Origin of the sequence: Variovorax sp. RTB1, assembly GCF_035018765.1 — a bacterium.
GTDB lineage: Bacteria > Pseudomonadota > Gammaproteobacteria > Burkholderiales > Burkholderiaceae_C > Variovorax.
Genome location: NZ_JASJXG010000035.1, coordinates 1 through 52,221 on the forward strand (window position 1 = coordinate 1; position 52,221 = coordinate 52,221).

General features: G+C 63.7%; 52 protein-coding genes and 2 pseudogenes. 25 read left to right on the forward strand and 29 right to left on the reverse strand.

Annotation, left to right across the window (positions count from 1 at the left end):
• Window positions 1-179: 179 nt before the first annotated feature.
• Window positions 180-1,691, reverse strand: coding sequence for a tripartite tricarboxylate transporter permease (locus QN397_RS18840; protein WP_323496902.1), 1,512 nt, complete (start codon window positions 1,689-1,691; stop codon window positions 180-182).
• A gap of 12 nt (window positions 1,692-1,703) precedes the next feature.
• Window positions 1,704-2,192: a tripartite tricarboxylate transporter TctB family protein gene (locus QN397_RS18845; RefSeq protein ID WP_323496903.1), complete on the reverse strand. Its 489-nt coding sequence runs from the start codon at window positions 2,190-2,192 to the stop codon at window positions 1,704-1,706.
• 207 nt (window positions 2,193-2,399) lie between these two features.
• Here QN397_RS18845 and QN397_RS18850 point away from each other — a divergent pair, with 207 nt between their 5' ends.
• On the forward strand, window positions 2,400-2,816 hold the full coding sequence (locus tag QN397_RS18850; RefSeq protein ID WP_323496904.1) for a MarR family winged helix-turn-helix transcriptional regulator: 417 nt from the start codon (window positions 2,400-2,402) through the stop codon (window positions 2,814-2,816).
• 217 nt (window positions 2,817-3,033) lie between these two features.
• Window positions 3,034-4,275 carry a sodium:proton antiporter gene (locus tag QN397_RS18855; protein WP_323496905.1) on the forward strand — a complete coding sequence of 414 codons (1,242 nt, stop codon included), beginning with the start codon at window positions 3,034-3,036 and terminating at the stop codon, window positions 4,273-4,275.
• A 33-nt stretch (window positions 4,276-4,308) separates the two neighbouring features.
• Here the strand turns inward: QN397_RS18855 and QN397_RS26770 are convergent, their stop codons facing one another.
• Window positions 4,309-4,467 carry a hypothetical protein gene (locus QN397_RS26770; RefSeq protein ID WP_416352179.1) on the reverse strand — a complete coding sequence of 53 codons (159 nt, stop codon included), beginning with the start codon at window positions 4,465-4,467 and terminating at the stop codon, window positions 4,309-4,311.
• A pseudogene (locus QN397_RS18860) lies at window positions 4,389-5,316 on the reverse strand (SulP family inorganic anion transporter); the annotation flags it as partial. The pseudogene QN397_RS18860 and the gene QN397_RS26770, both read right to left, overlap by 79 nt.
• A 184-nt stretch (window positions 5,317-5,500) precedes the next feature.
• Here QN397_RS18860 and QN397_RS18865 point away from each other — a divergent pair.
• The 16 genes and pseudogenes from QN397_RS18865 (at window position 5,501) to QN397_RS18940 (ending at window position 20,904) form a co-directional block, all read left to right on the forward strand.
• On the forward strand, window positions 5,501-7,324 hold the full coding sequence (locus QN397_RS18865; protein WP_323496906.1) for a glycoside hydrolase family 15 protein: 1,824 nt from the start codon (window positions 5,501-5,503) through the stop codon (window positions 7,322-7,324).
• Window positions 7,321-8,040, forward strand: a complete 720-nt coding sequence (locus tag QN397_RS18870) for an ROK family protein (RefSeq protein ID WP_323496907.1) — start codon at window positions 7,321-7,323, stop codon at window positions 8,038-8,040. Before QN397_RS18865 ends, QN397_RS18870 begins: the two co-directional genes overlap by 4 nt.
• Before the next feature lie 245 nt (window positions 8,041-8,285).
• Window positions 8,286-9,089, forward strand: coding sequence for an SDR family oxidoreductase (locus QN397_RS18875; protein ID WP_323497038.1), 804 nt, complete (start codon window positions 8,286-8,288; stop codon window positions 9,087-9,089).
• Window positions 9,079-10,659, forward strand: coding sequence for a GMC family oxidoreductase (locus QN397_RS18880; RefSeq protein ID WP_323496908.1), 1,581 nt, complete (start codon window positions 9,079-9,081; stop codon window positions 10,657-10,659). Before QN397_RS18875 ends, QN397_RS18880 begins: the two co-directional genes overlap by 11 nt.
• Window positions 10,656-11,060 carry a DoxX family protein gene (locus QN397_RS18885; protein ID WP_323496909.1) on the forward strand — a complete coding sequence of 135 codons (405 nt, stop codon included), beginning with the start codon at window positions 10,656-10,658 and terminating at the stop codon, window positions 11,058-11,060. The genes QN397_RS18880 and QN397_RS18885 overlap by 4 nt, the downstream gene beginning before the upstream one ends.
• Window positions 11,057-11,494: a cupin domain-containing protein gene (locus QN397_RS18890; protein ID WP_323496910.1), complete on the forward strand. Its 438-nt coding sequence runs from the start codon at window positions 11,057-11,059 to the stop codon at window positions 11,492-11,494. The genes QN397_RS18885 and QN397_RS18890 overlap by 4 nt, the downstream gene beginning before the upstream one ends.
• Before the next feature lie 226 nt (window positions 11,495-11,720).
• Entirely contained in the window at window positions 11,721-11,831 is a 111-nt protein-coding gene (locus QN397_RS18895) for a hypothetical protein (RefSeq protein WP_323497039.1), read from the forward strand.
• A 44-nt stretch (window positions 11,832-11,875) separates the two neighbouring features.
• Window positions 11,876-12,667: a VOC family protein gene (locus QN397_RS18900; RefSeq protein WP_323501642.1), complete on the forward strand. Its 792-nt coding sequence runs from the start codon at window positions 11,876-11,878 to the stop codon at window positions 12,665-12,667.
• 166 nt (window positions 12,668-12,833) lie between these two features.
• A complete protein-coding gene (locus QN397_RS18905; RefSeq protein WP_323501643.1) occupies window positions 12,834-13,256 on the forward strand; it encodes a DUF305 domain-containing protein in 423 nt (140 codons plus the stop codon).
• A gap of 34 nt (window positions 13,257-13,290) precedes the next feature.
• On the forward strand, window positions 13,291-15,720 hold the full coding sequence (locus QN397_RS18910; RefSeq protein WP_323496913.1) for a glucose/quinate/shikimate family membrane-bound PQQ-dependent dehydrogenase: 2,430 nt from the start codon (window positions 13,291-13,293) through the stop codon (window positions 15,718-15,720).
• A gap of 51 nt (window positions 15,721-15,771) precedes the next feature.
• Window positions 15,772-16,485, forward strand: a complete 714-nt coding sequence (locus QN397_RS18915; protein ID WP_323496914.1) for a glutaredoxin family protein — start codon at window positions 15,772-15,774, stop codon at window positions 16,483-16,485.
• A gap of 31 nt (window positions 16,486-16,516) precedes the next feature.
• Window positions 16,517-17,299: a ubiquinol oxidase subunit II gene (gene cyoA / locus QN397_RS18920; RefSeq protein ID WP_323501644.1), complete on the forward strand. Its 783-nt coding sequence runs from the start codon at window positions 16,517-16,519 to the stop codon at window positions 17,297-17,299.
• A 9-nt stretch (window positions 17,300-17,308) separates the two neighbouring features.
• Complete coding sequence (gene cyoB / locus QN397_RS18925; protein ID WP_323496916.1) at window positions 17,309-19,300, forward strand: cytochrome o ubiquinol oxidase subunit I; 1,992 nt, start codon at window positions 17,309-17,311, stop codon at window positions 19,298-19,300.
• The gene (locus tag QN397_RS18930) at window positions 19,297-19,932 is read left to right on the forward strand and encodes a cytochrome c oxidase subunit 3 (RefSeq protein WP_323496917.1); all 636 of its coding nucleotides are present in this window, start codon (window positions 19,297-19,299) and stop codon (window positions 19,930-19,932) included. The genes cyoB and QN397_RS18930 overlap by 4 nt, the downstream gene beginning before the upstream one ends.
• A complete protein-coding gene (cyoD, locus tag QN397_RS18935; protein WP_323496918.1) occupies window positions 19,929-20,279 on the forward strand; it encodes a cytochrome o ubiquinol oxidase subunit IV in 351 nt (116 codons plus the stop codon). Before QN397_RS18930 ends, cyoD begins: the two co-directional genes overlap by 4 nt.
• A 15-nt stretch (window positions 20,280-20,294) precedes the next feature.
• Window positions 20,295-20,904, forward strand: a pseudogene (locus tag QN397_RS18940) (glutathione S-transferase family protein).
• Between the two features lie 34 nt (window positions 20,905-20,938).
• Here QN397_RS18940 and QN397_RS18945 read toward each other — a convergent pair.
• The 3 genes from QN397_RS18945 to QN397_RS18955 all read right to left on the reverse strand — a co-directional run bounded on the left by QN397_RS18945 (window position 20,939) and on the right by QN397_RS18955 (window position 23,091).
• Window positions 20,939-21,622: a chemotaxis protein CheB gene (locus QN397_RS18945; protein ID WP_323496920.1), complete on the reverse strand. Its 684-nt coding sequence runs from the start codon at window positions 21,620-21,622 to the stop codon at window positions 20,939-20,941.
• Between the two features lie 2 nt (window positions 21,623-21,624).
• On the reverse strand, window positions 21,625-22,233 hold the full coding sequence (locus QN397_RS18950) for a response regulator transcription factor (protein ID WP_323501645.1): 609 nt from the start codon (window positions 22,231-22,233) through the stop codon (window positions 21,625-21,627).
• Window positions 22,234-22,479: 246 nt separating this feature from the next.
• Window positions 22,480-23,091: an RNA polymerase sigma factor gene (locus tag QN397_RS18955; protein ID WP_323496922.1), complete on the reverse strand. Its 612-nt coding sequence runs from the start codon at window positions 23,089-23,091 to the stop codon at window positions 22,480-22,482.
• Between the two features lie 406 nt (window positions 23,092-23,497).
• On the opposite strand from QN397_RS18955, the gene QN397_RS18960 reads away from it, so the two are divergent.
• Window positions 23,498-23,650 (forward strand): hypothetical protein, encoded by a 153-nt coding sequence (locus QN397_RS18960; protein WP_323496923.1) that lies wholly within the window; start codon window positions 23,498-23,500, stop codon window positions 23,648-23,650.
• A 230-nt stretch (window positions 23,651-23,880) separates the two neighbouring features.
• Window positions 23,881-24,294, forward strand: a complete 414-nt coding sequence (locus QN397_RS18965; protein WP_187052351.1) for a fasciclin domain-containing protein — start codon at window positions 23,881-23,883, stop codon at window positions 24,292-24,294.
• Window positions 24,295-24,421: 127 nt separating this feature from the next.
• Here QN397_RS18965 and QN397_RS18970 read toward each other — a convergent pair whose 3' ends face one another.
• The 6 genes from QN397_RS18970 to QN397_RS18995 all read right to left on the reverse strand — a co-directional run bounded on the left by QN397_RS18970 (window position 24,422) and on the right by QN397_RS18995 (window position 30,837).
• On the reverse strand, window positions 24,422-25,402 hold the full coding sequence (locus tag QN397_RS18970) for a MerR family transcriptional regulator (RefSeq protein ID WP_323496924.1): 981 nt from the start codon (window positions 25,400-25,402) through the stop codon (window positions 24,422-24,424).
• Between the two features lie 75 nt (window positions 25,403-25,477).
• Window positions 25,478-26,365 (reverse strand): Brp/Blh family beta-carotene 15,15'-dioxygenase, encoded by an 888-nt coding sequence (locus QN397_RS18975; RefSeq protein ID WP_323496925.1) that lies wholly within the window; start codon window positions 26,363-26,365, stop codon window positions 25,478-25,480.
• Between the two features lie 4 nt (window positions 26,366-26,369).
• Window positions 26,370-27,530, reverse strand: coding sequence for a lycopene cyclase family protein (locus tag QN397_RS18980; RefSeq protein WP_323496926.1), 1,161 nt, complete (start codon window positions 27,528-27,530; stop codon window positions 26,370-26,372).
• Window positions 27,520-28,479: a phytoene/squalene synthase family protein gene (locus tag QN397_RS18985; protein ID WP_323496927.1), complete on the reverse strand. Its 960-nt coding sequence runs from the start codon at window positions 28,477-28,479 to the stop codon at window positions 27,520-27,522. Before QN397_RS18985 ends, QN397_RS18980 begins: the two co-directional genes overlap by 11 nt.
• 14 nt (window positions 28,480-28,493) lie before the next feature.
• Window positions 28,494-30,080: a phytoene desaturase family protein gene (gene crtI / locus QN397_RS18990; protein WP_323496928.1), complete on the reverse strand. Its 1,587-nt coding sequence runs from the start codon at window positions 30,078-30,080 to the stop codon at window positions 28,494-28,496.
• A 4-nt stretch (window positions 30,081-30,084) separates the two neighbouring features.
• Window positions 30,085-30,837: a bacteriorhodopsin-like gene (locus QN397_RS18995; RefSeq protein ID WP_323496929.1), complete on the reverse strand. Its 753-nt coding sequence runs from the start codon at window positions 30,835-30,837 to the stop codon at window positions 30,085-30,087.
• Window positions 30,838-31,136: 299 nt separating this feature from the next.
• Here QN397_RS18995 and QN397_RS19000 point away from each other — a divergent pair, with 299 nt between their 5' ends.
• Window positions 31,137-32,003, forward strand: a complete 867-nt coding sequence (locus QN397_RS19000; protein ID WP_323496930.1) for a TorF family putative porin — start codon at window positions 31,137-31,139, stop codon at window positions 32,001-32,003.
• Window positions 32,004-32,110: 107 nt separating this feature from the next.
• On the opposite strand, the gene QN397_RS19005 is transcribed toward QN397_RS19000, so the two are convergent.
• The 5 genes from QN397_RS19005 to QN397_RS19025 form a co-directional block, all read right to left on the reverse strand.
• Window positions 32,111-33,313, reverse strand: coding sequence for an OmpA family protein (locus tag QN397_RS19005; protein ID WP_323501646.1), 1,203 nt, complete (start codon window positions 33,311-33,313; stop codon window positions 32,111-32,113).
• Window positions 33,310-35,034 (reverse strand): serine/threonine protein kinase, encoded by a 1,725-nt coding sequence (locus QN397_RS19010; protein ID WP_323496932.1) that lies wholly within the window; start codon window positions 35,032-35,034, stop codon window positions 33,310-33,312. Before QN397_RS19010 ends, QN397_RS19005 begins: the two co-directional genes overlap by 4 nt.
• Before the next feature lie 205 nt (window positions 35,035-35,239).
• A complete protein-coding gene (locus tag QN397_RS19015) occupies window positions 35,240-35,632 on the reverse strand; it encodes a hypothetical protein (RefSeq protein WP_323496933.1) in 393 nt (130 codons plus the stop codon).
• Between the two features lie 206 nt (window positions 35,633-35,838).
• Window positions 35,839-36,186, reverse strand: coding sequence for a hypothetical protein (locus QN397_RS19020; RefSeq protein WP_323496934.1), 348 nt, complete (start codon window positions 36,184-36,186; stop codon window positions 35,839-35,841).
• Window positions 36,187-36,249: 63 nt separating this feature from the next.
• Complete coding sequence (locus tag QN397_RS19025) at window positions 36,250-37,056, reverse strand: PPK2 family polyphosphate kinase (RefSeq protein WP_323496935.1); 807 nt, start codon at window positions 37,054-37,056, stop codon at window positions 36,250-36,252.
• Between the two features lie 96 nt (window positions 37,057-37,152).
• Between QN397_RS19025 and QN397_RS19030 the strand changes: the two genes are divergently transcribed.
• Window positions 37,153-37,494, forward strand: coding sequence for a hypothetical protein (locus QN397_RS19030; RefSeq protein WP_323496936.1), 342 nt, complete (start codon window positions 37,153-37,155; stop codon window positions 37,492-37,494).
• A 23-nt stretch (window positions 37,495-37,517) separates the two neighbouring features.
• Here QN397_RS19030 and QN397_RS19035 read toward each other — a convergent pair whose 3' ends face one another.
• From QN397_RS19035 to QN397_RS19045, 3 genes are read right to left on the reverse strand one after another with little or no spacing between them, the layout of a single operon-like run.
• Window positions 37,518-37,940, reverse strand: a complete 423-nt coding sequence (locus QN397_RS19035) for an RNA-binding S4 domain-containing protein (RefSeq protein WP_323496937.1) — start codon at window positions 37,938-37,940, stop codon at window positions 37,518-37,520.
• 2 nt (window positions 37,941-37,942) lie between these two features.
• Complete coding sequence (locus tag QN397_RS19040) at window positions 37,943-39,379, reverse strand: sensor histidine kinase (RefSeq protein ID WP_323496938.1); 1,437 nt, start codon at window positions 39,377-39,379, stop codon at window positions 37,943-37,945.
• Window positions 39,376-40,053 (reverse strand): response regulator transcription factor, encoded by a 678-nt coding sequence (locus QN397_RS19045; protein WP_323496939.1) that lies wholly within the window; start codon window positions 40,051-40,053, stop codon window positions 39,376-39,378. Before QN397_RS19045 ends, QN397_RS19040 begins: the two co-directional genes overlap by 4 nt.
• Before the next feature lie 143 nt (window positions 40,054-40,196).
• Between QN397_RS19045 and QN397_RS19050 the strand changes: the two genes are divergently transcribed.
• The 3 genes from QN397_RS19050 to QN397_RS19060 all read left to right on the forward strand — a co-directional run bounded on the left by QN397_RS19050 (window position 40,197) and on the right by QN397_RS19060 (window position 43,390).
• Window positions 40,197-41,156, forward strand: a complete 960-nt coding sequence (locus QN397_RS19050; RefSeq protein ID WP_323496940.1) for a Bug family tripartite tricarboxylate transporter substrate binding protein — start codon at window positions 40,197-40,199, stop codon at window positions 41,154-41,156.
• A gap of 166 nt (window positions 41,157-41,322) precedes the next feature.
• Window positions 41,323-41,880: a tripartite tricarboxylate transporter TctB family protein gene (locus QN397_RS19055; protein ID WP_323496941.1), complete on the forward strand. Its 558-nt coding sequence runs from the start codon at window positions 41,323-41,325 to the stop codon at window positions 41,878-41,880.
• A gap of 1 nt (window position 41,881) precedes the next feature.
• Window positions 41,882-43,390: a tripartite tricarboxylate transporter permease gene (locus tag QN397_RS19060; RefSeq protein ID WP_323496942.1), complete on the forward strand. Its 1,509-nt coding sequence runs from the start codon at window positions 41,882-41,884 to the stop codon at window positions 43,388-43,390.
• Here the strand turns inward: QN397_RS19060 and QN397_RS19065 are convergent.
• From QN397_RS19065 to QN397_RS19100, 8 genes are all read right to left on the reverse strand, one after another.
• Complete coding sequence (locus QN397_RS19065; RefSeq protein WP_323496943.1) at window positions 43,387-43,881, reverse strand: hypothetical protein; 495 nt, start codon at window positions 43,879-43,881, stop codon at window positions 43,387-43,389. The two genes, QN397_RS19060 and QN397_RS19065, sit on opposite strands and share 4 nt — an antisense overlap.
• Before the next feature lie 35 nt (window positions 43,882-43,916).
• A complete protein-coding gene (locus QN397_RS19070; RefSeq protein ID WP_323496944.1) occupies window positions 43,917-44,285 on the reverse strand; it encodes a hypothetical protein in 369 nt (122 codons plus the stop codon).
• Window positions 44,286-44,485: 200 nt separating this feature from the next.
• Window positions 44,486-47,632, reverse strand: coding sequence for an efflux RND transporter permease subunit (locus QN397_RS19075; protein ID WP_323501647.1), 3,147 nt, complete (start codon window positions 47,630-47,632; stop codon window positions 44,486-44,488).
• A gap of 12 nt (window positions 47,633-47,644) precedes the next feature.
• A complete protein-coding gene (locus tag QN397_RS19080) occupies window positions 47,645-48,772 on the reverse strand; it encodes an efflux RND transporter periplasmic adaptor subunit (RefSeq protein WP_323496946.1) in 1,128 nt (375 codons plus the stop codon).
• Window positions 48,769-50,328: an efflux transporter outer membrane subunit gene (locus QN397_RS19085; protein ID WP_323496947.1), complete on the reverse strand. Its 1,560-nt coding sequence runs from the start codon at window positions 50,326-50,328 to the stop codon at window positions 48,769-48,771. Before QN397_RS19085 ends, QN397_RS19080 begins: the two co-directional genes overlap by 4 nt.
• Before the next feature lie 50 nt (window positions 50,329-50,378).
• Window positions 50,379-51,158 (reverse strand): CerR family C-terminal domain-containing protein, encoded by a 780-nt coding sequence (locus tag QN397_RS19090; protein WP_323496948.1) that lies wholly within the window; start codon window positions 51,156-51,158, stop codon window positions 50,379-50,381.
• Between the two features lie 198 nt (window positions 51,159-51,356).
• Window positions 51,357-51,785, reverse strand: a complete 429-nt coding sequence (locus QN397_RS19095; protein ID WP_323496949.1) for a putative toxin-antitoxin system toxin component, PIN family — start codon at window positions 51,783-51,785, stop codon at window positions 51,357-51,359.
• A gap of 29 nt (window positions 51,786-51,814) precedes the next feature.
• Window positions 51,815-52,066, reverse strand: coding sequence for a type II toxin-antitoxin system Phd/YefM family antitoxin (locus QN397_RS19100; RefSeq protein ID WP_323496950.1), 252 nt, complete (start codon window positions 52,064-52,066; stop codon window positions 51,815-51,817).
• Window positions 52,067-52,221: the final 155 nt, after the last annotated feature.

Below are 52,221 nucleotides of genomic sequence, written 5' to 3' on the forward strand. Positions count from 1 at the left end.
CGGGGGGGGAGGGCACCACGACCGCCTGCTCGACGCGGCCAGGCGATGCCGTCGAAATCCGTGCAGGCGAAAACGGCGAGGTCGGATTCAAGGGAACTTGGGTACTGCATGCGGCCAGGACCACCAATGTCCCGCCGGGAATGGCAATGCAGAGACGGGAGAGGTATCTGTGCATCGGGTTACTCCTCTACAAACGCTTCTTCGCGTTTCGATTTGACTGCCGGCAACAACACGACGGTGAGCAACAGCACAGCAGCAACCAGCAGCCCCGCCGATATCGGCCGCGTGACCAGCACCCCCCAGTCCCCTCGGGACAACAGCAGCGCGCGCCGGAGGTTCTCCTCCATCATCGGTCCGAGGATCAGGCCCAACAACAGCGGCGCAGGCTCGCAACCCAGTTTCAGGAAGGCGTAGCCGACGACTCCGAAGAAGCCGACCATCCAGACATCGAAGGTGTTGTTGTTCGTCGAGTACACGCCGATGGCACAGAACAGCACGATGGCCGGGAAGAGCCAGCGGTAGGGGATCGACAACAACTTGATCCACACGCCGATCAGCGGCAGATTCAGGATGATCAACATCAGGTTGCCGATCCACATCGACGCGATCAGGCCCCAGAACAGCTCGGGGTTGCTCGTCATGACCTGCGGACCCGGCTGGATGTTGTGGATGGTCATGGCACCGACCATCAGGGCCATCACCGGATTGCCTGGAATGCCAAGGGTGAGCAGCGGGATGAAGGACGTCTGTGCGCCAGCATTGTTGGCGGACTCCGGGCCGGCGACGCCGCGGATGTTGCCCTTGCCGAACGGAATCTCGCCTTGCCGCAGCTTGATCTTCTTTTCGAGCGTGTAGGAAGCAAAGGCCGACAGCAGCGAGCCTCCGCCCGGAAGGATGCCGAGCGAACAGCCCAGCGCCGTGCCTCGAAGCACGGCAGGCATCATGTTCCTGAAATCTTCCTTGGTGGGCATCAGGCCGTGCAGCTTGGCCGTGAAGACCTGGCCCTCCTCTTCGCTGCGTGACAGATTCGCGATGATCTCGCCGTAACCGAAGATGCCCATGGCGATGGCCACGAAGCTGATGCCGTCGGTGAGTTCGGGAATGTCGAAGCTGAAGCGCGCCACGCCTGAATTCACATCGGTGCCGACCAGGCCCAGAAGCAGACCCAGCATGATCATGCAGATGGCTTTGATCAGCGATCCGGAGGCCAGCACCACCGCGCCGATCAATCCCAGCACCATCAGAGAGAAGTACTCCGCCGGGCCGAACTTGAATGCCAATTCGGTCAGCGGCGGCGCGAAGGCCGCGAGCACCAAGGTGCCGACGCAGCCGGCGAAGAACGACCCGAGCCCCGCGGCCGCGAGCGCCGGTCCGCCCCGTCCCTGTTTGGCCATCTGGTGCCCGTCGATGACGGTGACGACAGAGGACGATTCGCCGGGCAGGTTGACCAGGATGGCCGTGGTCGAGCCGCCGTACTGCGAGCCGTAGTAGATGCCGGCCAGCATGATGAGCGCGGCCACCGGGGGAAGCGCGTAGGTGGCCGGCAGCAGCATCGCGATCGTCGCGACCGGGCCGATGCCGGGGAGCACGCCGATGAGCGTTCCGAGCAGGCAGCCCACGAAGCAATAGATCAGGTTTTGAACGGTGAGCGCGGCTTCGAAGCCGATGGCGAGGTTGTGGATCAGTTCCATGGAACGCAGACCTCAGCCGGTGATGAACGTGGGCCAGACCTGGAACTGCAGGCTCAGGCCGATGATGAAGGTCAGGTAGCTGCCAATCGCCAGGATCGTGGCCAGGATGAGGGCCGCCTTGAGCGTGAAACGTGTGCCGGCAAGGCTTGCGATCAGCACTAGGGCGTAGATCGCGATCATCAACCCCATCGCCGGAACGCCCATCGTCGGCAGGCCTCCGAGCAGCAGGCCAAACACCAGGTTGGCGCCGATGACCAGGGTCAGCGGTTTCCAGGCGATGCGCCCGACCGGGTCACCGCCGGCCGGACCTGCCGACAGGGCCCCCACCATGACCACCCCGCCACCGATGGCCAGCAGGATGCCGAGCACGAGCGGGAAATAGCCAGGCCCCATTCGGGCTCCGCTTCCGATGTTGTAGTTCATCGCACCAATGGCAAAGGCAAGGCCAACGCCACTGAACATGAGACCGGACAGCAAGTCCTTCTGGCTCTTGATTTTCATGGATTGGGAAGATCTCTCAGGGAAGTGGAATTCGACAGGGGAAGCCTGCACGAAAGCAGAAACGCAGCCATGACGCCGGGTCAGGCTGCGTTCAGATATGTCATGTTATGAGGTTATGTATGTCACGTCGTGAGTAATAACCCTTCGCACTGCGGGAACAGTCCGCAAGCCACTGCTACATTCATCTGTCCGACGAGCACACAGCCAATGACAAACAACCAAGGTGCAGCGGAGAAGCATCGCTTCGAAGCTCTTTCAGATTTCCGCTTTCGCTTGCGCAGCTTCCTGCGGTTCAGCGAAGACGCTGCACGTGAGGAGGGCATCACGGTGCTGCAGTACCAATTGATGCTTCACACGCAAGGGTTTCCAGGAAGACAGTGGGCGTCGATCGGAGAAATTGCCGAGCGGCTGCAGGCGCAGCCGCACGGTGTGGTCGCCCTGGTTTCGCGTTGCGAGGAAGCCGGACTCGTCAGGCGCAAGGCGAGTGCGGTGGACCGACGCCAGGTTGAAGTTCATCTGCTTGCTGCAGGCCGCAAGAAGCTTGCTCGGCTGGCCACGCAGCACGCCGACCAGCTGTCCGAGTTGGCCATCGCAGTGGGCCTGGCCAATCGCACGCCCGACTGAGCCCTCCGACCGAGTCGCGCTGTGCATTGCGTCCCACGCGGGGGCCGGCGGTTGAGCGCGAGGCTTGCGCCATGGCGTCAGTTGTTCCTCTGAACGCCCGCATCCGCAAACTGCGCAACCCACTCGGCGCTTCATCGACCACCGGAGCGAAGGGCGCGGTGTCCTCCATCACTCTCGAGGCGCTCCGCCTGTCGCTCGGCCTATACAGTTGCCGTACATGCTCGATATTGCCGCCATCTGTCTCGTCGTTACGGCGTTGCTCGCCTACCTTAACCACCGCTTCGTCCGGTTGCCCACCACCATTGGGGTGATGGCCATCGCCTTGGGTATCTCGCTCGTCCTGCTCGGCCTCAACGCACTCGGCCTCGATCACGGGCTGCGCCAGTACGAGGAATCGTTTCTGCGCTCGATCGATTTCTCCGATGTGCTGATGCAGGGCATGCTGTCGTTCCTCTTGTTCGCGGGCGCATTGCATGTCGATCTGCGCGCGCTGCGGCAATACCGATGGCAGATCGCCGTGCTGGCCCTGGTCGGAACGATGGCCTCGACCCTGGTGGTCGGCACGGGCATGTGGCTGGTGCTCCCCTTCATCGGTGTCCAGCTGCCCTTTCTGTACTGCCTCCTCTTCGGCGCACTCATCTCGCCGACCGATCCGATCGCGGTCATGGGCATTCTCAATTCCGCTGGTGCGCCGAAGAACCTGGAGCTTGTGATCGCCGGTGAGTCGCTGTTCAACGATGGCGTCGGGGTGGTGATCTTCGCGCTGCTGCTGGGTGTGCTGACCAGCGGCAGCGCGCCGACGCTGACGGTCGCTGGAGGGTTGCTGCTGCGCGAAGCCGGTGGCGGCATCGCTTTCGGCCTGGTGCTGGGCTACGTGACATTCCGCTTGCTGCGCAGCATCGACCAGTACCAGGTCGAGGTGTTGCTCACGCTGGCTGCGGTGATGGGCGGCTACGCGCTGGCCAGCCATCTCCATGTCTCGGGGCCGTTGGCGATGGTGGTCTGCGGACTCATGATCGGCAACGGTGGTCGTGCGCTCGCCATGTCCGATCACACGCGCCGCTACATCGACATGTTCTGGGAATTGCTCGACGAAATCCTGAACGCCGTGCTGTTCGTGCTGATCGGTCTCGAGGTGCTGCTGATCGCCTTCACCGCACCGATTCTCGTTGCGGGAGTGGTGGCCATCGTCGTGACACTGGCGGCCCGCTGGATCACGGTGGGCTTGCCCGTCGGCATCGCCGGCACCTTGTTCCGCCTGCCGCACGGCTCTCCGCGCGTGCTCGCATGGGGCGGACTGCGCGGCGGTATCTCGGTCGCACTTGCACTGTCGCTGCCGGTCGGCGCCGAACGCGAGATCATCCTTGCGCTGACCTATTGCGTGGTGGTGTTTTCGATCCTGGTTCAGGGACTGACCATTGGTCGTGTCGTGCGATCCGCCATTGGTGCGGTGCGGTGAATTTGCAATGGCTCGCAGGCGACATGCCGCTGTTTACTCGATGCCGACATCCAGCTTCGCCACGAGTGCGCGACCCTGCTCGTTCAGGCCGAACACGTCGACCGTGCTTGCGCCGAGCCCCAGTCCAGCGTGGAGGCCGAGACCATGACCATGATCGCCACCAGCGCGGCCACTGGCACCTGTGCGACCCATGCTTGAACAGCACTATGAGGATCAAGAGGAACGCACCAGCGAACAATGTCGACAGCCGACCACGACCGCCGTAGCGCACATTGCTCGCCGTCTGGTCGATCATTCCGCACCCTGCAATGCCGCCGAAGAGGCTGGCCGCCACATTGACGATGCCGAGCCCGCTGCACTCCGTCTTCTTGGAACTGGGGGTGTCGGTCAATGCGTCGACGACGCTGGCCGTCATCATCGATTCGAGCAGTTCGACCATCGCGATGGCAAATGCTGGCAGGGCGATCAGTCGAAGCGTCTCGATGGCAAAAGGAACGGAAGGCAAAGCAAAAACGGGCAATGAATCGGGCAGCAGACCGAGGTCTGCCACCGTCTTCAACGGCAGATGCATCCACTGACCCACGAGTGTCGGCACCACGACACAGACTAATGGAGAAGGCACCGCTGTCGTGATGCGCGGCAATCCGTAGATCACCACCAGCCCGAGCCCGACCATGGCCCAGGTCGCGCCATTGGCGCCGACGATATGCGGCATCTGCGCTGAAAAAATGAGGATCGCCAGCGCGTTGATGAAGCCGGTGCGGACGGAGCCGGACACGAACCGCATGAGCACGCCGAGCCCGCTGCGGCAGACACCATCTCCGGTCGACCGCCGGTGAAGGCGAGCACGATGCTGATGATGAACGATGCGAACAATCCGATGGCCGGGTCGACGCCTGCCGCGAATGAGAAAGCGATGACTTCCGGTATCAGTGCGAAGGTCGCCACGGCGCCGGCCATGAGTTCGCGCGGAATGCTGGGCGCCCACTGGGCACGGAATAAATGAAGGTATCTGGACACGAGTGAACTCGGCCCAGGCATGGAGCGTCCCGGGGAGTAGAACATCCAGGCAAAAGCTTGCTTTTCCCGAATTCCAGGCCCTTTCTCCCATTTCGATTGAACTCCTGTTGTCGCGAAGCGCTCTATCGGTTCAACCATTGGGAGACACATGATGCAAATGAGGATGATTGGACTTGGGCCCGGAACCGCATTGGAGAATTGATTCATGCCGCTGCTCATTGAAGACTACGCGCTCATCGGCGATGGCCACACCGCCGCGCTGGTGGGCCGTGATGGCTCGATCGACTGGCTGTGTCTGCCACGTTTCGATTCGGGCGCCTGCTTCGCAGCACTTTTGGGCAGTCCCGCGAATGGGCGTTGGCTGATCGCACCGCGGGACTCAGTGAGCAACACAAGCCGTCGCTATCGGAACGGCACTCTCATCCTCGAAACCGACTTCGAGACCGAGAGCGGCACCGTGCGCGTGATCGACTGCATGCCGCTATCGAACCAGCGGTGGGACGTGCTGCGCATCGTCGAAGGGCTGAGCGGCCGGGTCCGGATGCACACAGAGCTCGTGATCCGCTTCGACTACGGCTCCATCGTGCCTTGGGTGCATCGCGCCGATGGTGCGCTTTTCGCGACCGCGGGGCCCGACACGCTCGAACTCCATACGCCGGTTCAGACTCGCGGCGAGCACATGACTTCGACGGCCGACTTTGAAATCGGTGCCGGAGAGCGCGTGCCGTTCGTACTCAACTACCGCCCGTCTCACACGCCGGAGCAGGAGCCGATCGACGCCGACGAGACGCTGATGCGGACGCAGAGCCGCTGGCTGGAATGGTCCGAGCGCTGCAGCTACCAGGGACGCTGGCGAGAACCGGTGCTGCGCTCGCTGCTGACTTTGAAAGCACTGATCTACGAACCCACCGGCGGCATCGTGGCAGCACCCACCACCTCGCTGCCGGAACACCCGGGTGGGGTGCGCAACTGGGACTATCGCTATTGCTGGCTGCGAGACGCCACCTTCACGCTCAATGCGCTGCTGCTGGCAGGCTACACCGAGGAGGCGCGGGCCTGGCAGGAGTGGCTGTTGCGTGCCGTTGCCGGCAGTCCGGCGGACATGCAGATCCTGTACAGCGTGACCGGCGAGCGTCGACTCGAGGAGATCGAACTCGCATGGTTGCCCGGGTATGGCAATGCCGCACCGGTGCGGATCGGCAACGCGGCTGCGACCCAGTTCCAGCTCGACGTCTACGGCGAGGTGATGGACACACTGCACCTCGCACGCGCAGCCGGGCAGACGCCGCAGCCGCACGCTTGGCGCATCCAGTGCGTGCTCCTGGCGTTTCTTGAAACTCATTGGCGCGAGCCCGACGAGGGCATCTGGGAAGTCCGCGGGCCAAGGCGGCACTTCACGCATTCCAAGGTGATGGCATGGGTCGCTTTCGACCGTGGCGTCAAGGCGGTCGAGCGCTATGGCCTGGACGGGCCGGTAGAAGCATGGCGCCGCAGTCGCGACGAGGTCCACGCGCAGGTCTGCGAAGCCGGGTTCGATGCGAAGCGCAACAGCTTCGTACAGCATTACGGCAGCGCGGAACTCGATGCCAGCCTGCTGCTGATCCCGCTGGTCGGCTTTCTGCCACCGGACGACGCACGCGTGCGCGGCACGATCGAAGCGATCGAACGCGAGTTGTTGATCGACGGCTTGGTGTTGCGCTATGCGCCGGCGGCCGGCATCGACAGCCTGCCGCCGGGCGAAGGCGTGTTCCTGCCCTGCAGTTTCTGGCTGGCCGACTGCCTGGCCGTGACCGGTCGGCACGCCGAGGCCGAGGCCTTGTTCGAGCGGCTTCTCGCGCTGTGCAATGACGTCGGCCTGTTGTCCGAGGAGTTCGACCCGCGCAGCGGGCACATGCTGGGTAATTTCCCGCAGGCCCTCAGCCACATGGCGCTGGTGAACACTGCGCGACTACTGTCGCTGTCATCGGAGCAAGTCGAAAAATCGGGCAAGAAGGGTGAACGTCCCGCTGCCGTGAGCCCCGCGCCATGAACGCACCCCGCAAGACAGTGGCGCCCAAGATCCTGGTAGTCGATGTCGGCGGTTCGCGCGTCAAGTGCCTTGTCAGCGGCGAGACGCGTGTTCGCAAGTTCGCGTCCGGGCCGGTTCTCACACCGCAGAAAATGATCGAGGGTGTGCTCGCGATAGTCGCCGACTGGACCTTCGATGTTGTCTCGCTCGGCTATCCCGGCGTCGTGCGCCGGGGCTCCCCAACCCTCGAACCGCAAAACCTGGCGCCGGGCTGGGTCGGCTTCGACTTCGAGGGCGCGTTTGGCCGACCCGTTCGCATCCTCAACGATGCGGCAATGCAGGCCCTGGGCATCTATCAGGGCGGCAAGATGCTTTTCCTGGGACTGGGCACGGGGCTCGGTTCCGCGCTCATCGTCGACAGGCACATCGTGGCCATGGAACTCGGTCACCTGCGCCGCAGCAAGAGGCACGACTATGAAGACCTTCTCGGTAAACAAGGCTTCAAGCGTTTGGGAAAGAAGAGGTGGCGGCGCAAGGTGTGTGCGGTCGTCGAAGGGTTCAGCGCTGCGTTGTTGCCCGACGAGGTCGTGGTGGGTGGCGGGCAGGCCGACCGCCTCAAGAAACTGCCATCCCGCACGCGGCGCACCGACAACACGGCGGCCTTTGTCGGTGGCTTTCGACTCTGGGATGAATCGACCTCCGACGAGCCGGCATCAAGCTATACAGATCTTTCGTGAGCGGCTGAGCAAGCGAGGGCGGTTGAGAGCAGCACGCGCGCGGACCGTTCGCGTAGCGGCCCTGTCCGGCAGCGCCGCCACCACATTCCTGTCATGGCTTGGTGGCTGAGCAGCGCAGTCTTGTTCATCTGCTCGCTTCCCAACGCCCCATGACCACATCATCCAACACCAGTTCCGTCCTGGGAGCGCCAGCGCCGAACGATCGTGTTTTGCCAGAGGACAGCCCTCCGTTGCCACGTCCACCCATTCCCATCGTGCTGGAGGGACAGCCTGCGTTGGTGACGGGCGCCAACTCCGGCATCGGTCGCGCAGTCGCTCTGGCGCTTGGCAGGGCGGGGGCCGACGTGGTCGTCAACTACGTCTCGGATCCCGAAGCCGCAGAGGCTGTCGCAGCAGAGATCCGGGGCTTCGGTCGACGTGCGATTGCACTCCGGGCCGATGTGAGCGATGAGCAGGAGGTCGAAACTATGTTCGCGGAGGCGATCAAGGTTTTCGGCACGTTGCATGTCGTGGTCTGTAATGCTGGCCTGCAGCGCGACGCACCGTTCCACCAGATGACGCTCGACGAGTGGCATACCGTCATCGGCGTCAACCTGACAGGCCAGTTCCTGTGTGCGCGCAGTGCCGTACGCGAATTCGTCCGCCGCGGCGTCGATGAAAAGGTCTCGACGGCCGCGGGCAAGATCATCCACATGAGCTCGGTGCACGAGATGATTCCGTGGGCTGGCCATGCCAACTACGCGGCATCGAAGGGCGGCGTTGAAATGTTGATGAAGAGCCTGGCGCAGGAAGTTGCACCCCTGCGCATCCGGGTGAACGCCATCGCGCCCGGCGCGATCCGCACGCCCATCAACACCGCCGCATGGCAGACCCCCGATGCCTATGCAGACCTCATGAAGCTGGTGCCCTACAAGCGCATCGGTGAACCGGCGGACATCGGACAGGCGGCCGTGTGGCTGGCTTCCGACGCGTCGGACTATGTGACGGGCACCTCGCTGTTCGTGGACGGCGGCATGACGCTCTTCCCTGGGTTTGCCAGTGGCGGCTGACCATTACGACCTGATCGTCGTCGGCAGCGGCCCCGGTGGTGCTTCGCTGGCCCACCGGCTCGCGCCCAGCGGCAAGCGCATCCTGATCCTCGAACGCGGCGACTATCTGCCGAAAGAGACGGCCAACTGGAGTTCCAGCGAAGTCTTCGTTCACGGGCGCTATCAGGCGCGCGAGGCCTGGTACAGCGCCGAGGGTCAGAAGTTCGAACCGGGGCTGCATCGCTATGTGGGCGGCAATTCGAAGGTGTATGGCGCGGCGTTGTTGCGACTGCGCGAGCGCGACTTCGGCGAGCTCGTGCATGGCGACGGTGTGTCGCCTGCCTGGCCGCTGCGCTATGAAGAGTTCGCGCCCTGGTACGACGAAGCGGAGCACCTTTTCCACGTGCACGGGCAGCGCGGCGAGGATCCGAATGAGCCGCCATCCAGCACCCCTTTTCCCTATCCCGCGGTCTCGCACGAACTTCGCATCGAGGCGTTGCATGCCAGCCTGGTAGCACAGGGTTTACGGCCTTTCCATCTGCCGCTGGGCATCCTGCTCGAAGAACGTGACGGCCTGCCGACGCGCACCAGCCGCTGCATTCGCTGCGACGCCTTCGACGGCTTTCCATGTCCACTCGACGCAAAAGCCGACGCGCAGGTGGTGTGCATCGATCCGATGCTGCGAGAGCATCCCAATGTCACGCTGTTAACCAACGCCATGGTCGACCGCCTGGAGACCGATGCGTCGGGGCGTCGAGTCATGGCCGCCTGCGTCACTCGCCATGGCCGGCAGGAGCGCTATTCGGGCGATATCGTGGTGGTGGCCTGCGGGGCACTGAGCACGGCGCTGTTGCTGCTTCGTTCCTCCAACGACGCGCATCCGAACGGGCTTGCCAACGGGTCGGGTCAGGTCGGGCGCAACTACATGCGGCACAACCAGTCGGTGCTGATGGCGCTGTCGCGCGAGCCGAACGACACCACATTCCAGAAGACGCTCGCGGTGAGCGACTATTACTTCGGCGCACCCGACTGGAACCATCCGCTGGGTCTGATCCAGATGTGCGCCAAGTCGCATGCGGACCAGATCCGGGGCGAGTCGTTGCCGTCCTGGCTCGAATGGCTGCCGGACATGCCGTTCGAGGCGATGGCGCGTCATTCATTGGACTTCTGGTTGTCCAGCGAAGATCTGCCGCGACCGGAAAACCGCATCCAGCTTGGCAACGACGGTCGCGTCACGCTCGCCCTCACGCCCAACAACATGGAGGCGCATCACCGCCTGCGGGCCAAGCTGGAGGGCTTGCTCGACGGCGCTGGCGCGCACGTCAAGCTGCTGGAGCGCAAGCTCTATTTCGGCAAGGACATCGCGCTGGGCGGCACGGCGCACCAGGCCGGCACCGCGCGCTTCGGCACCGACCCGGCCACCTCGGTGCTGGATCTGAATTGCAAGGCGCATGAGCTCGACAACCTCTACGTCACAGACGCCAGCTTCTTCGTCTCGATAGGCGCGGTCAATCCGACGTTGACCCTCATCGCGAATGCGTTGCGCGTTGCCGCCCACATCGGCGAGCGTCTCGGAGTGACTCACGCATGAGCCTTGGAAACCACCAAGACCTGCTCATGCTGCTGGCGCGCATCTGCCTGGTACTGATGTTTCCGTTCAGCGCGCTGGACAAGGTGCTGCACTGGAAAGCTGCGCTCGCACAGGCCGACTCGTCCTTCCTGCCCGGTGGCGCCATCTTGCTGGTCGGCGCGATGGTGATCGAGGTGCTGGCGCCCATGTGCATCGTCCTGCAGTGGCATGCGCGAATGGCCGCTCTTGTCCTCACGGCCTTTTGCGTCGTGACGGCCTTGCTGTACCACCCGTTCTGGCGCCGCGGCGATTTGTGGGCCGACGGCGACAGTGTCGATCGCCAGCACTTCTGGGACTTCACCAAGAACTTCGGACTCGCCGGCGGACTACTTCTGGTGGCGCTGGGGGCAGGCCTCTCATGAATGCACCACTGACGCACTACTGGCACCTGTGGACCGACGGCGATGGCGCGAGCCATCAGACGCGCTGCGCGCTCACGGCGTTCCAGCTGGCCCAGGTCGGGCAGGCTGCACCGCAGTGGAACGACGAGCAGCCGCGCAGCGAGGCGACGGTCGTCTTCACCGTGCAGCCGGTGGGCTGGGTCGGCGACTGGCATGAAAATCCGGCGCCGCAATGGATCGTTCCCCTGTCCGGCCGCTGGTGGGTCGAGGCGATGGACGGCACGCGCATCGAGATGGGGCCGGGCGAGCTTTCGCTGGGCGAAGACCAGCACTGTCGTGCTGATGCGCAAGGGCGCAAGGGCCATCGCTCGGGCACGATCGGCGCCGAGCCGGCCCACCTGATCACCATTCGTCTGCACGTCGAGCCAGTCGGCCAGGCATGCCATCTTCGCTAGTCATGAACGACGTGCAAAAACACCACATCGTCGATCCGCGCCTTCGGTCGTTCGTGCTCGCGAATGCCGAACTCGAGCTGCTGTTCGACCAGGCACGCTGGCTCGCAGGTCCGGTCTGGTTCGCCGACCACGGCAGCCTGCTCGTGAGCGATGTGCCACCAAGCAGTCGCCAGAGTTGCCGCCGTCGGTGTACCGCTTCGATCTGCGCAACGGATCGCTCACCGTCGTGGCGGATGATTTCGAAGGGCCGAACGGCCTGTGCTTTTCGCCCGATGAGAAACGGCTCTACGTCTTGGGGAGCGGAGCTGTGAACCAACGGGGATGTCAGTGGCCGTGAACCGAAGTGCCTTGGCGAGGGGCAAAACGACCGGGTTCTTCGCATTGGAGCGTCACGTTCGCTCGCTGGAACGCTCGATCGATTTTTACGTTCGGGGATTGGGATTCACGTGTGAAAGACATCACGGCGAACACGCGCTGGCGGCCGATGTAATTCTGACGCTGGGGCAAGAGCGCATCGCACTGTCCGCCGTCGAAAACGCGGAAGAAGTCATTGCGCAAGTTCCCGGCCCGGACGTGCGCTTTCAGCATCTAGCGATCGTGACCCGCGACATGTCGATGGCCGTGCAACGGTTGCAAGTCTTGGCGCCGATCCCCATTACGAGAGGCCGCCCGCAGCGGCTCCCTCGAGCTTCGGGCGGCGCGACGGCATTCAAATTTCGCGACCCGGATGGTCATCCACTCGAACTCATCGAGTTCGCTACCGGCCAGTGTCCCGATCGATGGCGCCACCGGGCCGGCAGCGACGAAACGCTCGGGATCGACCACGCAGCGATCAGCGTTTCGCGGGTCGAACAAAGTATCGGCTTCTATTGCGGACTTGGTTTCTCGGTGCAAACGCGGCAGGTCAACCGAGGCGTCGAGCAGGGGCGGCTGGATGGCCTTGACGAGTTGGAAGATGTAGAGGTCGAAGTGGTGGCGCTGGTTGCCAGCGGCCCGCCAAGTGTCCACCTCGAACTGCTTGCCTATGCGAAGCCTGCCGCCTTCGGCCAGCGGCGGGACAAACGCGCGCCCTCGCGTGCGGCAGATTGCCTGACGTGGTTCGGCGCCCCGTCCATGACCTGCTTTGCAGACCCGGACGGCCATGTCAACCGTGTGATAGCGAGACCACCTTGATCGGCGACGGGCTGTTGCCTCTTCGCTGGTGGTCTCGGGTCGACGTGCCGTCAGCCCCGCGAACTCCTCATCGCCAAAAAGCTTTCTTTCTGAATCTTCTACCGGGGAATAAAAGATGACACCCTATAAACGTTTCGCTGCAATGGTCGTCGTATCGACGATCGTCATGTTCGGGCTGATGTACCTGAATACATTTGAACTGGATCACGTTTTCTTTAGCGAAACGCGCGCATACATGGCGTTGCTCATGGGCGCAACGATGGCCGTAGTCATGTTGGCTTTCATGCTTCATATGCTGCAAAACCGCGGCGCCAACGTCGGCATTGCAGTCGTGAGCGGTTTGATTTTCGCCGCGTCGCTCTGGTTGGTTCGCAGTCAAGCCACGGTCGACGACGTTTCGTACATGAAAGCGATGATCCCGCACCATTCGATAGCCATCATGACCAGCAAGCGTGCGCACATCACCGATCCCCGAGTTCGCAAACTGGCCGATGGCATAGCCGACACCCAGGTTCGAGAAATTGCGGAAATGAAGCAATTGATTCAGGACATCGAAAAGCGCCGTTCGCGAATCGACCAGTGGCCATGAATCTCAATCCTTGTCGTTGCGGGTTAGGAACTCTATGAAAAACAATTCCTTTGCTCCGGTTTCCGCGGTCTCGGGCTTCGTGATCGCCGCTTTGGGACTGGCGCTCGGCGCCGCCGGCGCATGGCTCATCGCGCTAGGGGGCAGCTGGTATTACCTGATCGCGGCCATCCTCATGTTGTCTGCGGGCGTGTCCTTGATCCGGGGCTCCGTCATGGCACTCTGGATTTTTGCAGCCCTGCTCATGGGGACGCTTGCATGGGCGCTGTGGGAGGTAGGACTTGACTGGTGGCCACTCGCCGCGCGCCTGGGCTTTCTGTTTCTGCTGGGCGCCTTTCTCGTGGGCCCCTGGATCGTCCGGTCGTTGGGCCCGCGCGAGCCGACCGGTATCTACGGCCTTGGCCATGAGGAACGCGCCTCATGGCGTCGCGGAGGCGGCCTGGCACTCAGCGTGGCACTTGTCGCGTGTGCGTTGCCGTTGACTTTCTCACTGACCCGGGACGTTCATCAGATCGATGGCGTGTTGCCCGCCGCGAAGGCACAGGCTTCAGCGTCGAACACCGCAACCAGTGTCTTGCCCGACGGCGAATGGCCTGCATACGGCCGCACCGGCTACGGCCAGCGCTATTCGCCGCTGGCACAGATCACGCCGTCCAACGTCGCGAATCTCAAGGTGGCGTGGCAATTCCAGACCGGTGACATGCGCGGTCAGCCCGGGGATCCGGTCGAGACGACCTACGAAGTCACGCCGCTGAAAGTGGGTGACAGGCTTTACCTCTGCAATCCGCATCAGTCGGTGATCGCGCTGGACGCGACCAGTGGCGCGCAGGTGTGGCGCTACGACCCGAAGATCGAAGGCGCGCTGGCATTGCAGCACCTCACCTGTCGCGGTCTTTCCTACCAGCCTCCACACGCAGCAGCCGACACCGGCATCGTGTCCGATGGCTGTGCGCACGGCAAGCTCTTCATGCCCACGGCCGATGCCCGCTTGATAGCCTTGAACCCCGACAACGGTGCCTTGTGCAGCGCCTTCGGCGGAGGCAAAGGCGAGATCGACCTGTCGGCCCACATGCCCAATCCTCGGCCCGGGTCGTACTACTCCACCTCACCGGTGGTGGTCACGCAGAAACTGGTCATCGTCGGCGGCACGGTACTCGACAACGTTTCGACCCACGAGCAGTCCGGCGTGATCCGTGCCTTCGACGTCGACACTGGAGCGCTGGTCTGGAACTGGGACTCGGGCAATCCGGAGGCCACCACGCCGATCGCGCCCGGTGAGAGCTACACGGTCAATTCGCCCAACAGCTGGTCTATCTCGAGTGTCGACGAGGCACTCGGCATGGTCTATGTTCCCATGGGCAACCAGCCGCCGGACCAGTGGGGAGGCAAGCGGAGCGCAGCCGTGGAGAAGTATTCGTCGTCGGTGGTGGCACTCGATCTCGCGACCGGCAAGGTGCGTTGGGTTTTCCAGACCGTTCACCACGACCTGTGGGACTACGACGTCCCGTCGCAGCCCAGCCTGATCGACCTCACGATCGATGGCGCCACCGTGCCGGCGCTGGTGCAGCCCACCAAGCAGGGCGAGCTGTTCGTGCTCGACCGCCGCACTGGCATGCCGATCAACACCGTGACCGAAGAGCCCGCGCCGCAGGGCGCCGCGCAAGGCGACCATACGGCCCCCACACAGCCGAAGACGGCCCTCTCGTTCGATCCGCCCAAACTGCACGGACGCGACATGTGGGGCGCGACGATGTTCGATCAACTCGCGTGTCGCATCGCATTCCATCGCCTGCGCTACGACGGGCGATTCACTCCGCCGTCGACACAGGGCTCCTTGATCTACCCGGGTAACTTCGGTGTCTTCAACTGGGGCAGTGTCGCAGTGGACCCGCAGCGCCAGATCGCCTTCACGACGCCGACCTACCTCCCTTTCGTGTCGAAGCTCGTTCCGAGGCCCAATGACACGGCCCTGATGGTGCAGACCGATGGGCCGCCGAGCGGCGCCTTGCCGGCGCTCAACGAGAACTTCGGCGCGCCGTTTGCCGTGGCGCTGAGTGCTTTCACATCACCGTTTGGATTTCCCTGCACGGCGCCGCCTTGGGGCTATGTCGCCGGGGCCGATCTCGCGAGCGGAAAAATCGTCTGGCAGCATCGCAACGGAACGGTGCGCGATCTCGCGCCGGTGCCTTTGCCGTTTCGCATGGGGGTGCCCAACCTGGGTGGCCCCATCGTGACCGGTGGCGGCGTCGCGTTTTTGTCGGGCACGCTGGACTACTACGTGCGTGGCTATGACGTCAGCAGTGGCCGTCAGCTTTGGGAGAGCCGGCTGCCTGCCGGCGGGCAAGCCACGCCGATGACCTACACGGGCGCAGACGGACGGCAGTATCTTTTGGTGATTGCGGGAGGCCATGGGTCGACGCACACCAAGGCGGGCGACTACGTGATCGCCTACGCACTCCCAAAATGATGCAAGGTGTCCATGTCGAAGTCTCCAACCCGGACTGCAACGCTCTATCGCATGGTCATGCCGGAGCACGTCTGCCCCTACGGTCTCAAAGCGCGGCATCTTCTGCTCAGCAAAGGCTATGCGGTGGACGATCGATGGCTCGAGACGCGGGAAGCGACCGATGCTTTCAAAGCGTCTCACCAGGTTGAAACGACGCCCCAGACTTTCATTGGCGATGAGCGAGTCGGCACGTACGACGACCTGAGACGTTTCTTCGGCAAACGGTTAAGTGACCCGAACGTCGCTTCCTATCGCCCCGTCATCGCAGTCTTCCTCTGCGCGTTGTTGATGGCAATCGCCGCGCTGGTCGCATTGCGGGAAGCGACTCCTGTCTGGCAGGCCATCCGATGGTTCGTGGCGTTCAGCATGTGCATCCTCGCGCTTTTGAAGCTTCAGGACGTCGAGAGCTTCTCGACGATGTTTCTCAACTATGACCTGCTGGCGCGACGATGGGTGCCGTACGCCTACATCTATCCATTTGCCGAGTTCCTTGCCGGGGTGTTGATGATCTCCGGCCGGTTGTCGGTCGTCGCGATTCCCGTGGCACTTTTCATCGGCAGCATTGGCGCCGTGTCCGTCATCAAGGCGGTGTACGTCGACCGCCGCGAACTCAAGTGCGCATGCGTGGGAGGCAGCAGCAATGTTCCGCTTGGCTTCGTGTCGCTGACGGAAAACCTGATGATGGTGACCATGGCGGTGTGGATGGCGGTCGAGCGTGTCATTTAGCTGGCCGGGGCCGGGTTGGCTCTCGGCGGGCGTGCTGGACCCGAAAGGCCCGGTCGCGTCGGCGGAACACTTGATCCTGCTCAATGCCACGGTGATCATGCTGGCGGTGATCGTGCCGGTCGCCCTGCTGACGCTCGGATTCGCTTGGTGGTTCCGTAAGGGCAATCCCCGCGCCACGCGTCGTCCCAACTGGTCGTATTCTGGCCCGCTCGAGGTGGTTGTGTGGTCCATCCCCTTGCTGGTCATTCTGTTTCTGGGCGGTATTGCCTGGCTCGGCTCGCATGATCTCGATCCGCGCAAGCCACTGGCATCGGAACAGGCCCCGCTGGACATCCAGGTGGTGTCGCTGGACTGGAAATGGCTTTTCCTCTACCCGGAGGGCGGGGTCGCGACCGTCAACCACCTGGTCGTGCCTACAGGTCGGCCGCTGCGCCTACACCTTACGTCGGCCAGCGTCATGAACAGCTTCTTCGTGCCGCAGTTGGGCAGCCAGATTTACACCATGGCGGGCATGGCCACGCAGCTTCATTTGCAGGCAGATCAGGCGGGCACGTTCCCCGGCTTGTCGGCCCAGTTCAGCGGTGAAGGGTTTTCCGACATGCGCTTCATGGTCGATGCGGTGCCACCGCAGGATTTCGCGGCGTGGCTCGCCAAGGCGAAGTCCGGTCCGGAGGTGCTCGATGCCGACGCCTACCTCGCGCTGGCTAAACCCGGCACGAGCGCTGCAACGGCTTACCGCCTGAACGAGCCCAACCTGTTTGACGCCATCGTGCGCGGCGACGGCCAGCCGAAGACGTCCACGCACCTTCACTGAGAGAACCGCATGCTCGGCAAACTGAGTTGGTCTTCCTTGCCCCTGGGCCAACCCATTCCACTGATGGCAGCTGCCCTGGTCGGACTGGTGATCCTGGGCCTGCTGGCCCTGGTCACATGGAAGGGATGGTGGCCGGTTCTGTGGAAGGACTGGATCACCAGCGTCGACCACAAGCGCGTCGGTGTCATGTACATCCTGCTTGCCCTGGTCATGCTGATGCGCGGCTTCGTGGACGCGCTCATGATGCGCTCGCAGCTGGCACTCGCGGCCGGCGGCGCGCAGGGCTATCTGCCACCCGAGCACTACAACCAGATCTTCTCCGCCCACGGCACGATCATGATCTTCTTCGTCGCCATGACCTTCATGGTCGGCCTGATGAATTTCGTGGTGCCGTTGCAGATCGGGGCGCGCGATGTCGCGTTTCCCGTGATGAACTCGGTCAGCTTCTGGCTGACGGCGGCAGGGGTACTGCTCATCAACCTGTCGCTGGTCGTGGGCGAGTTCGCCCGCACCGGCTGGCTTGCCTACCCACCACTTTCGGAGCTGGCCTATTCGCCGGATGTCGGCGTCGACTACTACCTCTGGGCGCTGCAGATATCGGGGGTCGGTACGCTGCTTTCCGGCATCAACCTCACCACCACCATCTTGAAGATGCGGACCTACGGCATGAGCTATTCGCGCATGCCGATCTTCTGCTGGACCGCGTTGGCCTCGAACCTGCTCATCATCGCGGCCTTTCCGATCCTCACGGCCACCTTCGCGATGCTGCTGCTGGACCGCTACCTGGGCTTTCACTTCTTCACGAACGACCTTGGCGGCAACGCGATGATGTACGTCAACCTCATATGGGCCTGGGGCCACCCGGAGGTCTACATCCTCATCCTGCCGGCGTTCGGCGTGTTCTCGGAGGTGATCTCGACGTTCTCCGGCAAGCCCGTGTTCGGCTACCGCTCGATGGCGATCGCCACGATGGCGATCTGCATGCTGTCCTTCATGGTCTGGTTGCACCATTTCTTCACCATGGGCGCCGGCGCGGACGTGAACGGTTTCTTCGGCGTCATGACCATGATCATCGCGGTGCCGACCGGCGTGAAGGTGTTCAACTGGCTCTTCACGCTTTACGGCGGCGAAGTCCGCTTCAGCGTCCCGATGTTGTGGGCACTCGGGTTCATGGTCACCTTCGTGATCGGCGGCATGACGGGCGTATTGCTGGCCATTCCGCCGGTGGACTTCGTGGTGCACAACAGCCTCTTCCTGGTGGCGCACTTTCACAACGTGATCATCGGCGGCGTGCTCTTCGGCGGCTTCGCCGGCTACACGTACTGGTTTCCCAAGGCGTTCGGCTTCACGCTGGACGAGCGCTGGGGCAAGGTGATCTTCTGGTGCTGGCTGGTCGGCTTCTACCTGGCCTTCATGCCGCTTTACCTGCTCGGACTGATGGGTGCGACACGCCGCATGCAACACTACGCCGATTCGTCCTGGCAACCCCTCATGCTCGTGGCCATGGCGGGCGCCGCCGTCATCCTCGTCGGCATCGCGTGCACGATCGTGCAACTCGTCGTCAGTATTCGCAGCCGCTATGAGCGCATCGATACGACAGGTGATCCGTGGAACGGTCGCGGACTGGAGTGGTCGATGCCGTCGCCGCCGCCCGCCTGGAATTTCGACACGCTCGTTCAGGTGCGCGGGCGCGATGCCTTCTGGGACATGAAGCATGGAAGCAAGCCGGAAACCGAGGACGCTTCTTCTTCATCGGCACCGGTCGCACCCCCGGCCCCACGGCCGAGGGTTTCCTCAGACATCGTGCTGCCCGCCCCGAGCGCCCTGGGTTTCTTTCTCGCCTTCTTCGCCGTCGTGCTCGGGTTCAGCATGGTGTGGCACATCTGGTGGCTCGCGGTAGTTGGCTCGATCGGTATCGTGGCGGCACTGCTCTGGCATTCATGGCGGCCGACACCTGAGATCCATGTGCCGGCGCGAACGCTGGAGGCGAGCGCCGCATGAGCACGATGACCGCTCACGCCGGCACACGCGACCTCTCCGACGAAGAGGTGCCCGCGTCCGAGCGCGGTCCTGCGTCGACGCGGGTGGTGGTGACCTACGGCTTCTGGCTCTTTTTGTTGAGCGACATCGTGATGTTCGCGGCCTTCTTCGCGAGCTATTCGGTGTTGCATGGCCATACGGCCGGAGGTCCTTCGGGCCATGAGCTCTTCCACCGCGACAAGGTGCTGATCGAAACAGCTTGCTTGCTGTTTTCTAGCTTCTCTTGCGCGCTGCTTTCCCTTTCGGTGGAACGGCAAAACAAGTTCGCCACCTTCGCCTCCGGACTGGTGACCCTGGCGCTGGGCGCGACTTTCGTGGCGCTGGAAGCGTCCGAATTCACGGCCATGCTTGCGAGCGGCGCAGGCCCCGGCCACAGCGCGTTTCTCTCCGCCTTCTTCGCGCTGGTTGGCCTTCATGGCCTGCATGTGAGCGTCGGGATTTTCTGGCTGATCGTGATGTTGGCGCAAATCGCCACGCTCGGTTTTGCGCCGGAGGTCGTGCGGCGCATGCTGTGCTTCAGCCTGTTCTGGCACGCGCTCGACATTGTCTGGATCGGCGTGTTCACCATCGTCTATTTGGGAGCATTCAAATGAACGAAGCGAGTGACAAGAAGCCCGCCTCGGACGGCGCGCCTGGCGACGGCAGCGATCTGCGCACCAGCCTCTGGAAATACGCGGCTGGCCTGGGGCTTTCGGTGGTGTTGACACTGGTCTCGTTCTGGGTGTCCGGCAGCGACGCCGTGTGGTCGCAAGGCATCCCTGTGTTGCTCGCTGCGCTGGCGATCGGTCAGATGGGAATCCATCTGGTGTTCTTCCTGCACGTGTCCAGCGGACCCGAGGGCACCAACAACATTCTTGCGCTGGCCTTCGGTGTGTTCGTGGTGGCGCTGGTGGTGTTCGGCTCGATGATCATCATGGCCAATCTCGATGCGAACATGTGATGGGTACGACGCCGATTGAAAGAAACAGCGGCAGATGCCCGCATCCTGCTGGCAGAAAAAAGGGCTCGCCCACGAGACGGTGCAGGTCGACCTGCGCACCAACGAACAACTGGGCGAGGCCTACCGCCTGATCAATCCCCTGTGCACCGTGCCGGCGCTGCGAAGCGAGGAAGGATTGCTCCTGACCGACAACGCTGCGATAGCGGCGTATATCGATGCGCGGTACCCGGAGCCATCGCTTTTGGGCGTGACGCCGGCCGAACGCGCCGAGGTCGCCAGCTGGAACTCGCGCATTGAATTCGACGGGTTGATGGCCATTGCCGATGCGCTACGCAACAGCGCCCCGTCGCTGGTCAACCGCGCCTTGCCGGGGCCCGTAGACCATGCACAGATTCCCGAACTCGCACAGCGCGGCTTGGCCAGAGTGCAGCAGTTCTTCGTGACTTTGAATGAGCGTCTGGCCGACCGGCATTTCGTTGCGACGGAGCGCTTTAGCTTGGCCGACATCACCGCCGTGGTGGCGGTCGACTTTGCGCGCGTGGTGAAAGTCAAGCCGATCGAGCAGCATTCCCACCTGTTGCGCTGGCGTGCCGCAATGGCCGAGCGGCCCTCGATGTCGCTCTAGGGTGACGCTTATATGGGCGCCTCCCTAAAGCTTCCTAGTTCTGCGAGCGCTCGCCCTTCAAGAACAATCCTTTAGATGGCTTCTCACCGGCTGCCAAGCTGATTAGGAGTGGCGCCATGTCATCAAGCGAACTAGAGTAATCGGGGTGGTCACCGCGAATCGCATTTGAAGGCATGCTGGGGTCGACCGCTTCTTCCGGGTTTTCGACCACGCCAACTCCCCCGGCGGCCTCTATGACCGAGAGCCCCGCCGTGCCGTCGTGAGAAGCCCCGCTGAGCACGACGCCAACCACTCGGTAACCGTATGCGGCAGCCGCCGACTCAAAAAGAACATTCACTGAGGGGCCGCCGCTGGCGTAGGCGCTTGAACGCTCAAGGTCAACAATTCCTGCTTGCCCAACTCGCATGTCGTAATTCGGTGGCGCTATCAGGACTTGACCGCGCCGAATCAACGCGTTGTTACTTGCAAAACTGACCTTCAGCCGTGAGTAAGTACGCAGAATTTGCAGCACGACCGCTGTTGGCTGAGAACCGATGTCCAAAGCGATTAACACCGCCGCGTCAAACGATGGTGGTATTCCAATAAGCAACTTGGAAAGTGCGCTCAGTCCACCCATCGCAGCACCGATCACGACGATGTCTCTTCGTCCACCAAGCAAAGCGTGCTCTCCACTCGCGGCGGTGGCCCACCTTGAAGCAAGAGTTGTCGCGGTGTCCATTGTCATACGCTTGCGTTCGCGGTGGTACCCGAACGTACACGGAGTGGTTGATCGCCTTCTGCATAGAGCGCAACGTCGGGGCTCTTTGAAAGCAATGTCTTCAACGCTGCCGTGAGTTTCTGCGAGCCTGTGGCTTTGCTGATGTATAGGTCTGCACCGGCCGCGATACATTTGTCTTCCATCTCTGAAGCAGGGGACGCCGAGTAGACCGCCAACGGCGTGTAGGGGTAAAGCCGTCTGATGTGAAGCACCCCAGAATAGCCAGACGCATCCGGCAGATTGAGATCCAGGATGATTGCCAAGGGAGGCGCCAGCGAGCTCATGCTGGGGGGTACTTCGGCAAGACTTCCAAATTCAGAAATACGGGCATCTGCGCGGAGTCGTCGAAGTACGGAAGCAATAGCGTCGCGCATGATCGGGTGGTCGTCGATGACATAGATCGAGGTGCTTCTGCCTGCGCTGTCGACTTGATCGGAAACTGGATTCATCCCGATCGTCCATTCCGCCCCCGTTGCAGTCTTAATCGCATCGCATGCAATACGCGTTTGTGTGGGAGGCGCAGACCTCTCCATTTGGTTGTCGAGGTCCTGGCGAAGCAGGTCTGAGATCACGGGAAGCATTCCGGCGCGTAGACGGTCTTCTGCCACGTATACGGCGGCTGCAAGTAAATGTTTATCTAGGGGGTGGCCACCCAGATGGGCATGCACTAGGGCTTGAGCTACGGTCCGAGATAGGGTCATAAGAGCGTCCTCGTGGAAAGGAGAACTTCAACCTTATCGACGAACACATTGTTTTACTGTGCGATGGCCCACATAGGATCACGTCGTTGACTTGCGCCCTTCGTTGCAGCCGATCGGTCAGGGTGCCGGGCTTGCCTGAACGATCATGGCATTGCGCAAGTTGCTCAAGCCGCGGCGCGCACACGTCTTGACTGTGCCGATCGGCATACCCGTGCACGATGCGACCTCGCTGTGCGTCATGTCGCTCAGAAAAGCAAGTCTGAGCACGTTGCGCTGCGTGGCCTTGAGTTGACCGACATGACGGCACAATAATTCGCACTGTCTTTTGGCGTCCAGCGCGCTTCCAGGATCTGGCTGATCAGACGGCAGAGTTTCTTCATCACGCTCTTCAAAGGAAACCGTCAGACTTTCTCTGCTGGTCACCAGCCGACGCAGGCTCTCGATTGCTCGGCTGCGCGTGATCACCGTCATCCATGCCATCGCGACGCCACGCTCGGCCACGAAGTCCGGAGCCAGCCTCCAAATCGTCACATACGCCTCCTGAAGAACGTCCTCCGCAATCTCCTTTCTGCGAACAACTTTGAGCGCGCAATAGTAGAGAGAAATGCGCGAAAGGTCGTAGAGGTCGCGAAAAGCTTGCGAGTCTCCCGCCGCGATCTGATGAACAAGATTTTCGAGATGTGTGTCTCCGTCTGCTGAAGGATTCCCTACTGTGCGCGATGATTTCATGTGCGCACAAGTTCCCAGAAATCAAAGCCGTTGGTGGTAAGACAAAAGCTTGCGTTGTCGTGCGGTTGGAAAACTAACGCGCGGGGCCAACGGCGTGCCCGTCGCATTCAATAAGGCTTGGTAGGGCATCCCTCACAGTGTCTGAGCGCCCTGGAGCACACGTGCGCGTCGAGTTGCGGCATGTAGTTGCTCCTCCAACACACTTCAAAGGTTTGCTATGTCAAAGTTCTCAACGATTCTCATCTCCGCATGTTTGGCTCTCGGCTCGGTTTCGGCATCGGCTCAGGGTGCAGGTGGCGGTGGCGGTGGGGGTTTGAACGGCGGTTCGGCAACGAGCAGCGGCTCTAGCGATGGGGGTACCTCGGGGGGTAGCACGTCCAACAGTCAATCCATGAGGAAAGGCAGCATGGGCAAGGACCCGATGAGCAACGACAAGATGTCCAACGGCACGATGGACAAGAACAAGATGTCGCCGAAGAAGATGGGCAAGAATCCGATGGCTACCGGCTCAATGCCGGCCGACTCCACGGGTGGAAAACGCACTCCTGATCCGAAGTAAACCAGCTCCTTCAAAAGAGTCGATCCGGACGGCGTGCGAGCCGGTGAAACTCCAACACACAATGCAATGGCCTTGCATGACTGCGTGCACGCGCAGTCGAATTAGATTCGTGCCAGCGAATGTGGGACCGGCATCAACTCCAACGGTTGTGGCCAAGTCCTTTAAACGCACTTTCTGTGCACCGGTGTCGCAACGACCCGGCTTCGCTGACAAACGATTGGAAATTTCTTATGCATGACATCATCGACACGGCCGTTGCCGCAGGCAGCTTCAAGACTCTCGCAGCCGCTCTCACTGCCGCAGACCTGGTGGCCACTCTCAAGGGCCCGGGCCCGTTCACGGTGTTCGCCCCGACGGACGAAGCCTTTGCAAAGCTGCCCGCCGGTACGGTCGACAGCCTGCTCAAGGACATCCCGAAGCTCAAAGCCATCCTGACGTACCACGTGGTGGCAGGCAAGGTCTTGGCTGCCGACGTCATGACGATGGACGGCAAGTCGGCGACCACGGTCAACGGCGCGGCACTGAAAATCAGCACCACCGGCGGCGTGAAGCTGAACGGCGAAGTCAACGTCGTGAAGACTGACATCGAGTGCACCAATGGCGTGATCCACGTCATCGACTCGGTCTTGCTGCCTTCGGCCTGAGTGTCCAAGACTCAATAGAATCCGTACGGGTTCTAATAGATACAGCCCGCAGGCCACCGTCTGCGGGCTTATTTATTGGCTCCACCATGAGTGACGTGCTGCCATGACACTCACGGAGCCTCTACGCTTACGGCGTTGGTGTGCCCTCATGCGCCATGAGCCGCATCAGCGCTTCTTCCAGAATTGCACGGCAGTGTCCGCTGGCGCGATACAGCATTGCGTGGGCCGATTCGTCGGCGCCGTTGCTGCTCTCGCAGTCCAGGCTGTAGCGTTCGAAGGCATTGAGTCGCACCAACAGGTCGGCGACGTGGTTCGGGCACTCGCATTGCACTCTGGACGGCACCTGTGCCAGCTCGTCGAGCACCGCATCGTCGTAGCGTCGTGGCGCCGCCGGATGCACCAGCAGTTCCGAGAAAGTGTCGGGCGCGGAGGGCGCGATCGACAGTCCAAGCAAACAGATGCGTGCGAGCTGCGCCGGGTCGGCCGGTGCTGCCAGCGCGATGACGTTGGCGTCGTCGAGTCGTGCCAGGCTCCGCCGATTGCCGAAGCCGTAGACCACGATGACGACGCGCGCACGAGTCGTTTCCTGCAACTGCCGTACGGCTGCAGGCAGGGAAGGGGCGAGTACGGATGCCTCGATGATCACGGCATCGACCGGGCCGTCGATCACGCCGGTCGATGGGCCGCCGGCGTCGGTCAGCGAAGACAGGACGCCCTGCAGTCGCACGTCGGTGCGATCGCCCCACGCCGTGGCGAGCCGGGCACCCAGCGTTGTGCCGCACACGACGACCCGACAGCCACGTTGCGTTGTCTGCGCCGCTCCCACTGGATTAAATTTGAAACGGGCCTTGATCTGCCGGTCGGTCAGCGACGACACGGTGCCGATCGCATGGCCCGCGTCGACCGCGGCCTTGATCAGCGACAGGCGCTCGATGTCGGCGCGCCGATAGAGGCGCACGTTGGTGGCGCTGCGCGTCGGTTGCACGACCGCATGACGTGACTCCCACACACGGATCGTCTGGACCGGAATGCCGGTGAGGTTCGAGACGGTGGCGATCCGGTAGACACCGTCGAGGGGCGAATTGGCGTTGGTTGAGATGTCTTTCATGAAGGCTGGAATGGTGAGGGCGAGACAGCGGGGACGTTGGCAACGGGGTGGGTGAGAGTAAGGGCGCGCTGCGTTCTATTGTCCGGGCGGCGCTGGCCGCGATGCTCGGCGGACCCTTTCCAGCAGCGCCATGTGCGGCAGCGTCAACGCCGCCAGACCGACGAAGCCGAGTTGCAGCACCCATGTTTCCAGTGGCATGTCACCGGCCAGCAGGCCGGCTCCCACGGCGGCGATAAACACTGCGACGGTAGGCCAAAGCGCCATCGCCAGCGCACGGCGGGCATCGGCCGCCTGCCGGCTGGGTAAGGTGCGCAGGATATGGCGCGGGCTGTGCATGGCGCAGAAATAAACCGCGAACGCGACCAGCGGGGGCGCCGCCGTCGACACTGCGGCCAACGCCGCCAGTTCGGCCGCGGCAAGCGGCGATCTCCTGGCCTCCAGCAAGCAAGCGAGCACGGTCGCGCACAACCAGGGCGTCGCGAGCAGGCGCAACGCCGGCATGACGAAGGCCGCGCTGGCCGGACCGGCCACCAGGCCCAGCAGCCGCTGCAACTCCGCGCCATGGCACAAGGCCGGCAGGACGATCACCGCGCCGCCATACAAGGCGCGCGTCGGCCATGCCACGCCCGCCTCTGGATCGGCGCCGAAGTGCAGCGCGGAGAAGCCGAGAAAGGCAGACAAAAAAACCGTCGGCGCCACCCACCAGAGACCGACGACCAGTGCGGCCAGGCCAACGTAGCGTAGCGAGAACACCGTCCACGCCCTGATGCCTGTCAGTTCCAGCAAGCGACGCGCGACCACCACGTCCAGGGAGCCGTGCGGCACGCCGAGCAACAACACCAATGCGCCGACGGCGATCAGCTCGTGCCCCGGTTCCGCTTTGAAGCCGGCCAGCAACGCCAGCAAAAGCACCAGCGAGACCGCGCAAAAAATACGACCTTGCAGCCGCAAGCCGAAGGTCATCGCGTCAGGCCTCGGCCAGGTCGCGCCGCGCCGAACGCAGCAGCTGGCGCAGGAACAGCCCCGCGGGCAACGAAGCGACGACGGCGGCACGGTCGAGCAAGGTCCCGCGATCGCCCAGGAAGCGGACGATGCGACGCATGTCGGTGCCACCGAACAGCCGCACGAACAGCTCGGGTCCCCGCTCGGGCTGGCTTCGCAGCACGTCCAGGAAAAGCCGGTCCATGATTCGGGTGAGCAACGGGTCGGGCTGGTGTCCGCGCGGCGTCTCGCCGTGACGGAGCGACTCGCCGCAGGCATCGGCCCAGCGCTGGATGCGCTGAAAAGCGTAGCCCGTGGCCGGCCGGGCCGCGCCGCTCATCAGACCAGCGCGCAAGTGGCCCCGGCCCAGCGCGCCCGGGTCGTGTGCCATCCCCATCGGCAGCATGCCGGCTTCGCTGCGCACCACCCGGATCGGCGCATCGCCGCAAAGCCGTCGCACGGCGCGCCGGTGGTGCCGGGCCAGGTCGGACGGGCTGCGCGGGTGGGGGTCGAACAGCGTGGTTTCGACCAGTGCCCGGTCCGGTGCCAACGGCAACACATAGGTGAACGCGACCGCTCCCTGCACCGCGTCCGTAAAGTCCATCAGTTCCACGCAAGCAGCGTCGAACACCGGCCGCTCGCACACCAGCTCCTGCCCAAAAAACGACTGCCAGAGTGTCGAATCGCCGTGCCGGGGCACGCTTGGCGGGCGCGTGTCGATCACCTGTGCGGCCGTGAGCGCACCGGCCGAAGTCTCGACGCGCCACCCGTGCGCCACCGCCACGGGTGAACCGATCACCGACACCCCCAGCGACAGACGCACCATATCGCTGTTCGCGAGCACGTGGCGTGCGTGCGTGTAGAAGGTGCCGGCTTCGAGAAGTTGATAGGGCGTCTGCGGGCAGTCGGCAACCACCGTGCGCGAGGCCGAGCGCACGGCGATGCGCGACCAGCTCTGCGTCACCAGGGGTTCGAAGCGATGCGGCCCGAGCCGCCAGAAGCACCAGCTGCGGTCGTTGGCATAGTCCGGCCGCGCCTCGATCACTGCCACGCGCCGGCAGCGACCGGGGGCTTCTGCCAGCCGCAGCGCCAGGCTCAGGCCCGCGCAGCCGCCACCGAGGATCAGCAGGTCGAGATCAGTCTGCAACACCCGCCCTCGCGAGCCAGGCCGAGCCGGGGTGGGGCGGCAGGGCGCCGTACGGCCGCGCGCTCGACGTCGGCGTTGGCGTTGGCGTCTGCCCGCCGCCCCAGCGTGCGCCGAGCGTCCCGGCCAGAGCACCTAGCGTGATCGCCACCTTGCCGCCGTTGCCGACCATCGCCCGTGACGACCAGCAATCGTATTCCCGCTCCCGCAGGACCAGGCCGATGCCGCGATAGACCCGTGCTGCCACCAGGATCCCGGTGCGCGCGCCGGCGGGCAGAAAGCGCAACCCCAACTCTCCACTGGCGTAGAAGCGGTCGGCCAGATCCAGCAGCGTGCAAAGTGCGTGGGTGGCTGTCGCGCGCACCGCGACGCTGGGATCGACCAAGGCGGCCGGCGTGAGCTCGCCCACCAGCGTCGCTGGCAGGTAGCGCCTTCCGAGCAGCGCATCGTCGCGAACATCGCGGCAGATGTTCGTGAGTTGCATGGCGATGCCGAGGTCGATGGCATGCGGCAACGCCTCGGGCGCGGTCACATCGAGTGCCGCCGTCATCATCAGGCCGACGGTGCCGGCAACGCGGTAGCAATAGCGCAGCAGTTCGTCCATGTCGGCGAAGCGCACGTCACCGAGGTCGCTCCTGACACCACGGATCAACTCGAGCGGGATCGACGCATCGATGTGACAGGAATCCATCAGCTGCAGCATGTCTCGCACTTCGGCGTCGTCGGACCGGCCGGTGTCCAGCGCCCGGCGGACGGTGTCCAGTGCGGCATGGGCTGCGGCCGGTGAGGCAGCGTCGTCGGCCAGATCGTCGATGCGGCGGCAAAAGCCGTAGAGCCGGGTGGCGCGCTCGGCATGTCGGGCGCCGAGCAGGCGACGGGCCCAGTGAAAGCTGCGTCCATGCCGTGCCAGCAACTGGTCGGCAGCGGCGTAGGCGGCGTCGGGGGAGTTCATGACATCGTGTCTTTTCATGCGCCGTGAGGCTCTTGCCGCACCACCATCTCGGCAGCCGGGACCATTGAATCGACGACCTTCGCCGAGCAAAGCACACCTGGCAGACCGGCACCCGGATGCGTGCCGGCCCCGACCAGGTAAAGGTTGCGGATGCCCTCGGCCCGGTTGTGGAAACGGAACCAGGCCGATTGCCGGAACAGCGGCGCGACCGAGAAGCCGGCCCCGTGCACGCTCAGGTAGTCGTGGCTGAAGTCGCGTGGCGTCATGCTGAACTCGGCGGTGATGGTGGCTGCCAGGCCCGGCAGGATGGTTCGGTCCAGCGCTGCGACGATCCGGTCGCGCAGCTTGGGGCCTTCCAGGCTCCAGTCCAGGTCGGCCTGAAGGTTGGGCACCGGGCACAGCACATAGAAGCTCTCGCAGCCGTCCGGCGCGAAACTCGGGTCGGTGGCGGTGGGCCGGTGCAGATAGAGCGAGAAGTCGTCGCCGAGCGTCTTTTTGTTGAATATCTCGTCGAGCAGTTCGCGGTAGCGCTCACCGAGCCAAATGGTGTGGTGGGCTACGTCCGGATACGGCCGGCGCGTGCCGAAATAGAGCACGAACAGTCCCATCGAGTAGCTCGCCGCCGTCAGCTTCAGCCGCGACGACCATGCCTGCTTCGACTTGGGGATCATCGATGTGTACAGGTGCGCCGCATCGGCGTTGGAAACCACGAGATCCGCCGGAATGACACCGCCGCCCGCCAGCTCGACCGCGGTCGCTGCGCCGCCTTCGACCCGGATGCGTTGCACGGTGCTGCCCAGACGCACGGCAACGCCGTGGCGTTCCATCAGCCCGCCCAGCGCGCGCGTGATGGCGCCCGTTCCGCCCATAGCGAAGAACACGCCGTGGGCGCGTTCGAGGTAATGAATCAGCCCATAAATGCTGGTGGTGTCGAACGGATTGCCGCCGACCAGCAGGGGCTGGATCGAAAAGGCCTGGCGCAACTTATCGTTCTTGAGAAACGCTTTGACCAAGCCCCAGACGGTGCGATCGCAGCGCAGCCGGATCAGGCTGGGGATCAGTCGGAGCATGGTCCCCAGCTTGTCGAAAGGCTTCGCAGAAAGTTGGGTGAAGCCGATATCGAAGATGCGCCTGGAGTGTTCCAGCAGTCGCAAGTAGCCTTCGCGGTCTTCAGGTGAAATACGCCCAATCTCGGCCAGCGTTTCATCCAGCGTGCCGCCGTAGTCGAAGTGATCGCCGTCCGCAAATCGGAAGCGGTACCAGGGCGTCAGCGGCACCAGCTCGACGTGATCGGCCAGTCGCTCGCCGAACAACTCGAACAGCTCTTCGAAGAGAAACGGTGCGGTGATCACGGTCGGACCGGCGTCGTGCCGGAAACCGTCGCGCTCGAACACCCGAGCCCGACCGCCGAGTTGCTCGCCCCGGTCGATGAGCGTGACGCGGTAGCCCTTGGCCCGCAGACGCAAGGCAGCGGCGATGCCGCCGTAGCCTGCGCCCACCACCACGGCGTGAGGCACTTCAGCCACCCACCGCGGTGCCGATGCCCGTCGCACCGGCGGCTGATAGCCCCGAACGCGGGCCCACGAAAGCTCGGGGTTCAACGGCTTACCTCAGGGAGGCTTCGATCTCGGTCTTGCGCGAGGCGATCAGGAAGATCAACACGCCGAACACCGCCTTGGCCACCACGTCTGCCACGGTGTAGCCGACCTGCACCGCAATGGTCGCAGCGCTGCCGGTGAAACCGATCATGGGGAACACGAAGACGATCGGATAGAACAACCATGACACCACCGTCAACCAACGGGCCGCGCTGACCAAACCGCGGGCACCGGGGGGCTGCGAGGCAATCGAGTTCCGCAGGCCGACGAAGAGGTCGTACACGATGATGACGAAGGGGATCATCGCCAGTCCCCACCACAGCCAGCGGGTGCTCGGGTCTGCCGAAATTTCACCCGGGTAGCCGAGCAACACCATGAGGGCTGCGAGCAGTCCGAGCTTGGTGGCCTTGGCACGTGTTTCGGCACCCGACAGGCGCATCACCAGGATCAGTTCGATCAGCAGCAGCGGCACGGTCAACAGCCAGTCGACGTAGCGATAAGCATCGTTGAACTTGGCGCCGGTCGGTTTCATCACACCATCGGCCAGCGAGTAGGCGGCTTCCCAGCTGTTGAAGATCCGCAGGTAGTGGTAGAGCGCGACGAGCGTTACAAGCCCGGTCACGGTGAGTGCCGTTCGGTACGACGAAGCTACCTGGGATCGCGACAGGAAGAAGAACACAGTCGCCGCTCCCATCACCGCGATGGCGAAGGAAAACGCGTTGTAGACGAGGCTGAATTGCCCGGGAGAGATGGAGTCCATGAGGAGGAGTGCCTGATTGAGAAAGAGCAAGTATGCTATTCAATGAGTTGGTTTTGTATAAGCAATAGCTATACAAAACATCTTCGTCGACAAGGATTAGGCAATCGATACGTGCAGCCGGCACCTAGCTGATGCAGGGAATGCGATACACGCCGTGCGATCAGCGTCGTGCTGGCGTTCCAGGCTCCCGCGCATACAGGGCCATCGACAAGCTTTTTATAAAAGCGCCCGCATTTTTTACGCGGCTTTTACGGAGTCCTGCTTAGCCTGCTGCTGTCGTCAAACAACTGCACAGCTCAATGAAAAGTATCGTTATCAAAGCCGGTCTGACCGGTGTCTTTGCCACCGTGTCTTGCCTTTCCTTCGCGCAATCCGCGCCAGGCACTGTCGGTGATACAGCGGCCGCCGCTCTGGCGACGTCCCCCCTGACCGCCAACATCTCGCTGACCACGAACTACAAGTTCCGCGGCCAGGACCAGGACACCATCGGCCACAACGGCTTGTACAAGACGCGTGGCGTCAAGCCCGCAGTGCAGGGCGGCTTCGACTACGCCTTCGGCGAAAGCGGCTTCTACGTGGGCAACTGGAACTCCAGCGTCAACTGGCTCTCGGGCAACAGCATCGAGATGGACATCTACGGCGGCTACAAGACGAAGGTCGGCGTGTTCGACCTCGACTTCGGCGTGCTGACCTATGTGTACCCGGGCAACCACCTGGGCAACACCACGGAACTCTACGGCGCTGCCACCTACAGCGACGACGCCCTGGGCGCCTTCACCGCGAAGTACTCGCACACGGTGTCCAAGGACTACTTCGGCTTTGCCGGCGCGGCCAACGGCTCGGGCCTGAAGGGCCGCAACAGCGGCTACCTGAACCTGTCGTACGCCAAGGAAGTGATTCCGCACCTGACGTTGAAGGCTGCTGTCGGCTACACGCGTTTGAGCAGCGACATCCGCAAAAACACGGGCTACAAGAGCTATGTCGACTACAACGTCGGCGCGTCGTGGGACTTTGGCGGTGGCCTGTCGCTGGCCGGTGCGGTGGTCGGTGCCAACAAGAAAGACGCCTACCTGGCGGTCGTGGAACCGGGTTTTGGCCCGATCGGCGCGCAGACCCAGTCGATCAACAAGGCGCAGTTAATCGCCACGCTGACCAAGACGTTCTGACAGCGCAAGAGCAATCCTGAGGCCGAACGATGATCTGGAAGGCAGATGTCGCGTCGGCGTGCTTCTGGATCGCGGCGGTGATGAACCTCGCGGTAACGCCAATCGGCTTACTTACCGCACTCCACGATGCTGAACTCGACCCGTCGATCCGGTGCGTCGACCACGTCGTCGGTACCGCTGCCGACGATGTTCTGCTTGGAGCCCATGCCGATCGCACGGGTGCGTTTGACCATGTCTGCCGAGTCGGCGCCGAGGCGCTGCTTGATGAACGCTGCGCGTCTGAGCGACAGGGTTTCATTGGCGTCTTCGGTGCCGGTCTTGCTCGTGTGGCCCACAACGTCCATGCAGACCTTGGTGCGGCTGGCCTGGCGTGCGATCTGCCGTAGCCACATGGCGTAGGCACCGGTCAGTTTGGGGTCGGCCCAGAACTCGGTACTGCCGGGATTGAAAAGGAATTTGACGCCGAGCTGGTTGGTGGCGATGCCATACGCAACGAGTCGCCCGAAGGTTTCTTCGGCTTCGGTCGTCATGCCCAACTTGCTGACGCTCAGATAGATACCCGTGAGCACACGGATCTGGTCGCCTGCGGGCGTCGCAAGCGCGCTGCGGTATTGCCCCAGGGCCTCGCGATAGCGTGCGGCGTTGTAGAGCGTCGTGGCGTCGTTGATGACGGTGGCCGTGGCGATGCGCTCCATGTACGTAGCGTCGGCTTTTTGTCCTGCCGGCGTGGCGCTGGTGAGCACGTAGCCATCGGTGACCTTGTCCTTGATGAGCACCGGGCTGTCGCGGTAATAGGGCAACGGGCTCATATCCACGCCTTCTTTCCTCGCGACTGCGGATGAGTGCGCGACCACCACGCCGCCTTTGATGTCGACCAGCGCCAGGTCGATGCGATAGGTGTTCTGCACGCGCACCAACGTGCCGACCAGCAGGTACTGCGCCTTGGCCAGGCTCGCCGCCTGAAACGGAAGCACCTCGATCTGTTCGAAGTTGCGCGGCACGCGCTCGGTGATCGTGCGGTCGAGCTGTTGCGTTGCTGCGGTCTGCTGGCCGCTGGCAGCATCGAGCGTGGGGTCGAGCGCGACGGCCTGCTTGCTGCGCCGGGCCATGAAGCCCATCGCGTCTTGCGACTGTTGAAACAGCGAGTCCGTGGCCGCGGCGATGGCCTGGTCGAATTGCAGCGGTTCATTGCTTGCGACCGGTGTGGTGGTGCTGCAGCCCGCAACGGCGATCGCAAACACGGCGCCGGAAAACAGCCGCGGCAGAGTCGTAGAAGCAAGCTGAGACAGGAAGGGAAAACGGGAACTCATCGGCATTCTTTTTTCAGGTAAGCGACTTCGTCAGCAGTCAGGGTGTCGAGTGAAGATTTCTGAATGATCTCGGCGCAGCGTTGCGGTCGCACCGGGGCCTTGCGAAGCGAAGCGGGTTCCGCCTCGAATTCAGTGCGCGATGCCGTGCGCGGTTCATCGACCGAAGCGATGACCGTCGCCGGCTTCTTGCGCTCGGGGACAGACGGCGCTGCCATGCGCACCGCAGAGCGCGGCGTGGCCGCCAGCGCGATAGGCGTCGCAGTGTCGGGTATTGCAGTGACGGGCGTTGCAACCGCCTGCGCTGGTGCTGGTGCTGGTGCTGGTGCTTCAGTTACAGCGATCGCGCTGACTGCTTTGACCACAGTGGGTGCGACTGGCGATTGCGTTACGGGCGCGGGCGAGCTAGTCACTTCAGCCGCCGACGTGCTGAGGTCCGGCTGCCGTGAACCGCTGCTGTGCATCGTCCAGAACGTCGCACTGCCGACCAGGAGCAGGCATGCGGTAGCGGCGAGATAGACGCGACGATGGGAGCGTTTGACGGCGGACTGCGGCACGTCGGGTTGTGACGATGGCGTCGGGTCGGCGGCCGACTCTTCGATCGATACCTGGGCCGCTTCCGGAGTGTCCTCGGCCTTTGGCGCGTCGGCCTGTTGCGGCGCATCCGAGATCGCCGCCACTTTGGCAACTTTCCCCGCATCGAGTAACGCTCGAAACTCCGCTATGTCTTGCGGCCGCGCCTCGGGCCGCACCGATAAGGCCAGGTCGACGGCGCGCAGAAAGTTGTCGCTGTATTTGCCGGCGTGTGTCACCGTCAGCGGCCGCAGCGTGTCGCTCACCACGCGCACCACAGACGCCGTCGGGGCTCGGCCGGTGATCGCGTAATGCACGACACCTGCCAGCGCATACAGATCGGTCCAGGGCCCTTGCTGCAACTCGCCGCCGTATTGCTCGATCGGTGCAAAGCCGGGCTTGAGCACGGCGGTCAGCACCTGCGTCATGTCGCTGATCACGCGCCGTGCCGCGCCGAAGTCGAGCAGCACCGGGCCCGACGTCGTCAGCAAAATGTTGTCGGGGGAGATGTCGCGGTGATAGCAATGCTCGCGATGCAGCACCGACAGCGCATCGAGCAGAGGCTCCAGCCACGCGCGCAGTTCTGACTCGGACGCCGTGTTGCCGGCGGTCGCCAGCGTTGCCTTGAGCGTCGGCCCTTCATAGAAAGGCATCGCCATGTACGCGGTGCGATTCGCCTCCCAGAACCTGAACACCTTGACCAGCGCCGGGTGATCGAAGCGTGCCAACAGACGCGCTTCGTTGACAAAGCTCTTCAGGCCGGCGTCGAAGGTGCCGCGATGCCGGTCCGACCGCATCGACACTTCGAGCGACGGATTGGCCCGTATCGCCAGCGACGTCGGCATGTATTCCTTGATGGCCACATGCCGTTCCAGCGCCACATCCCATGCAAGGTAGACGATACCGAAACCGCCTTCGCCGATCGATCTGACGATGCGAAAGCCTTCGATGAGCGTGCCATCGGGCAAGGCGTGCTCTGCAAATTCGGTGAATTCCGGGCGCTCGTGATCGACATGGTCGTCCGCTGCCCATTCGGCGGTGCGCTGGACGCGAAGTGTCGCGGCGTGGCTCATCTCGGTATTGGCCATGTCTGCAATGCCGTTCTCTTCACGGTCGACAAGGGTGGCCGATAGGGAGGTGACGCACTTCATGCAGAACTTGGCGAGCGACCGGTTATGCGCACCGCAATTTGGGCAGATCACGGCGATTGCGACCGCAACGACGGCATTTGCGAGGTGTGCGGCAAATTCGGCATGCGGGCAGTTTCGCCGCGTGTTGACAAGGAGTCGCGTGCATATCTCACGCGAAGATACATAAATTCACAATTCCGACGAACGGTGTCGAAACGCGTCGTTATCAGTCTTTTTGGTCCGTTAGGATCGATGCAGCGCGATAGGCGGAGCGGCCCGCAGTTTTTGTATACGCAACCAGCGTTTTCCACTGACGTTCGCGGTCTTGCGGGGAAAGATCACCACCTTGGTTAAGGAGCACCTGGCTCACTTCGAGTAGGGCGATTGCCGATGTCAGGCAGAAGTGGACCGCGGTGTCTTCGGGGTTGGCTTCGTACCGTGCCCGCTCCGATTGCAATGCCATGGCCTGGTCTATCTCGCTCATCGACATCAGCATCGTCGGTCCGTAGAACGGGACTTCGGTGCGGTCCACAGGCGCAGCGCCAAGCACCTTGTCGAGCTCGGCGAGCGCTCGCTCTATGCCGGTCAATTGGTTCTGTCTGCTGGTCATCGCGCTCATGGCATCGAGAATTGTGTTACGAATTACAGCCAGGATCGTGCTTCGCCTGGCCTGCGGCCCGTGCAGGCGGTCAGGAGGAACGCGTGTAGGCAACGCGGACCAAATCAGATCGATGGACGAACCTCGATGACCGCATTTCCAGATACGCCTGCATCCCCCCGGGTCGCGGTCGATCTGCAGTGGCCCTCAGTTGAGGACCGGATCGCTCACGCAGCGGAGTTGTTGTTCGCGACGGCGCTGGCAACCTCCGCCTTGACCTCGGCAAGCTTTGCTTCCAATCGTTTGCGCCGCGCCACCTCTTCGGCAAGCACCTTGCCGACGTCTTCCAGGTCGTCGACGCATTCCTGCACTTTGGTCTCTAGTGCCTCGTTCTTTTCGAGCGCGAGCGCAAGATCGCCAGTAAGCGCCTCGACTGGCACTTCCTGCTGAAGCACGGCGTTGGTCACGGCGAGCTCGTTCACGCCGGCACTCAACTTCTCTTGCGTTTCTTGCGTTTGCGCCAACGCCTTCTCTATGGGCGCAGCCGCACTTGGCGAATGGGGCTTATCGGACACGGTGGTACTCGGTTGAATTTAGAAAGGCAGAACCATACACTCCCGCTGGCTGCGGTCGTGTGACTATTTGACAACAAGCCCCTTGAGCGCGGGGTCCGCCGGCGGCGCAGTGGGATTCATCTGCGTGAGCGTCTTGACCAGCAAGCGCGCGATCATCAGATTGCGGTGCAACTTGCTGTTGGCCGGTACCACGTACCAGGGCGCATACCCGGTCGATGTCGCTGCCAGCGCGCGGCTGTAGGCGCGCTGGTAAGCGCTCCATTTCTCGCGAACGATGAGATCGTCGGGGCTGAACTTCCATTGCTTGCCCGGTGTGTCGACGCGTGACTGCAGGCGCACGCGCTGTTCTTCCTTGCCGATGTGCAGCATGCACTTGACGATGACGGTGCCGTTCTCGGTCAGCAGCCGCTCGAAGTCGTTGATCTGCGCGTAACGCTTTCGGGTGACATCCTTGTCGATCCATGCCTCGACCACCGGCACGAGCACGTCTTCGTAGTGGCTGCGGTTCCATACCGCGAGCTCGCCATTGCGTGGCACGACCGCATGGCAGCGCCACAAAAAGTCGCGCGCTTTTTCTTCGTCGGTCGGCGCCTTGAAGGCCGCGACACGTACGCCGAGTGGCGTGGTGCGAGAGAACACCCAGCGAATCGTGCCGTCCTTGCCGCTCGTGTCGGTGCCCTGAAGCACCAGCAGTACTTTGCGCCGACCCTCTGCGTGCAGCAGGTTTTGCAGCACGTCGAGTTGCACTGCAAGTGCATCGAGTTCTTTTTTTTGCGCGTCGTCGCTGCCTTCCAGGAAGGGCGTGTCACCAGGGTCGATGTCGGCCAGCTTGAAGTTGTCGCCGACGCGGTAGGTCTTGAAGCTCTTCATAAGCGCTTTCTTCTTCTGTGCAAAAACTGACAGCGTAAGGGATGCGCCCGCAGTATCGTCAAGCGGCTTTGTGTTTGCTGTCAGGGAGAAACAATCATGGAATCGAAATTCCGGTATTTGCGTTTGCTGTCGCTTTCGCTCTGCGCATTCGCTTGTGCAGCGTGCCAGTTCCGCGGCGACGTCCGTCCGCTTTCAGCAGACATCGCGGCACCGCCGCGCTTCTATGAGGCCATGCCGGCTTGCCGGGCGGCCGGCGCACGATTCGCGCTCGGCAAGGTCGTCAACGGACCGCTTCTCGAAGAGATACGCCAACGCGCCGATGCACGCACGGCGCGCACCGTTCTCCGGTCGGACGCGAGCATATTGCCCTTCGACGAGAGCCGATTGAATGTCGACGTCGAGACGAACGGCCGCATCTTCGGCACCCGCTGCGGCTGACATTGCAGCCTCGAGCGTCGGCATCAAGTGTCGATGTCGTCCACGCTGGCGCTCCAACGAGCCCCCCATCCGCCAGAGGCATCGTCGAGCTGACGTCGGTCGCGCTTCGTCGGCCGGCCCTGTTCCAGACTCAGCCCTGGCTCCGTTCCCATGCGCCGCAGTTCTCGCGCATTCGTCTGGGCGGCCAGGCTGTCGGCGGTTTCTGCATAGAGCTGTTGCGCGATCGGTGCCGAGCCGCGTTGTGCGCTGGTGCCGCGCACCTGGACCACACGCGTCATGGCGCCGAGCCGGATACCGACCATGTCGCCCGCCTTCACCTCACGCGACGCCTTGGCGATGTCGCCGTTGACCTGCACGCGGTTCTTGCCGATCTCATCGGCGGCAAGCGACCGAGTCTTGAAGAAGCGCGCAGCCCACAGCCACTTGTCGATTCGCAAACGATCCATCGTCATCCTTGTGTGTGCTCCTTGAGCGGCAACCGCACTTTTGCATCGAGACCGACCACCTGGCCGTCCTGAACGCGATTGTCCAGCGTCAGACTGCCGCCCAGCGCCATCACGATTTCCCGACAGATCGTCAGACCCAGGCCCGACCCGCTGGCCGCGTCGCCGGCGGAAAACGGCTCGAACAGGCGCAGCCGCAGTTCGGCAGAGATGCCCGGCCCTGAATCGACGACCGCCAGCACGGCATGGTCGTTTTCCACATGCACCCGCACCGCCAGCAAACCGCCTTCAGGGCTGTGCTTTATGGCGTTGTGCAGCAAATTCCGCGCAAGCTCCTGCAGCATCCACAGGTGCGCATGCACGGGCGCCGGCTCGGCGTCGAGCTCGAACTCCAGCGTCTTGGCGGCGATCAGCGGCGACACGTCGATGGCAACTTGCCGCACCACCTCGTCGAAGGCGAGAGTCGCCGACTCCGGCCGCTGACGCAACTGTTCGACCTTGGCGAGCGACAGCATCTGGTTGGCCAACAACGTGGCGCGCTCGACCGTCTGGTTGATTTCGTCGAGGGCCTGACGCGGGTCGACGTCGCCGCGACGCGCCGATTGCACCTGCACTTTCAGCACCGCGAGCGGCGTGCGCAGCTGATGGGCGCTGTCGCGCACGAAGCGCTTCTGATGATCGAGTAAACGCTGCAGCCGGCCCATGACGCGCGTGGTCGCGTCGATCAGCGGGCGCAACTCGCGTGGCGCGTCGGGTGCGTGGACGGGCGACAGATCGTCTGCGGCGCGAGCCTCGATCGCTTCGCCGAGTGCACGCACCGGCCGCGTCGCGCGCTGCACCACCAGAATCGTCACGCCCGTGATCACGCCGAGCAGCAGCAACTGGCGCCACAACGTGTCTATCAGGATCTTGCGTGCCAGCGTCTCGCGCAGCTCGAGCGTCTCGGCGACCTGCACCACCGCCATGCCGCGGCCGTGCTCGCTCGCGACCGGCTGCAACAGCACCGCGACGCGCACCGGCTCGCCGCCGAACTGGGCATCGTAGAAGTCGACCAGCGACGCATAGGCGCTCACGTCGGGAATGCGTCCGCGCCAGAACGGCAGGTCGGCAAAGCCGGACACCAGCTCGCCGTCGATGGCCGACACCCGATAAAAGAGCTTGCTCTTGTTGTCGGCCTCGAAGGCCTCGAGTGCGGAATAGGGCACCTTGGCGCGAAGCACCGAATGCTCGTCGTAGCCCTCGACATCCAACTGCTCGCCGATGGTCTTGGCCGACGCCAGCAAGGTGCGGTCGTAAGCCGTCGTGGCGGCAGCCAGCGTCTGGCGGTAGAGGCTCACCGAGTTGATGACGATGAACAGCGCCACCGGCGCCAGGATGCCGAAGAGCAGCGTCGCTCTTAGCGACAACGATCGCGAAAGCGACGTCGACAAAGACCGCGTCATGCCTCGCGCAGCAGATAGCCAAGCCCGCGCAGCGTCATCAACACCGCGCCCGTGCCGACCAGCTTCTTGCGCAGCCGATACACGACCACCTCGATGGCCTCGTACTGCACCTCTGTTTCTCCGGGAAACACCAGCTCGAACAGACGTTCCTTGGTCACGGCATGACCGGGCTTTTCCATCAGCACCTTCAGCAAGCCGAGTTCGCGCGGCGTGAGTTCGAGCACTTCGGCGCGGTGATAGATGGCGCCGCTCTCCGGTTCGTAGCGCAGTGCGCCAACCTGCTGCGGATTGAGTGGTGAATCGACGCCGGCGCTCTGATGGCGTCGGCGCAGTGCGCGCAATCGCGCTTCCAACTCGTCCAGGTCGAAAGGCTTCGGCAGGTAGTCGTCGGCGCCGGCGTTGAGGCCGACGATGCGATCGCCGACCGTTCCGCGTGCGGTCAGCAGCAGCACGGGCGTTTGCAGCCCGGCGGCGCGGGCCTGCGCCAGAACCTGCAGTCCATCGAGGTTCGGCAAGCTCAAGTCCAGCGCGACCACGTCCGGTTCGAGCGCACGCCATTGCTCCAGCGCGTGTGCGCCATCGCCGCAGATGCGGACGTCGATCTGCCGGCGCGCAAGGGCGCGCTGCAGGGTCGTTTGCATCGCGGGATCGTCTTCGATCAGCAGCAGTTTCATGCGTCGGGTTTGGTGTTTTCCCCGATGTGACGGACAGCCAACTGACAGCGGGGCGCCGCATGATAGCGGTGTTCAGCGTTTACTCAGCTTCTGTTCAGGTTCTATTCGGTTTTTTCGGGTTCATTGTCGAAGGAGACATCAACATGCGTCGCGATACCTTTCTGAAATCCCTGGCCGCACTGGCCGCTTCCGGTGCCTTGCCGATGTCGGCCTGGGCGGCGGCCAACGTCAAGATGATGATCCCGGCCAACCCGGGCGGCGGCTGGGACACCACCGGTCGCGCGCTTGGCAAGGCGCTGACCGATGCCAAGGTCGCCGACACGGTGACCTACGACAACAAGGGCGGCGCTGCCGGCGCATTGGGCTTGGCCCAGTTCGTCAACGGCTCCAAGGGCGACCCGAACGCGCTGATGGTGATGGGCGCCGTGATGCTTGGCGGCATCATCACTGGCAAGCCACCGGTGAAGCTCGAATCCGCTACGCCCATCGCGCGCATCAGCAGCGAATACAACGTGTTCGTGCTGCCGGCCAATTCTCCGTTGAAGACGATGAAGGACGTGATCGACCAGCTCAAGAAAGACCCTGGCAGCGTCAAGTGGGGCGGCGGCTCGCGCGGCGCTACCGAGCACATCGCCGCGGCCATGATTGCGCAGAAGGTCGGCGCCGATCCGTCCAAGATCAACTACGTCGCGTTCCGCGGCGGCGGTGAAGCGACTGCGGCCATCCTGGGCGGCAACGTCACGGTCGGTGGAAGCGGCTACAGCGAGTTCGCCGAATACATCAACGCCGGCAAGATGAAGGCCATCGCTGTGACTTCGGCCCAGCGCCTGCCCGGTGTCAATGTGCCCACGCTGAAAGAGCAGGGCATTGACGTCGAGATAGGCAACTGGCGGGGCGTCTACGGCGCGCCGGGCATCACGCCTGACCAGAATAAAGCGCTGACCGACATGGTACTGGCCGCGCTCAAGTCGGCCGCCTGGGCTGACGCCCTCAAGAAGAACAACTGGACGCCGGCGGTGCTGTCGGGTGACGCGTTCGCCAAGTTCGTCGACGACGACTTTGCCAGCCTTCGGGCGATCATGGCCAAGTCCGGAATGATCTAAAGGTCTTAGCTCGCCCCCAGGTCGCTGCGCACTTCGTGTCGCGACTCCCACCCCCTGACCGGGGGCGACACCTGCAGTCCGGTAAAGCCGGTCCTGCGGTGTCTCTGGAAGGGAGCGCTTGCGCCTTTGGCGCTTTGGCGCTCTCGGTTGAAACCTTGAGACGAATATGACAACAACAGAGCCTTCGGCCTTTACCCCCCTTGATGCCGAGCCGCCGCGTGGGCCGGTCGCCGTGTGGCCGCAAACCTTGGTCGGTATTGGCGTTTTGTTGACCGGACTGGCGCTCGGGTTCGGGGCCATCGGCATTTCTTCGGAAGCGGGGTACGGCGGGGTCGGGCCCAACTTCTTGCCTTGGCTGGTCTCTATCGTGCTCACGATTTGCGGGGGCTGGATCTTGTGGGAGGCACGCCGTGGCGGCTTTCGTGAGCTCGATGCGCCTTCCGGTGCGGAGCACGCTTACTGGGCCGGGTTCGTCTGGGTCTCGGCGGGGTTGCTGCTCAACGCGGCGCTCATCACCACGCTGGGGTTCATCGTAAGTTGCACGCTGTGCTACGTGCTGGCAGTACAGGGCTTGCGGCGCGCCAGCGGAGTGGCTTCGAGCTCACCGCGCACCTGGGCGCTGGACGTCGTCACGGGTGTGCTCATCGCCGCGCCGGTGTTCTGGACTTTCACGCAATTCCTGGCGATCAATCTGCCGGGCCTCACTTCGACTGGGTGGCTCTGACATGGAAATCTTCAACGCCCTGATGCATGGGTTCGCGCTCGCGATCACCCCTGTCAACTTGTTGTGGTGCCTGGTCGGCTGTGCGCTCGGCACGGCCGTCGGCGTGCTGCCCGGCATCGGCCCGGCGGTCGCAGTGGCGATGCTGCTGCCGATCACGTCGAAGGTCGACGTCACCGCCTCGATGATCTTTTTCTCGGGCATCTATTACGGCGCCATGTACGGCGGCTCAACCACCTCCATCCTGCTGAACACGCCGGGCGAAACCGCCAGCATGGTGACGGCCATGGAAGGCAACAAGATGGCCAAGAGCGGCAGGGCAGGCGCGGCGCTCGCGACCTCGGCCATCGGCTCTTTCGTGGCGGGCACCATCGCGACCGTGATCGTCACGCTGTTCGCGCCGTTCGTCGCGGAGTTCGCGGTGAAGCTCGGTCCGCCCGAATATTTCCTGCTGATGTTGCTGGCCTTCACCACCGTGAGCGCGGTGCTCGGCAAGAGCAGCTTGCGCGGCATGACGGCGCTCTTCATCGGGTTGGCGGCAGGTTGCGTCGGCCTCGACCAGATCTCCGGCCAGGGGCGTTACACCGGCGGTGTGCCCGAGTTGCTCGACGGCATCGAGATCGTGCTGGTCGCGGTCGGCTTGTTCGCCGTGGCCGAGGTGTTGTATGCGGCGCTGTATGAAGGCAAGGTCGTCGAAGCGCAGAACAAACTCAGCCGCGTGCACATGAGCAAGAGCGACTGGAAGCGGTCGATTCCTGCGTGGCTGCGCGGCACCGCCATCGGCGCGCCGTTCGGTTGCATTCCGGCAGGCGGCACCGAGATCCCAACCTTCCTGAGCTATGCCGTCGAAAAGAAGATGGCCAAAGGCGAGGTCAGGAAGGAGTTCGGGACACGCGGTGCCATCGAAGGCGTGGCTGGTCCTGAAGCGGCCAACAACGCGACGGTGACCACCGCGCTGATCCCCTTGCTGACGCTCGGCATCCCGACCAGCAACACGACCGCCATCCTGCTCGGCGCGTTTCAAAACTACGGCATTCAGCCCGGGCCGCAACTCTTCACGACGTCGGCTGCGCTGGTGTGGGCGCTGATTGCCTCTCTCTATATCGGCAACGTGATGCTGCTGGTGCTCAACCTGCCGATGGTTGGCCTGTGGGTCAAGCTGCTGAAGATCCCCAAGCCGCAGCTCTACGCCGGCATCCTGATCTTCGCGACGGTCGGTGCTTACGGCATGCGCCAAAGCGCGTTCGACCTGTTCCTGCTCTACGCCATCGGCATCCTCGGCGTGCTGATGCGTCGCTTCGACTTCCCCACCGCACCGGTGGTGGTCGGGATGATCCTGGGCCCGCTCGCAGAAGCGCAGTTACGCAACGCGATGTCGATCGGCGAAGGCAGTGCGGCGGTGTTCTTCCAGCGTCCGATGTCGATCGCGCTGATCGTCGTCGTGGTCGCGGTTCTGGTGTTGCCGCGCCTGGCCAAGCGCATGAGCCAGCGCAAGGCGCGGGCGCTGGCCTAACGCCGCACGTACCAGGCCAGCGCCGCGACAACTGCCACGATCGCGATCCAGAGCGACCAGCTCGACAGCACACCGCCGCCAGCGCGGTGCGACTGATAGTTCTCGAGCCGCGCTGGAAGCGTGCGCACCTCGTCGAGCGACCTGTTCGGAAGCAGCCGGTCGTCGCGGTCGATTGCAATCAGCAACGGCTCCAGCAGCAGTCGCTCGCGATCGCCGTCCAGCGACAAGTGGTCGGTGTTGCCATTGGCGGTGCGCTGCGCCAGCAACTGCCCTGCGGGCGTCAGGCCGATGTTTTCGCCAAGGATCGAAAGAGCGCCGTGCTCGATGAGCGCATCTAATCCGCGCCGAACCGCCGGCCGTTCGGCGACCGGCACGGTCAACTGCAGCCCGGTGCGCGAAGTCTTTGAGGAATGAGCTTCACCGCATCGCTCCATCACTATGCCGATCAGCACCCCTGCGAAGGCTTCGCGCTCCGTCAACATTTTTTGCATCGTGGCAGTCCTCTTCCTGAAACCCAATTGGAAAACTAGCGCGGCGTGGCGGTGCCGTCCGATGGCGCAACGATGGTGGCGCGCCCGTCGCGCGACGTGGTCGTGTCGTCGTCATTCGGTGGCGTCGAGCCGACAGGCGCTACCACCGTAGCCCGGCCGTCGGGGGTGGTGGTCGGCATATTGACCGGTGGCCCGCCGTTCGTGCGGTCCAGTTGCCGGCCCGCCATGCGCACACAGCCGTTGCGCTCCGGCGCTGGCAAGCTGCCGTCGTTGCACACCGTCAGTGCCCGCTGATAACGCTCTTGCGCTGAGGCGTCAGCTGATTGAGCCCAGGCACTAGGTGCCGCTATCGCGCCCAACGCGACGATGAAAGACAGGCCTTTGCGAACGTGCTGGCGATTCATGGATTGCCTTGCTTCCTGATTTCCAAAGATTCAGGGTGTCCGATCGCGCGCGCCAGCGGGGTGCGAAGGCGCATCGTTCGGGGGTAGGCAAAGTGCGCGACGTTCGCGCCGTATCAGCCCGGTTCGGCACCGCCTTCGGCGTGAAAGAGTACGCGGACGCGCTGCGAAAGCGAGGGCTGGAGCGACCGGCTAGATACTGCTCAAGCAGCGGGCTCGGCGGCCGGCTTCAAGTCGTCGTCGACATGCGGATCGGGCGGCTGCCCGCGCAATCGGCGCGCGGTTCGCTTGAGCCAATGCTCGATGTCGTCGATGTAGGTGAAAACGGCAGGCACCACGAGCAAGCTGAGCACAGTCGAGGTGATGAGGCCGCCGATCACCGCGATCGCCATCGGCGACCGAAAGCTCGAGTCGGCCGCGCCGAAGCCGACTGCGATCGGCAGCATACCGGCGCCCATCGCGATGGTGGTCATGATGATCGGCCGCGCCCGCTTGTGGCATGCATCGCGCAGCGCGTCCCAGCGGCTCATGCCGGCAACGGCTGGCCGGCCGTTGCTTCCGTCATGACCACGTCGTGCGACGATGGCGTACTCGACCAGCAGGATCGAGTTCTTCGTCGCCACGCCCATCAGCATGATCAAGCCGATCAACGACGGCATCGACAACGCCTTTTGCCCGATGAGCAAGCCGACGAAGGCGCCACCGAGTGCCAGCGGCAGAGCGCACAAGATCGTCACCGGATGCAGGAAGTCCTTGAACAGCAGCACCAGCACGATGTAGATGCACAGCACGCCGGTCAGCATCGCCAAGCCGAAGCTCGCGAACAACTCGGTCATGACCTCGGCGTCGCCAACTTCGGTCACGCGCACGCCGGGCGGCAAGTTGCGAATCGACGGCAGCCTCATCGTCGCTTCTTTCGCATCGCCCAGGCCGACGCCCGACAGTTCGATCTCGAAGTTGACGTTGCGCGAGCGGTCGTAGCGGTCGATGACGGCCGGGCCGCCTTCCACCGTGAGGTTGGCGACCTGGCCGAGCATCACCGGTCCGCGCGCGCTCGGCACCGACAGGCGTTCGAGCAGAGCGAGGTTCTGCCGCGCGGAATCTTCGAGCTTGACCACGATCGGCACCTGACGCTGCGCAAGGTTGAGCTTGGGCAGCGACACGTCGTAGTCGCCGAGCGTTGCCACGCGCAGCGTCTCGCCGATGGCCGCGCTGGTCACGCCGAGGTCGGCGGCGCGGGCGAAATCGGGCCGCACCGAGATTTCGGGTCGTATCAAGCTCGCCGTCGAGGTGATGTTGCCGAGGCCCGGGATGGTGCGCAGGTCGCGCTCCACCGCGCGCGCCGCGGTCGTCAGCGCGGCCGGATCGTCGCCGCTCAACGCCAGGATGTACTTCTCGCCCGAGCCGCCGAGCCCAACGGTGCTGCGTACGCCGGGCAGCGTCTCGAGCGCAGTGCGAATCTGGTTCTCGATGACCTGCTTGCGCGGCCGGTCGCCGCGTTCGTCGAGCCTGATCGTCAGCGTCGCCTTGCGCGTTTCAGGTGTTCCGAAGCTGGCGAACGGGTCGCCGCCCGCGCTGCCGCCACCGATGGTGGTGTAGACACTCTTCACATGCTTGATCGCCATCACGCGGCGCCGTGTTTCTTCGGCCATCGCGGTGGTCGTGGCCAGCGTCGCACCCGGCGCGAGCGAGATATAGACCTGCGTCTGCGAGTTGTCGTCCGGCGGAATGAAGCCGGTCTTGAGCAGCGGAATCATCGCGATCGAGCCGAAGAAGAAGAGCGTTGCCAGCGCCATCGTCTTGAAGCGGTTCTTCATGCACCACTCGGCGGTGCGCATGTAGATCGTGAGCCAGCGCGCTTCTTTTTCTGCCGTCACGATCGGCTTGAGCAAGTAGGCCGCCATCATGGGTGTCAGTACGCGCGCGACGACCAACGATGCGAAGACGGCGAGCGATGCGGTCCAGCCGAACTGCTTGAAGAACTTGCCTGCGACACCGCTCATGAAAGCGGTCGGCAAAAACACCGCGATGAGCGTGAAGGTGGTGGCGATCACGGCCAGCCCGATCTCGTCGGCCGCCTCCATTGCAGCGTCGTACGGGCTCTTGCCCATGCGCAAATGCCGCACGATGTTCTCGACCTCGACGATGGCGTCGTCGACCAGGATGCCGATCACCAGCGACAGCGCCAGCAGCGAGATCACGTTGACCGAAAAGCCCAGCAGGTGCATGCCGATGAACGCCGGAATCACCGACATCGGCAGGGCGACGGCGGACACGAAAGTGGCGCGCCAGTCGCGCAAGAAGAGCCACACCACGATCACGGCCAGGATGGCACCTTCGTACAACAGGTGCAGCGAGCCTTCGTACTCATCCTTGACCGGCTCGACGAAGTTGAAGGCTTCGTTGAGCTGGATGTCGGGGTGTTGCGTGCGCAGCTCGGTCAGCGATTTTTGGACCGCGGCGCCGACGTCCACTTCGCTGGCGCCGCGGCTGCGCGCCACCTCGAATCCGACCACCGGCTTGCCGTCCAGCAGCGCGGCAGCGCGCGGCTCGGCGATGCCGTCGATCACGCGTGCGACCTGGTCGAGCCGGATGCGACGACCGTCGGACAGCGCAATCTGCAGGCTGCCCAGCTCGCTCGCGCTCTGCACCGTGGCCAGTGTGCGCACCGGTTGCTCGCTGCCGCCCAGGTCGGTACGGCCACCGGCGCTTTCTGTCTGCACCTGGCGCAACTGGCGCGAGATGTCGGCCGCACTGGCGCCGAGCGCCTGCAGCTTGGCAGGATCGAGGTCGACGTTGACCTGCCGCGTCACGCCGCCCACGCGATTGACCGCGCCGACGCCCGGCAGGGCCAGCAACTTCTTCGTCACGTCGTTGTCGACGAACCAGCTCAATGCTTCGGGGTCGAGCTTGCTCGATGCGATCGTGAAGGCCAGCACCGGTTGCCCGGCCAGGTCGAGCTTGGTGACGACCGGATCGCGCACGTCGGCGGGCAGGTCGGCACGCACGCGCTGCACCGCCGAGCGCACATCGTCGACGGCTTCCTGCACGGGCTTTTCAAGGCGGAACTCGACGATGAGCGTGGCCGCGCCGTCCTGCACCTTGGTCGTGATGTGCTTCAGGCCGGTGATCGTCGCGATGGAGTTTTCCAGCTTGCGCGCGACGTCGGTTTCGAGCTGCGACGGCGATGCGCCCGGCAACGCTGCCGACACGGTGACGGTCGGCAGATCGATGTCGGGAAAGTTCTGCACCTTCATCGCGTTGAAGGACAGCAGGCCGCCGAAGGTGAGCAGCACGAACAGCATCACCGCGGGAATCGGGTTGCGGATGGACCAGGCCGAAACGTTCATGGTGGTCGTTCCTTATTTGGCTGCAACCGGTGTCGCATCCACCACGCGCACCAGATCGCCGTCGTTCAAGAAACCCGCGCCCTGCACGACGACCTTGGCATCGGACGGCAGCTTGGTCGTGATCTCGACCCGATCACCGACGCGGCGACCGGTCTCTATCTTCAGCTGCGACACCCGGTTGTCCGGCTGCAGCAGCAGCAGGTAGTTGAACCCGTCGCGCGGCACGATGGACGCTTGCGGCACGGTCGTTGCGCTGCTTTGCCCCAGCAGGAAGTCGCCGCGCGCGAACATGCCCGCCTTGATGCCGGTGTTCTGCAGCACGTTGGGGATGTCGACGTAGACCAGCGCGTTGCGCGTTTGCGGATCGACCGTCGGCGCCACCGCGCGCACCTTGCCCGGCACCTGCGCGCCGCTCGCGCTGACGACGGACACTGGCGTGCCGACCGCGATGCGGCCCAGTTCCGCGGAGGTAACTTCAGCCCGCCATTCGAGCCGCCCTTGCCGGATCATCTTGAAGAGCTCGGCACCCGCCGAGACCACGCCGCCGACCGTCGCCGTGCGCGCCGAGATCACGCCGTCGTCCGGCGCCAGCACCTGCGTGTTGCCCTTGCGAACCTGTTGCACCGCGAGCGCTGCTTCAGCCGCTTCGACCTTGGCCCTGGCAGTCTCGGCCGTGGTGCGGTACTGGTTGATCTGCTGCTGGCTGAGCGCGCCGGTTTGCTCCAGCGTGCGGGCGCGCGCAGCGTTGCCGGCAGCGTCGGCGGCGGTGGCGCGCGCTTCGGTCAATGCTGCACGAGACTGCGCCACGTCGGCATTCACTGTCTCTGGCGAGAAGGTCGCCAGCACCTGGCCCTTCCTGACCACGTCGCCCACGTTGACGCGCACTTCGGCCAGTCGCAATCCGTTCGACTCCGAGCCGACGCTGGCTTCTTGCCAGGCCGCGATGTTGCCGTTGGCGGCCAGCGTCATCGTGAGTTCACTCGATTCAGGCTGCGCGACCGTCACGCTCAACGACGGCTTGGGCGCAGCCGTTTTGCTCTTCGCTTCTGTGCCGGCCTTGCTACGCGTGAGCATGAAGGCGGCACCGCCCACGAGCACGAGGGCCGCGACGACGAGGGTGATGAGGGTCGAGCGTTTCATTGTTGTTCTCGTGGCGACGCCGCCGTTGCATTGGAGGGTGAAGCCGAAGTCGATGCGGCGCTTGAAATGGTGGTCGAGGCGCGCGTCCAGCCACCGCCGAGCGAGCGATAGAGCGAAACCCAGGCTTCGGTGCGCTCGCGTTGCAGCGACACGCGTGCTGTCTGCGCAGTGAACAGCGTGCGGCGCGCGTCTTCGAGTTCGAACAAGCTGGCCAGGCCGCTGTCGTAGCGCGCCTGCGTTGCGTTGAACGAGGCCTGGTAGTTCTGCACCGCGCTGTCGGCGTCGCCGGTGCGCGCGCTGGTCGCGTCGAGGTTGACCAGTGCTTCTTCGACCTCGCGCACGGCCGTCCGCACGTTGGCGCGGTATTGCGAGACCGCCTCGGCGTAGCGCGCACGTGCGGCATCGGCATTGGCCACGCGTGCGCCACCGTCCAGCAGTGGAACGGTCAGCGTGGCGGGGCCTAAGGTCCAGGTGTTCAAGGCTTCGCTGAAACCCGACGTGGCGTAGCGCACGCGGCCGATCGAGCCCGACAGCGTGAGTTTGGGATAACGCTCGGCCTCGGCCGAACCGACATCCGCACTCGCCGCTGCGACGGCCAGCTCCGACGCATACACGTCGGGCCGCTGTGCCAATGCCTCGGCTGGCACGCTGGCGACCGGCTGGATCGCGGGCAGCGCGAGTTGCACCGGCGCTGCGGCCAGACGCGGTTCGAGCACGCGCTCGTCGATGCCGCTGAGCGCTACCAGCGCCTTGCGTTGCACGGCGCACGTCGCGCGTTGTTGCGTGAGCCGCGCCGAGCTGTCGGACGCGCTGGCGCGGGCCAGTGCCGCATCGGCCGGCGCAGTGAAGCCTGCGCGCGCCGACAGGTCGGTGAGCCGCGCTGTCTCGCTGCGCGAGCGGGTGTCGTTCTCGGCGACCGCCAACTGCAGCCTGCAAGCGCGCTCCGCGAAATAGGCGTTGGCCGTTTCGGCCGCGACCGATACGCGTGCGTCGTGCCATTTGGCCGTCGCGCTTTCGTCGCGCTGCACCGCGGCGTCACGGTCGGCACGCAGGCGGCCGAACAGGTCGACCTCCCAGCGCGACTGCAGGCTCGCTTGCAGCGTGGTGATTGCGGGGCTCGCACCGGAAGCGCCGAGCGCGGAGCTGGTCGCCGCGCCCGTCGTCCCGGTTGTCGCCGTGCTGCCAGCGGCGCCGGTCGTGCCGACACCGCTGCTTCCGAATGCGCTGTTGCTTCGGGTGCCGGTCAGGCTGCCGTCCAGGCTCGGCAGCAACACGGCACCGGCAGCGATGCGCGTCGACCGCGCCTCTGCCACGCGTGCTGCCGCACTCGCGAGGTTGGGGCTGGCGGCCTCGGCGGCTTCGATCAGCTCGACCAGCAGCGGATCGTCGAGTTGGCGCCACCAGTCGGCGAGGGCGATGGTCGACCCGCCGTGCGGCATGGGCGCATTCCACTGCGCGGGCGTGGGAGCGGCAACTTGCGCAGGCGGGCGCATGAGGCCGCAGCCTGTCAGCGTCAGCGTCAGCAGCAGAGTCAGGGACAGAGCGGGCAGACCCATTGGCAGGCTTGCGGCCGCGCTACCTGGCGTATCGGGTCGAGTGTTCGGTCTCATCGGGCAGGCTGTGGTTTGAGCGCGATGCGCTTGGATGGCGTCCGCTTTTTCAAATGGGAGGGTGCTTGCGCGGGAGGGTGCGCAAGAGATTCGGCACGACGCGCATCCGTGCGTCGCTGCGTCTCGGCGTCGACCATCGCGATGGCGAAAGTGACCAGCCTGTCGGACCATGTGTCGATGTGTTGCGGCGTGTCGAGCAGCGAGGGTGCGAGCGCATCGATGATGTCCTGCATCACGAAGAGCTGCATCGCGAGGCCGCTCACCGCCAGCGCGAGCCGGTGTACGTCGTCGTCTGGCTGCGTGAGCTGCAGATGACGGCCCAGCACGCGTACCAACGCGTCATGCGGTCCCTTGATGTCGCGGTCGAACTCGGTCGGCCACTGCGTGGTCGGTTCGATCATTTCGCGCAGGTGCAGTCGCATGCACTGCCGCACGATTTCGCCGTGTTTGAGTGGTTCGACGTACGCGGTCAGGAAGATGCGCAATGTCTGCTCTATCGGTAAGCCGGGCACGTCGATCAGCGTGATCAGGTCGCCAGCATTGCCACCCATCGGCTCGGTGAAGGTGGCCGAATAGAGGCCTGCCTTGTCGCCGAAGTAGTAGCTGATGGCGGCGATGTTGGCGCCGGCCGCGAGGGCGATCTCGCGGGTCGAGGTCTTGGCGAACCCCTTGGCAGCGAAGAGCGCGAGGGCCGCGTAGAGGATGCGCGCGCGGGCTTCGGCGCCGTCACTGCGCTGGACGCGGGCGGAAAGGGCTTGGTGGGTGGGGGCGCTCATGAACGCCGGGTTTTAACATATAGATCAATCGTTTGATTTATCTATGTGCAAAAGGCGCGCTTGCCCGTAGCAGGCTGCTGAATGTTGTTTTCGAATCGAAACTTTGACCCAATAAAGGGTGGTCGACGCCCCGGCTGTGTCGGAAAAACGGCTTGTAGTCGGTTCCCGAAACACGGCTTTGCTCCTTCGAAGATGCAATCACGAACCGTCAGCAAAGGCCGGCAATGCCAGCGCATCGGCCGGAGAAACGATGGTGACATTAGCGGGTCCCATGTCTGGCGCCAGTACCAGCAGGTCTTTGTCGCCGGTCACCAGCCAAGCAGGCTGGGCAGCCAGTGCTGCGTGAAGAAACTTGTCGTCGTCGACATCGCGACATAAGGCCTCTGCGGCGATCTCGGGCTTGACTTTTACCCAGTGCGCCACTGCGTCCAGATCGGCCAGCAAGGCGCGGCGCTGGTCCATCGAAATGTAGCGATCGAACTTCGGTCGCCACAGGCGGTCTTTGAGTTCGTCGAAAGTTGCTTCTGAAAACACCGGCTGACAGTGGCGGATGACCTTGCGAGTGATTTGAGCAGGGGCGCCCGCCAAACTGATCAGGCCACTGATCCAGACATTGGTGTCGATCACAACGCTGATGCCCGGCGTTCGCACCCCGGTTAGCTTTTGGCGGCCAGCAGTTTCGCCAGCGTTTCTGGCGTCAGCCCCGCGCGCTCCGCCGCGACGGCGGCTTCGTCCATTGTGCGCAGCAGGCGGTCGGCATAAAACGCTCGCATGGCCTCGAAATCCTGCACGCTGACCATCACGCCCACCATGCGGTCGTGCTTGAGCACACCCACAGGCGCACGCTGCGCGCGATCGAGGAATTCCCCGAATCGAGTCTTGGCTTCGTTGGCGGTAAAGGTTTGCATGGAGCGCTCTTAGCGTGACGTCGAGCAGGATAATCTAGTTGGATCGTTCGATTTGGTCAAATCATTCGATATTCGGCTTTTGATACCCGCATGAACTTCAGGCGTAGCGCAGCCACTGTCTCGCTACGATCCCGCAATGCCCGCCCCTCCAGCCC

What these genes read in the sequence shown, in the direction of transcription:
- QN397_RS18840 (WP_323496902.1), bottom strand. Translation starts at nt 1,691, where the DNA reads ATGGAACTGATCCACAACCTCGCCATCGGCTTCGAAGCCGCGCTCACC.
- QN397_RS18845 (WP_323496903.1), bottom strand. Translation starts at nt 2,192, where the DNA reads ATGAAAATCAAGAGCCAGAAGGACTTGCTGTCCGGTCTCATGTTCAGT.
- QN397_RS18850 (WP_323496904.1), top strand. Translation starts at nt 2,400, where the DNA reads ATGACAAACAACCAAGGTGCAGCGGAGAAGCATCGCTTCGAAGCTCTT.
- QN397_RS18855 (WP_323496905.1), top strand. Translation starts at nt 3,034, where the DNA reads ATGCTCGATATTGCCGCCATCTGTCTCGTCGTTACGGCGTTGCTCGCC.
- QN397_RS26770 (WP_416352179.1), bottom strand. Translation starts at nt 4,467, where the DNA reads ATGGGTCGCACAGGTGCCAGTGGCCGCGCTGGTGGCGATCATGGTCAT.
- QN397_RS18865 (WP_323496906.1), top strand. Translation starts at nt 5,501, where the DNA reads ATGCCGCTGCTCATTGAAGACTACGCGCTCATCGGCGATGGCCACACC.
- QN397_RS18870 (WP_323496907.1), top strand. Translation starts at nt 7,321, where the DNA reads ATGAACGCACCCCGCAAGACAGTGGCGCCCAAGATCCTGGTAGTCGAT.
- QN397_RS18885 (WP_323496909.1), top strand. Translation starts at nt 10,656, where the DNA reads ATGAGCCTTGGAAACCACCAAGACCTGCTCATGCTGCTGGCGCGCATC.
- QN397_RS18890 (WP_323496910.1), top strand. Translation starts at nt 11,057, where the DNA reads ATGAATGCACCACTGACGCACTACTGGCACCTGTGGACCGACGGCGAT.
- QN397_RS18905 (WP_323501643.1), top strand. Translation starts at nt 12,834, where the DNA reads ATGTTCGGGCTGATGTACCTGAATACATTTGAACTGGATCACGTTTTC.
- QN397_RS18910 (WP_323496913.1), top strand. Translation starts at nt 13,291, where the DNA reads ATGAAAAACAATTCCTTTGCTCCGGTTTCCGCGGTCTCGGGCTTCGTG.
- QN397_RS18915 (WP_323496914.1), top strand. Translation starts at nt 15,772, where the DNA reads ATGGTCATGCCGGAGCACGTCTGCCCCTACGGTCTCAAAGCGCGGCAT.
- cyoB (WP_323496916.1), top strand. Translation starts at nt 17,309, where the DNA reads ATGCTCGGCAAACTGAGTTGGTCTTCCTTGCCCCTGGGCCAACCCATT.
- QN397_RS18930 (WP_323496917.1), top strand. Translation starts at nt 19,297, where the DNA reads ATGAGCACGATGACCGCTCACGCCGGCACACGCGACCTCTCCGACGAA.
- cyoD (WP_323496918.1), top strand. Translation starts at nt 19,929, where the DNA reads ATGAACGAAGCGAGTGACAAGAAGCCCGCCTCGGACGGCGCGCCTGGC.
- QN397_RS18945 (WP_323496920.1), bottom strand. Translation starts at nt 21,622, where the DNA reads ATGGACACCGCGACAACTCTTGCTTCAAGGTGGGCCACCGCCGCGAGT.
- QN397_RS18955 (WP_323496922.1), bottom strand. Translation starts at nt 23,091, where the DNA reads ATGAAATCATCGCGCACAGTAGGGAATCCTTCAGCAGACGGAGACACA.
- QN397_RS18960 (WP_323496923.1), top strand. Translation starts at nt 23,498, where the DNA reads ATGGGCAAGGACCCGATGAGCAACGACAAGATGTCCAACGGCACGATG.
- QN397_RS18965 (WP_187052351.1), top strand. Translation starts at nt 23,881, where the DNA reads ATGCATGACATCATCGACACGGCCGTTGCCGCAGGCAGCTTCAAGACT.
- QN397_RS18970 (WP_323496924.1), bottom strand. Translation starts at nt 25,402, where the DNA reads ATGAAAGACATCTCAACCAACGCCAATTCGCCCCTCGACGGTGTCTAC.
- QN397_RS18975 (WP_323496925.1), bottom strand. Translation starts at nt 26,365, where the DNA reads ATGACCTTCGGCTTGCGGCTGCAAGGTCGTATTTTTTGCGCGGTCTCG.
- QN397_RS18985 (WP_323496927.1), bottom strand. Translation starts at nt 28,479, where the DNA reads ATGAACTCCCCCGACGCCGCCTACGCCGCTGCCGACCAGTTGCTGGCA.
- QN397_RS18995 (WP_323496929.1), bottom strand. Translation starts at nt 30,837, where the DNA reads ATGGACTCCATCTCTCCCGGGCAATTCAGCCTCGTCTACAACGCGTTT.
- QN397_RS19000 (WP_323496930.1), top strand. Translation starts at nt 31,137, where the DNA reads ATGAAAAGTATCGTTATCAAAGCCGGTCTGACCGGTGTCTTTGCCACC.
- QN397_RS19005 (WP_323501646.1), bottom strand. Translation starts at nt 33,313, where the DNA reads ATGAGTTCCCGTTTTCCCTTCCTGTCTCAGCTTGCTTCTACGACTCTG.
- QN397_RS19010 (WP_323496932.1), bottom strand. Translation starts at nt 35,034, where the DNA reads ATGAAGTGCGTCACCTCCCTATCGGCCACCCTTGTCGACCGTGAAGAG.
- QN397_RS19015 (WP_323496933.1), bottom strand. Translation starts at nt 35,632, where the DNA reads ATGAGCGCGATGACCAGCAGACAGAACCAATTGACCGGCATAGAGCGA.
- QN397_RS19025 (WP_323496935.1), bottom strand. Translation starts at nt 37,056, where the DNA reads ATGAAGAGCTTCAAGACCTACCGCGTCGGCGACAACTTCAAGCTGGCC.
- QN397_RS19030 (WP_323496936.1), top strand. Translation starts at nt 37,153, where the DNA reads ATGGAATCGAAATTCCGGTATTTGCGTTTGCTGTCGCTTTCGCTCTGC.
- QN397_RS19035 (WP_323496937.1), bottom strand. Translation starts at nt 37,940, where the DNA reads ATGGATCGTTTGCGAATCGACAAGTGGCTGTGGGCTGCGCGCTTCTTC.
- QN397_RS19040 (WP_323496938.1), bottom strand. Translation starts at nt 39,379, where the DNA reads ATGACGCGGTCTTTGTCGACGTCGCTTTCGCGATCGTTGTCGCTAAGA.
- QN397_RS19045 (WP_323496939.1), bottom strand. Translation starts at nt 40,053, where the DNA reads ATGAAACTGCTGCTGATCGAAGACGATCCCGCGATGCAAACGACCCTG.
- QN397_RS19050 (WP_323496940.1), top strand. Translation starts at nt 40,197, where the DNA reads ATGCGTCGCGATACCTTTCTGAAATCCCTGGCCGCACTGGCCGCTTCC.
- QN397_RS19055 (WP_323496941.1), top strand. Translation starts at nt 41,323, where the DNA reads ATGACAACAACAGAGCCTTCGGCCTTTACCCCCCTTGATGCCGAGCCG.
- QN397_RS19060 (WP_323496942.1), top strand. Translation starts at nt 41,882, where the DNA reads ATGGAAATCTTCAACGCCCTGATGCATGGGTTCGCGCTCGCGATCACC.
- QN397_RS19065 (WP_323496943.1), bottom strand. Translation starts at nt 43,881, where the DNA reads ATGCAAAAAATGTTGACGGAGCGCGAAGCCTTCGCAGGGGTGCTGATC.
- QN397_RS19070 (WP_323496944.1), bottom strand. Translation starts at nt 44,285, where the DNA reads ATGAATCGCCAGCACGTTCGCAAAGGCCTGTCTTTCATCGTCGCGTTG.
- QN397_RS19075 (WP_323501647.1), bottom strand. Translation starts at nt 47,632, where the DNA reads ATGAACGTTTCGGCCTGGTCCATCCGCAACCCGATTCCCGCGGTGATG.
- QN397_RS19080 (WP_323496946.1), bottom strand. Translation starts at nt 48,772, where the DNA reads ATGAAACGCTCGACCCTCATCACCCTCGTCGTCGCGGCCCTCGTGCTC.
- QN397_RS19085 (WP_323496947.1), bottom strand. Translation starts at nt 50,328, where the DNA reads ATGGGTCTGCCCGCTCTGTCCCTGACTCTGCTGCTGACGCTGACGCTG.
- QN397_RS19090 (WP_323496948.1), bottom strand. Translation starts at nt 51,158, where the DNA reads ATGAGCGCCCCCACCCACCAAGCCCTTTCCGCCCGCGTCCAGCGCAGT.
- QN397_RS19100 (WP_323496950.1), bottom strand. Translation starts at nt 52,066, where the DNA reads ATGCAAACCTTTACCGCCAACGAAGCCAAGACTCGATTCGGGGAATTC.